47 protein-coding genes and 1 pseudogene (1 of these 48 running past the window's edge) are annotated in these 46,911 nt (G+C 64.4%); 30 read left to right on the forward strand and 18 right to left on the reverse strand.

Features of this window, described 5'->3' with window-relative positions; translation table 11 throughout:
* A protein-coding gene (locus tag QCE69_RS29750; RefSeq protein WP_309935450.1) for a hypothetical protein crosses the window boundary here: on the forward strand, positions 1–172 show its 3' portion. It extends 80 nt beyond the left edge of the window; 172 of the gene's 252 nt are visible here — the last part of the coding sequence; the start codon falls outside the window, past its left edge; its stop codon occupies positions 170–172.
* Between the two features lie 426 nt (positions 173–598).
* Here QCE69_RS29750 and QCE69_RS29755 read toward each other — a convergent pair whose 3' ends face one another.
* Together QCE69_RS29755 and QCE69_RS29760 are read right to left on the reverse strand one after the other, a co-directional pair.
* Positions 599–1,879, reverse strand: coding sequence for an aspartate carbamoyltransferase (locus QCE69_RS29755; RefSeq protein ID WP_309925898.1), 1,281 nt, complete (start codon positions 1,877–1,879; stop codon positions 599–601).
* 37 nt (positions 1,880–1,916) lie between these two features.
* Positions 1,917–2,336, reverse strand: coding sequence for a secondary thiamine-phosphate synthase enzyme YjbQ (locus QCE69_RS29760; protein WP_309837700.1), 420 nt, complete (start codon positions 2,334–2,336; stop codon positions 1,917–1,919).
* A 103-nt stretch (positions 2,337–2,439) separates the two neighbouring features.
* Between QCE69_RS29760 and QCE69_RS29765 the strand changes: the two genes are divergently transcribed.
* From QCE69_RS29765 to QCE69_RS29775, 3 genes are all read left to right on the forward strand, one after another.
* On the forward strand, positions 2,440–2,952 hold the full coding sequence (locus tag QCE69_RS29765; RefSeq protein ID WP_309934532.1) for a BON domain-containing protein: 513 nt from the start codon (positions 2,440–2,442) through the stop codon (positions 2,950–2,952).
* A gap of 95 nt (positions 2,953–3,047) precedes the next feature.
* On the forward strand, positions 3,048–4,466 hold the full coding sequence (locus QCE69_RS29770; protein ID WP_409021247.1) for an NfeD family protein: 1,419 nt from the start codon (positions 3,048–3,050) through the stop codon (positions 4,464–4,466).
* Between the two features lie 25 nt (positions 4,467–4,491).
* Positions 4,492–5,265, forward strand: a complete 774-nt coding sequence (locus QCE69_RS29775) for a slipin family protein (RefSeq protein WP_309925901.1) — start codon at positions 4,492–4,494, stop codon at positions 5,263–5,265.
* Positions 5,266–5,271: 6 nt separating this feature from the next.
* Here QCE69_RS29775 and QCE69_RS29780 read toward each other — a convergent pair whose 3' ends face one another.
* Entirely contained in the window at positions 5,272–5,808 is a 537-nt protein-coding gene (locus QCE69_RS29780; protein ID WP_309925904.1) for a carboxymuconolactone decarboxylase family protein, read from the reverse strand.
* A 187-nt stretch (positions 5,809–5,995) separates the two neighbouring features.
* On the opposite strand from QCE69_RS29780, the gene QCE69_RS29785 reads away from it, so the two are divergent.
* The 5 genes from QCE69_RS29785 (at position 5,996) to QCE69_RS29805 (ending at position 11,716) form a co-directional block, all read left to right on the forward strand.
* Positions 5,996–6,919 carry a LysR substrate-binding domain-containing protein gene (locus QCE69_RS29785; RefSeq protein ID WP_309925906.1) on the forward strand — a complete coding sequence of 308 codons (924 nt, stop codon included), beginning with the start codon at positions 5,996–5,998 and terminating at the stop codon, positions 6,917–6,919.
* Between the two features lie 175 nt (positions 6,920–7,094).
* Positions 7,095–8,186 carry an HlyD family secretion protein gene (locus tag QCE69_RS29790; RefSeq protein WP_309934533.1) on the forward strand — a complete coding sequence of 364 codons (1,092 nt, stop codon included), beginning with the start codon at positions 7,095–7,097 and terminating at the stop codon, positions 8,184–8,186.
* A gap of 11 nt (positions 8,187–8,197) precedes the next feature.
* Positions 8,198–9,784, forward strand: coding sequence for a DHA2 family efflux MFS transporter permease subunit (locus tag QCE69_RS29795; protein WP_309934534.1), 1,587 nt, complete (start codon positions 8,198–8,200; stop codon positions 9,782–9,784).
* 25 nt (positions 9,785–9,809) lie between these two features.
* The gene (locus QCE69_RS29800) at positions 9,810–11,264 is read left to right on the forward strand and encodes an efflux transporter outer membrane subunit (protein WP_309934536.1); all 1,455 of its coding nucleotides are present in this window, start codon (positions 9,810–9,812) and stop codon (positions 11,262–11,264) included.
* Positions 11,261–11,716 (forward strand): PaaI family thioesterase, encoded by a 456-nt coding sequence (locus tag QCE69_RS29805; protein ID WP_309925913.1) that lies wholly within the window; start codon positions 11,261–11,263, stop codon positions 11,714–11,716. The genes QCE69_RS29800 and QCE69_RS29805 overlap by 4 nt, the downstream gene beginning before the upstream one ends.
* Before the next feature lie 6 nt (positions 11,717–11,722).
* Here the strand turns inward: QCE69_RS29805 and QCE69_RS29810 are convergent, their stop codons facing one another.
* Positions 11,723–12,118, reverse strand: a complete 396-nt coding sequence (locus tag QCE69_RS29810; protein ID WP_309934538.1) for a helix-turn-helix domain-containing protein — start codon at positions 12,116–12,118, stop codon at positions 11,723–11,725.
* Between the two features lie 171 nt (positions 12,119–12,289).
* Here QCE69_RS29810 and QCE69_RS29815 point away from each other — a divergent pair.
* Both QCE69_RS29815 and glyA read left to right on the forward strand, forming a co-directional pair.
* Positions 12,290–12,391, forward strand: a pseudogene (locus QCE69_RS29815) (SDR family oxidoreductase); the annotation flags it as partial.
* Positions 12,392–12,600: 209 nt separating this feature from the next.
* The gene (glyA, locus tag QCE69_RS29820; RefSeq protein WP_309934540.1) at positions 12,601–13,848 is read left to right on the forward strand and encodes a serine hydroxymethyltransferase; all 1,248 of its coding nucleotides are present in this window, start codon (positions 12,601–12,603) and stop codon (positions 13,846–13,848) included.
* 74 nt (positions 13,849–13,922) lie between these two features.
* Here the strand turns inward: glyA and QCE69_RS29825 are convergent, their stop codons facing one another.
* On the reverse strand, positions 13,923–14,582 hold the full coding sequence (locus tag QCE69_RS29825) for a flavin reductase family protein (protein WP_309934542.1): 660 nt from the start codon (positions 14,580–14,582) through the stop codon (positions 13,923–13,925).
* A gap of 94 nt (positions 14,583–14,676) precedes the next feature.
* On the opposite strand from QCE69_RS29825, the gene QCE69_RS29830 reads away from it, so the two are divergent.
* Positions 14,677–15,267, forward strand: a complete 591-nt coding sequence (locus tag QCE69_RS29830) for a cytosine permease (protein WP_309934543.1) — start codon at positions 14,677–14,679, stop codon at positions 15,265–15,267.
* A 53-nt stretch (positions 15,268–15,320) separates the two neighbouring features.
* Here QCE69_RS29830 and QCE69_RS29835 read toward each other — a convergent pair whose 3' ends face one another.
* Positions 15,321–16,649 carry an aspartate aminotransferase family protein gene (locus tag QCE69_RS29835; RefSeq protein ID WP_309934545.1) on the reverse strand — a complete coding sequence of 443 codons (1,329 nt, stop codon included), beginning with the start codon at positions 16,647–16,649 and terminating at the stop codon, positions 15,321–15,323.
* Positions 16,650–16,804: 155 nt separating this feature from the next.
* Here QCE69_RS29835 and QCE69_RS29840 point away from each other — a divergent pair, with 155 nt between their 5' ends.
* Complete coding sequence (locus QCE69_RS29840) at positions 16,805–18,220, forward strand: PLP-dependent aminotransferase family protein (RefSeq protein ID WP_309927493.1); 1,416 nt, start codon at positions 16,805–16,807, stop codon at positions 18,218–18,220.
* Between the two features lie 9 nt (positions 18,221–18,229).
* Here QCE69_RS29840 and QCE69_RS29845 read toward each other — a convergent pair whose 3' ends face one another.
* Complete coding sequence (locus tag QCE69_RS29845; protein WP_309934546.1) at positions 18,230–18,508, reverse strand: hypothetical protein; 279 nt, start codon at positions 18,506–18,508, stop codon at positions 18,230–18,232.
* An 837-nt stretch (positions 18,509–19,345) separates the two neighbouring features.
* Between QCE69_RS29845 and QCE69_RS29850 the strand changes: the two genes are divergently transcribed.
* Positions 19,346–21,670, forward strand: coding sequence for a hypothetical protein (locus QCE69_RS29850; RefSeq protein WP_309934547.1), 2,325 nt, complete (start codon positions 19,346–19,348; stop codon positions 21,668–21,670).
* Between the two features lie 698 nt (positions 21,671–22,368).
* Here QCE69_RS29850 and QCE69_RS29855 read toward each other — a convergent pair.
* The 6 genes from QCE69_RS29855 to QCE69_RS29880 form a co-directional block, all read right to left on the reverse strand.
* Positions 22,369–22,878, reverse strand: a complete 510-nt coding sequence (locus tag QCE69_RS29855; RefSeq protein WP_309934548.1) for an H-NS histone family protein — start codon at positions 22,876–22,878, stop codon at positions 22,369–22,371.
* Between the two features lie 28 nt (positions 22,879–22,906).
* Positions 22,907–24,445: a hopanoid C-3 methylase HpnR gene (gene hpnR / locus QCE69_RS29860; RefSeq protein WP_309934550.1), complete on the reverse strand. Its 1,539-nt coding sequence runs from the start codon at positions 24,443–24,445 to the stop codon at positions 22,907–22,909.
* A gap of 216 nt (positions 24,446–24,661) precedes the next feature.
* A complete protein-coding gene (locus QCE69_RS29865; protein ID WP_309934552.1) occupies positions 24,662–25,453 on the reverse strand; it encodes a methyltransferase domain-containing protein in 792 nt (263 codons plus the stop codon).
* 5 nt (positions 25,454–25,458) lie between these two features.
* Entirely contained in the window at positions 25,459–26,238 is a 780-nt protein-coding gene (locus tag QCE69_RS29870; protein ID WP_309819672.1) for an ABC transporter substrate-binding protein, read from the reverse strand.
* 131 nt (positions 26,239–26,369) lie between these two features.
* Positions 26,370–26,810, reverse strand: coding sequence for an Hsp20/alpha crystallin family protein (locus tag QCE69_RS29875; protein WP_309934553.1), 441 nt, complete (start codon positions 26,808–26,810; stop codon positions 26,370–26,372).
* 13 nt (positions 26,811–26,823) lie between these two features.
* Positions 26,824–27,258, reverse strand: coding sequence for an Hsp20/alpha crystallin family protein (locus QCE69_RS29880; RefSeq protein ID WP_309925933.1), 435 nt, complete (start codon positions 27,256–27,258; stop codon positions 26,824–26,826).
* Positions 27,259–27,551: 293 nt separating this feature from the next.
* Between QCE69_RS29880 and QCE69_RS29885 the strand changes: the two genes are divergently transcribed.
* From QCE69_RS29885 to QCE69_RS29895, 3 genes are all read left to right on the forward strand, one after another.
* Positions 27,552–27,740: a DUF2970 domain-containing protein gene (locus QCE69_RS29885; RefSeq protein ID WP_309839291.1), complete on the forward strand. Its 189-nt coding sequence runs from the start codon at positions 27,552–27,554 to the stop codon at positions 27,738–27,740.
* 73 nt (positions 27,741–27,813) lie between these two features.
* Positions 27,814–28,797, forward strand: coding sequence for a 2-dehydropantoate 2-reductase (locus tag QCE69_RS29890; RefSeq protein WP_309819678.1), 984 nt, complete (start codon positions 27,814–27,816; stop codon positions 28,795–28,797).
* A 25-nt stretch (positions 28,798–28,822) separates the two neighbouring features.
* Positions 28,823–29,215 carry a nucleotide pyrophosphohydrolase gene (locus QCE69_RS29895; protein WP_309934554.1) on the forward strand — a complete coding sequence of 131 codons (393 nt, stop codon included), beginning with the start codon at positions 28,823–28,825 and terminating at the stop codon, positions 29,213–29,215.
* A gap of 18 nt (positions 29,216–29,233) precedes the next feature.
* Here the strand turns inward: QCE69_RS29895 and QCE69_RS29900 are convergent, their stop codons facing one another.
* The gene (locus tag QCE69_RS29900; protein ID WP_309925939.1) at positions 29,234–29,485 is read right to left on the reverse strand and encodes a DUF4148 domain-containing protein; all 252 of its coding nucleotides are present in this window, start codon (positions 29,483–29,485) and stop codon (positions 29,234–29,236) included.
* Positions 29,486–29,794: 309 nt separating this feature from the next.
* Between QCE69_RS29900 and QCE69_RS29905 the strand changes: the two genes are divergently transcribed.
* The 9 genes from QCE69_RS29905 to QCE69_RS29945 all read left to right on the forward strand — a co-directional run bounded on the left by QCE69_RS29905 (position 29,795) and on the right by QCE69_RS29945 (position 36,552).
* On the forward strand, positions 29,795–30,829 hold the full coding sequence (locus tag QCE69_RS29905; protein WP_309934555.1) for a M14 family zinc carboxypeptidase: 1,035 nt from the start codon (positions 29,795–29,797) through the stop codon (positions 30,827–30,829).
* On the forward strand, positions 30,826–31,608 hold the full coding sequence (locus QCE69_RS29910; RefSeq protein ID WP_309934557.1) for an alpha/beta hydrolase: 783 nt from the start codon (positions 30,826–30,828) through the stop codon (positions 31,606–31,608). The genes QCE69_RS29905 and QCE69_RS29910 overlap by 4 nt, the downstream gene beginning before the upstream one ends.
* A 363-nt stretch (positions 31,609–31,971) precedes the next feature.
* Positions 31,972–32,211 (forward strand): hypothetical protein, encoded by a 240-nt coding sequence (locus QCE69_RS29915; RefSeq protein WP_309819688.1) that lies wholly within the window; start codon positions 31,972–31,974, stop codon positions 32,209–32,211.
* A gap of 133 nt (positions 32,212–32,344) precedes the next feature.
* Positions 32,345–33,226 (forward strand): GNAT family N-acetyltransferase, encoded by an 882-nt coding sequence (locus QCE69_RS29920; protein WP_309935411.1) that lies wholly within the window; start codon positions 32,345–32,347, stop codon positions 33,224–33,226.
* A 77-nt stretch (positions 33,227–33,303) separates the two neighbouring features.
* Entirely contained in the window at positions 33,304–33,948 is a 645-nt protein-coding gene (nthA, locus tag QCE69_RS29925; protein ID WP_309934558.1) for a nitrile hydratase subunit alpha, read from the forward strand.
* Positions 33,945–34,622 carry a nitrile hydratase subunit beta gene (gene nthB / locus QCE69_RS29930; RefSeq protein WP_309925947.1) on the forward strand — a complete coding sequence of 226 codons (678 nt, stop codon included), beginning with the start codon at positions 33,945–33,947 and terminating at the stop codon, positions 34,620–34,622. Before nthA ends, nthB begins: the two co-directional genes overlap by 4 nt.
* Positions 34,615–35,433 carry a nitrile hydratase accessory protein gene (locus QCE69_RS29935; RefSeq protein ID WP_309934560.1) on the forward strand — a complete coding sequence of 273 codons (819 nt, stop codon included), beginning with the start codon at positions 34,615–34,617 and terminating at the stop codon, positions 35,431–35,433. Before nthB ends, QCE69_RS29935 begins: the two co-directional genes overlap by 8 nt.
* A gap of 29 nt (positions 35,434–35,462) precedes the next feature.
* Positions 35,463–35,849 carry a tautomerase family protein gene (locus QCE69_RS29940; protein WP_309925950.1) on the forward strand — a complete coding sequence of 129 codons (387 nt, stop codon included), beginning with the start codon at positions 35,463–35,465 and terminating at the stop codon, positions 35,847–35,849.
* Positions 35,850–35,853: 4 nt separating this feature from the next.
* Entirely contained in the window at positions 35,854–36,552 is a 699-nt protein-coding gene (locus tag QCE69_RS29945) for a 4'-phosphopantetheinyl transferase superfamily protein (protein WP_309934562.1), read from the forward strand.
* A gap of 16 nt (positions 36,553–36,568) precedes the next feature.
* Here the strand turns inward: QCE69_RS29945 and QCE69_RS29950 are convergent, their stop codons facing one another.
* Entirely contained in the window at positions 36,569–37,075 is a 507-nt protein-coding gene (locus QCE69_RS29950; RefSeq protein ID WP_309925954.1) for a M48 family metallopeptidase, read from the reverse strand.
* Positions 37,076–37,334: 259 nt separating this feature from the next.
* On the opposite strand from QCE69_RS29950, the gene QCE69_RS29955 reads away from it, so the two are divergent.
* Positions 37,335–37,862: a metal-dependent hydrolase gene (locus QCE69_RS29955; protein WP_309934563.1), complete on the forward strand. Its 528-nt coding sequence runs from the start codon at positions 37,335–37,337 to the stop codon at positions 37,860–37,862.
* A 23-nt stretch (positions 37,863–37,885) separates the two neighbouring features.
* The gene (locus QCE69_RS29960) at positions 37,886–38,380 is read left to right on the forward strand and encodes an LEA type 2 family protein (protein WP_309925955.1); all 495 of its coding nucleotides are present in this window, start codon (positions 37,886–37,888) and stop codon (positions 38,378–38,380) included.
* On the opposite strand, the gene QCE69_RS29965 is transcribed toward QCE69_RS29960, so the two are convergent.
* A complete protein-coding gene (locus QCE69_RS29965) occupies positions 38,374–38,802 on the reverse strand; it encodes a cupin domain-containing protein (protein WP_309925958.1) in 429 nt (142 codons plus the stop codon). The two genes, QCE69_RS29960 and QCE69_RS29965, sit on opposite strands and share 7 nt — an antisense overlap.
* A gap of 223 nt (positions 38,803–39,025) precedes the next feature.
* Between QCE69_RS29965 and QCE69_RS29970 the strand changes: the two genes are divergently transcribed.
* Both QCE69_RS29970 and QCE69_RS29975 read left to right on the forward strand, forming a co-directional pair.
* Positions 39,026–43,879: an NAD-glutamate dehydrogenase gene (locus QCE69_RS29970; RefSeq protein WP_309934565.1), complete on the forward strand. Its 4,854-nt coding sequence runs from the start codon at positions 39,026–39,028 to the stop codon at positions 43,877–43,879.
* Between the two features lie 382 nt (positions 43,880–44,261).
* Positions 44,262–45,650: an FAD-binding oxidoreductase gene (locus QCE69_RS29975; RefSeq protein ID WP_309934566.1), complete on the forward strand. Its 1,389-nt coding sequence runs from the start codon at positions 44,262–44,264 to the stop codon at positions 45,648–45,650.
* Between the two features lie 19 nt (positions 45,651–45,669).
* On the opposite strand, the gene QCE69_RS29980 is transcribed toward QCE69_RS29975, so the two are convergent.
* Together QCE69_RS29980 and QCE69_RS29985 are read right to left on the reverse strand one after the other, a co-directional pair.
* A complete protein-coding gene (locus QCE69_RS29980) occupies positions 45,670–46,005 on the reverse strand; it encodes a host attachment protein (protein WP_309925961.1) in 336 nt (111 codons plus the stop codon).
* 122 nt (positions 46,006–46,127) lie between these two features.
* Positions 46,128–46,811, reverse strand: a complete 684-nt coding sequence (locus QCE69_RS29985; RefSeq protein ID WP_309925963.1) for a Fe2+-dependent dioxygenase — start codon at positions 46,809–46,811, stop codon at positions 46,128–46,130.
* Positions 46,812–46,911 lie beyond the last annotated feature (100 nt).

Consider the following 46,911-nt stretch of genomic DNA (forward strand, 5'->3'; position numbering starts at 1 on the left):
ACAGAAACGAACACCTAAAGTTTTCATCTATCCCACGGACGAAGAAGACGAAGCAATCAACCGCGGCATAGCGTTGGACCCAGACACCTGGGAGTTGACCGACGAAGTTTTCAAGCGCCTCAAGCCCTACGCCATTTATGAGGAGGAGCGCCGGAGGGCTGGTCAGCGGTAGTGACGTGGGTTACCGTGACCGCGCCGCACTCTATCGTCTTCAAAGCGTTGTTTGCGGCGCGTGAAATAACGCGATCAAATCCTGGAAGCCTGTCCGCAGGCGTGTGCTTCGCATGGTTTGCGCGGAAGATTCAAGTCGCGGCGCGTGATCGGTCTGCGCCGCGCAAACGCTAGAAGGATCGAAAAGTATGCGAAGGAAGCTTAGCGAAATCATCCGCCCAACGCCCGAGGAAAACGAGGAAATCAACCGAGGCATAGGATTAGACCCGGACACCTGGGAACTGACCGACGAAGAGCTCAAACAACTCAAGCCCTACGCCATCTATGAGGAGGAACGCCGAAAGGCAGGTGACCGATAGCGCGATGCATAGCCGCAACCCGCCGCGCGTCACTAGCCCTTGGGCCATCACGTGCGGCGCGCGACCCATCAATCAAACCCTTGAAACACCGCATCGTCCGGGCCAATAGAAACAGGCGACTTCCACGCGGCATCGCGCATCGAATGACGCACCTGATGTTCGACGCCCAGCAGCACCGCGAAAATCGCCATGCGCACCGCAATGCCGTTATCGGTCTGCCGGAAGATCGCGAGGCGCGAGTCGTGGTTCAGGTCCGTCGCGAGATCATTCGCGCCCGGCCGGCTGTCGCGCGGCAGCGGATGCATGATGAGCGTGTCGCGGCCGCATACCGCATCGACGAGTGCCTGATTGATCTGGAAGTCGGGCGTATAGCCTTCGATGGACTCATCGGCGAATCGCTCTTTTTGAATGCGCGTCGCATACACCACGTCCGCGCCAGCCAGCCCGGCGCGCAAATCGCTGGTCTGTTCGATCACATGATCGTTGCGTGCAAGACGGTCGATGATATGCGCCGGCATCTCCAGCGACCCCGGCGAGACGAGCGTGAATTTGAGCCCCTTGTAGAGCGAGAGCAGCTTGGCGAGGGAATGCACGGTGCGGCCGTACTTGAGATCGCCGACCATCGCGATATGCGCGCCATCGACTATCTTGCCGAGCCGCGAGAACTCGCGCTGGATCGTATAGAGATCGAGCAGCGCCTGGCTCGGATGTTCTCCCGGTCCGTCGCCGGCATTGATGACGGGAATGTTCGTCGCGCGCGCGAACTCGGCGACCGAGCCCTGTTCCGGATGCCGCACGACAATCGCGTCCGCGTAACCGCTGATCACGCGGCTCGTATCGTAGATCGATTCGCCCTTGGCCATCGACGAAAACGTGAAGCCCGTGGTATCGCAGACCGAGCCGCCCAGCCGCGCGAACGCCGCGCCGAAACTCACGCGCGTACGCGTGCTGGCCTCGAAAAACAGATTGGCCAGCACCGCACCTTCGAGAACCCGCGTGATCTTTTTGCGACGCGCGATGGGCTGCATCATGTCGGCCGTGCGGAACAGCGCCTCGGCCGATTCGCGCGAGAACTGGTCGATGGACAGCAATTGCGGCCGTCCCTCGAACTCGATGTCCGAATGTGCGCTTTGCGTATATTCGCCGTTCTGCGGCATGCTGCTGAGAATCTCGGCGACGTAGCGTGCTGCGATTTCCGGCATCGCGCGGGATTCCGGCGACTCGTCCGGCAGGAGCCAGGTGTCCAGCGCGCGCCGCGTCACGCCAATGCGTCCGGCAAAAGCATCGCGGGTCATGTTCAGACGGCGCATGGCGTCGCGAAGAATGGTCTGCTGCTGAAGATGGGACATGGCGCTGCTCCAAAATATACGCGGTGCGTATAGTAGATCACTCGCCAATCAGATGCAACACCAGTTCGCGCTGATGCTCCGCCGTGCGGTGCTCGAAGACGTAGATGCCTTGCCACGTGCCCAGGACCATGCGTCCGGCCTCGACGGGAATCGAAAGCTGCACGGTCGTCAGCGCCGTGCGCAGATGCGCCGGCATGTCGTCGGGGCCCTCGGCGTCATGCACGTAGCGGCCGGGCGCCTCGGGAGCAACGGTTTCGAAGTAGCGCTCCAGATCCACGCGCACGTCCGGATCGGCGTTTTCCTGGATCAGCAGCGAAGCCGACGTATGCCGGCAGAACAGTGTCAGCAAGCCGGTGCGGATGTCCTGAAGGTCGATCCAGCGGTCGATATCGCGGGTGACTTCGTGCAGGCCACGCGAGCCTGTCGCGACCGTCAGATGGTGCAGTGCCTGTTTCATGTCGGTCTCGGTGCGAAAAGTGCGTCGGGATGTTCAGTGTATCGGCTTGAACGCAAGCGGTTCGTGCCGGGGCAATGAACTATGCTGTTCGAATCCCGGCTCGATGAAGGGCGTCACGATGTGCGCAGCGCTCCCCAGCTCAAGAACGCTCCCGCGCGTACGCACGGTGCTGGCCGTCGCGCTGATCGTGTCCACGTTCGCCCACGCCGACGAAGCCCGTGAAAACCGCGGCCACGATCCTTTCATTCAGGTGTCGAGCGCGCTGCCCGGTTGCACCGCACCGCCTGGACCGTTCGAGACCGAGCAGGAGTGGCTGGACGAGGCGCACTACCGCATCGAGCGCGGCAATAGCTGCTGGCTCGCGGGCCGTTGCCGTCTCTCGAACAGCTACGACTACGACCAGGAGATCGCGGCGAGTGTGACGCGGCGCCTCAACGCGCTGAATGCGTCGTTCCAGTGGCGCGAGAAGACCACGCTGTGGCTGACCATCCAGCGTCGCTTCATTTACGTCGATGGCTGCGTCCCGCGCGATTTCGACAAAAGCCGTTTTATCTCGGCACTCGGCGAGACGGCCGATGTCGACAAGGTCATCGACCGGATCACGGTTCGGCAGTGAACGCGCGGCGCATCCGTTTGCTCTAAGCTTGAAGCGAAGACAACACGGCAACATGAGGAGGACCGCAGCGGCGTGCGCGCTGGCGGTGTCAGCCCATGACGAAGAAACTCGTTGACTGCATGCGGACCTGCGTCCGGCTGTGGCTGGTCGCGCTGGTTGCGTTGGTCGTGACGGCGTCCGCACACGCGGCGCCGGCGCCGGTCGTCGTGATTCCGCTGAAGGGGGCCATCGGCCCGGCGAGCGCCGATTTCGTCGTGCGCGCGCTGGCTCGTGCCGCCGCCGGGCATGCACAGCTCGCGGTGCTGCAACTGGACACACCCGGCGGCCTCGACCTGTCGATGCGCTCGATCATCCAGGCCATGCTCGCGTCGCCGGTGCCGGTGGCCGTGTTCATCGCACCGAGCGGCGCACGCGCCGCGAGCGCCGGCACCTACATCGCCTATGCCAGCCATATCGCGGCGATGGCGCCCGGCACGACGCTCGGCGCGGCGTCGCCGGTGCAGCTCGGCATCGGCGGCACGGGAGGCGAGCCGTCGCGCGCGGGCAAGGAAGCATCGGCAGCGGATTCCAAAACAGATTCCCAATCGACGGAAACCCGCAAGCAAATGCAGGACGCCGCTGCCTATATTCGCGGCCTCGCCCAGCTGCGCGGGCGCAATGCGCAATGGGCGGAACGCGCCGTGCGCGAGGCCGTGGCGCTCTCGGCGGACGAGGCTCTCGCCCAGCACGTGGTCGACCTGAACGCCGCCGATATCCCCGATCTGCTCACGAAGCTCGACGGCCGCCACGTTCGAACCGTCGCCGGAGAACATGTGCTCGCCACACGCGGCGCGTCCGTCGAGACGCTGGAACCGGACTGGCGCAGCCGCTTTCTCGCGACCATCACGGACCCGAGCGTCGCGCTCATTCTGATGATGATCGGCCTCTACGGCCTGTTCTTCGAGTTCGCCAATCCGGGCATGGTGCTGCCGGGCGTTGCGGGCGCGATCTGTCTGCTCATCGGACTGTTTGCGCTGCAACTCCTGCCGGTCAGCTATGTCGGACTGGGACTCGTCGTGTTCGGCCTCGGCTGCCTGATCGCCGAGATGTTCCTGCCGACCTTCGGCGCGCTCGGGATCGGCGGCATTGTCGCTTTTGCCATCGGCGCGCTGATGCTGATCGATACCGATGTCCCCGGCTTCGGCATTCCGTTGGGTCTCGTGATCGGCCTTGCGCTCTTTACGGCGTTGTTCGTGTTCGTCGTGGGCGGCGTCGCGTTGAAAGCGCGCAGGCGGCCGGTCGTGAGCGGCGCGGAGGCGATGACCGGCAGCATCGGCGTGATGCTGCCGAGCGACGGCGCAGCGCCCGGCAGCGGCTGGGCGCGCGTACACGGCGAGCGCTGGCGCGTGCGCACCGGCGACGCGCAGGCGCTGCCGGCCGAAGGCGCGCGCGTACGCGTGATCTCACGCCAGGGACTGACGCTGACGGTCGAAGCGCTTGAAGCGCACGAAGCGATCAAAGCCGGTCATCCATGAACACCTTTACAGCGAGGCTCGCGAAATGGGGCTTACCTTCGGTTTCAGCGGCATTCTGATTGCCCTTGTCGTCTTTATCCTGGCGTCGGCGGTGCGCATCTTCCGCGAGTACGAGCGCGGCGTCGTCTTCATGCTCGGGCGCTTCTGGAAGGTCAAGGGGCCGGGCCTCGTGCTGATCATTCCCGTGGTGCAGCAGGTCGTGCGCATGGACTTGCGCACCGTGGTGTTCGACGTGCCGCCGCAGGACGTCATCACGCGCGACAACGTCTCCGTGAAGGTGAATGCGGTGGTGTACTTCCGGGTCGTCGATCCGGAGAAGGCAGTGATCCAGGTTGCGCGCTTTCTTGACGCAACGAGTCAACTCGCGCAAACCACGTTGCGCGCGATTCTCGGCAAGCACGAACTGGATGAACTGCTGTCCGAGCGCGAGCGTCTCAATGCCGACATCCAGCGCGTGCTCGATTCGCAGACCGACGCGTGGGGCATCAAGGTATCGAACGTGGAGATCAAGGACGTCGACATCAACGAGACGATGATCCGCGCGATCGCCCGGCAGGCCGAGGCCGAACGCGAGCGCCGCGCGAAGATCATCCATGCGGAAGGCGAACTGCAGGCCTCCGAGAAGCTGTTGCAGGCGGCGCAGATGCTCGCGCAGGCGCCGCAGGCGATGCAACTGCGTTATCTCCAGACACTGACGACGATCGCCGGCGACAAGAATTCGACGATCGTCTTTCCGGTGCCGGTCGATCTCGTCAGCGCGATCGTCGACCGCTTCACCGGCAAGAACAACGCGCCCTGAGCCGCTTCAGACCAGCTTCGGGAAGTCGAGCGTCGTGTCGTTCACGCGGTTCACGAGGTTCGTGAAGTTGATGACGCTCATCGCGAACAGCGCGTCGATCACTTGCGCTTCCGAGTAACCCGCCGCGCGCACTTCGTCGAGACGCGCCGCATCCACCGTGCCGCTGCTGCTGACGAGGTGCCGCACGAAGCGCACCAAAGCGTCACGCTTCGCGTTGCCGGTGGCTTCGCCCGCGCGGATCTGCTGGGTTTCCTGCTGCGTAAGACCGACCATCTTGCCGACCACCGTATGCGCGGCGGCACAGTAGTCACAGCCGACGAGTTCGCTGACAGCGAGCTTGATCGCTTCCACATCGGCCTTTTCGAGGCTGCTCTTCGCGAGGATCGCGTCGCCGTTGAGCGTGGCGCCGAGCGCGGCCGGGCTGTGCGTGCCGATGGTTGCATAGGCATTCGGCACACGGCCCATGGCCTTCTTGATGCCGGCGAACAGGTCGGCGGTGACGCCCGTGGCTTCGTTGACGTTGACTTGGGAAAGACGTGACATGGTGAGCTCCTGGGTTCGTTGACAAGCCATCTGGATGGCGTGAGTGAACTTTAGGCGCGCGCCGTCGCTGCGTGAATGTCCGATCGACTCGTAAAACCGCGCGATCGTCTCAAGCGTCGGAAGAGCGTCCTGGCTTGCTTCGTGCCATGATCGGGGCTTCGCCTCCGCCCGCATCGACGAAACCGCAATGGATTATCTGACGAGCCTGAAAGTGTTCTGCTCGGTGGTCGAAGCGAAGAGCTTCGCGCGCGCCGCCGACATCCTGGGCTTGTCGCCGCCCGTGGTCTCGCGCGCCATCGCGGGGCTGGAAGAGCGGCTCGGCAGCCGCCTGTTCAACCGCACCACGCGGCAGATCTCGCTGACCGAGACGGCCGAGCGCTTCTATGCCGATTGCTCGCGCCTGCTCGACGAACTCCAGGCCATGGAAGAACGCGCGTCGCACCGCGCCAGCGAGGCGACAGGCCTGTTGCGGCTGGTCGCGCATACCACGGTGATGACGAGCCGCTATACGCCGCTCGTCGCCAGCTTCAGGCGCGCGCATCCGCACGTGCGCCTCGACGTGACGCTGACCGAGCGGCCCGTCGATCTCGTCGGCGAAGGCTACGATCTGGCCATCGTGCTGCCGTTCATGCTCTCCACGGACACGGCGGTCACGCGCCTGCTCGAAACCATCCCGCTGGTGCTGGTCGCGAGTCCCGCGTATCTCGCGCGGCATCCCGCGCCGCGCCATCCGTCCGAACTGACGGATCACGAATTCGTGCCGATGTCCCCGTCGATCCGCAAGCCCGCGCTGACCTTCCGCATCGGCGGCGAGGAGCTGCGGGTGCCGCTCGGTCACGGCGTGACGTCGAACAGCGCGGTGTTCAACCGCGAGATGGTGCTGCAGGGCTTCGGCATCGGCGTGCTGCCGACGGCGCTCGTCGACCGCGACGTGGCCGAAGGCCGCCTCGTCACGCTGCTCGACGCCTATGAACGCGTCGATTCGGCCATCGAGATCCGCATTGCCTACAGCACGCGTGCGCTGTTGCCGGCCAAGGTGCGCGCGTTCGTCGAGCATGCGGTGCGTTTCTGCATCGATTCAGCGATGCTGGCCGACACCGCCCAGTCCTGACTACAGCCCCGCCCAGCCTGGCTCGGGGCGATTGTTTCCATCCGTGTCATTCACTCATGCAACCTGTGACGGTTGACGGGGTGCATATGCACATCTAGTCTTCCGGCCTATGACGGACGGCTTGATCGGTCCATTTTTCACTCTCAATCGTGCATATGCACACAAAGCTGACAATATGACGACTCCAACGACAAACATTCCCTCGGTCGCCGCGCCCGCCCTGGCGCGGCCCGCGCGGCGCATTCCGTGGATGCTGCTGGCGCTAGGTGTGGTCGGACTGGTGGTGATCGCGGCGGCGGCGTGGTGGGCGCTGGTGCTGCGCTTCCAGGAATCGACCGATGATGCCTACGTGGGCGGCGATGTCACCGTGCTGGCGCCGAAGGTGAACGGCTTCGTGACGGACGTGCTGGTGCAGGACAACCAGCCCGTCAAGGCGGGCCAGGTGCTGATCCGTCTCGATTCCCGCGACTATGACGCGCGGCTCGCGCAGGCGGACGCCGATCTGTCGGGCGCGCGCGCCGCCGTGGTCGAACTGCAGGCGAAGGACGCGCTCCAGGCCGCGGTGATCAACCAGCAGCAGGCGGAAGTCCATGCGTCGGCGGCGGAACTGACGCGCAGCGCGCAGGACCGTTCACGCTATCGCGAGCTGGTGAAGGACGACGCGGTATCGAACCAGATCGTCGAGCGCGCCGATGCGGACTACGCGAAGGCACAGGCGTCGGTGGACCGCAGCGGCGCGGCGCTGGTCGCGGCAAAGCGCCAGCTGAGCGTGATCGATGCGCAGATCGCCGACGCCGAGGCGCGCGTCGCCACTGCGGAAGCGGCACGACGGGTTGCGGCGCTGAACGTGGAGTACACGACGATCCGCGCGCCGGTCGACGGCTATGTGGGCAACCGGACGGCGCGCGTCGGCGTGCTGGCGAATGTCGGCACGTCGTTGCTGACCGTGGTGCCCGCGACGGGCCTGTGGATCGACGCGAACTTCAAGGAAGACCAGTTGAAGAAGATGCGCGCGGGCGATACGGCCGATATCGAACTCGATGCGTCGAACCTGCCGCTCAGCGGCCACGTCGAGAGCCTGGCGCCCGCGACCGGCGCGACCTTCAGCGTGCTGCCAGCCGAGAACGCGACCGGCAACTTCACGAAGATCGTGCAGCGCGTGCCGGTGCGCATCCGTCTCGACGTGCCGAAGGGCATGGAGAACGTGTTGCGTCCGGGCCTTTCCGCGACGGTGAAGGTGCATCTGCGCCAGCAGGCGAACGGCTGAGGAGCGCGCTCATGACCCGATCACCGACCCCGGCGCCGCTCGCCGACCCGTCGACCCAGCCGCTCAAGCTGCGCGCCTTCGCGTTCGCGCTGATGTGCCTCGGCTTTTTCATGGCGACGCTCGACATCCAGATCGTCGCGTCGTCGCTGAAGGACATCGGCGGCGGCTTGTCTGCGAGCCAGGATGAACTCTCGTGGGTGCAGACCTCATATCTGATCGCCGAAATCCTGGTGATCCCGATGTCCGGCTGGCTCTCGAAAGTGTTCTCCACGCGCTGGCTGTTCGCGGCATCGGCGGTGGGTTTCACGATCACCAGCATGCTGTGCGGCATGGCGTGGGACATCAACTCGATGATCCTGTTCCGCTGTCTTCAAGGCGCGCTCGGCGCCGCGATGATTCCGACCGTCTTCACGACCGCCTTCGTGCTGTTTCCGGGCAAGCAGAGACTGATTGCATCGACAACCATCGGCGCGCTGGCCTCGCTCGCTCCGGCGGTCGGTCCGGTGATCGGCGGCTGGATCACGGATCAATGGTCGTGGCACTGGCTGTTCTACCTGAACGTCGTGCCGGGTCTCGTGGTCGCGCTGCTGGTGCCGAAGTACGTGCATATCGACACGCCGGATCTCTCGCTGCTGAAGAAGGGCGATTATCTGGGCATCGCCCTGATGTCGGGCTTTCTGGGCTGCCTCGAATATGTGCTGGAAGAAGGGCCGCGCAAGAACTGGTTCGGCGACAACGTGATCATCGCGTGCACGTGGATCTCGGCGATCTGCGGTTTCCTGTTCCTCGTGCATGCCTTCACCGCCAAAGACCCCATCGTCGATCTGCGTGCGCTCGCGGTGCGCAACTTCGCGATCGGCAGCGTGCTGTCGTTCGTGACCGGCATCGGCATCTTCGTCTCGGTGTTCCTGACGCCGGTGTTCCTCGCGCGCGTGCGCGGCTTCGATTCGCTGCACACGGGTCTCGCGCTGTTGTCGGTCGGCTGTTTCCAGTTGCTGTCGATCGGCGTGTACGGCTTTGCGTCGCGCTTCATCGACATGCGAGTGTTGCTGGCCTTCGGGCTCGTCTGCTTCGGTGCGGGCTGTTACTTCTACACGCCGCTCACGCACGACTGGGGCTGGCAGCAATTCCTGCTGCCGCAGGCGCTGCGCGGCATCGGCCAGCAGTTCGCGGTGCCGCCCATCGTCACGATGGCGCTCGGTTCGCTGCCGCCGTCGCGGCTCAAGTCGGCGAGCGGCCTGTTCAACCTGATGCGCAACCTGGGCGGCGCGATCGGCATTGCGGTGAGTTCCACGATGCTCAACGACCGTCTCAATCTGCACTATCTGCGCCTCAACGAAAACGTGACGACCGGCCGCTCCGCCGTGGAAGACATGCTGTCGCGCAGTTCGTCGCATCTCGCCTCGGTGGCGGGCGACGCGCTGAACGCCTCGCAGGCGGGGCTGGCGTCGCTGCACGCGCTGGTGCTGCGCGAGGCGCTCGTGCTGACCTTCGCCGACTGCTTCTACGTGCTCGCGCTGTGTTTTCTGTTCGGCCTCGCGACCGTGCTGTTCGCCAAGCCGATAGGCGTTGCGCCGGCCTCGCCGGACGCTCATTGAATCCGGTTTCCATCCGACTCCGACCATGAAGAAACTCGTCCTCTCAACCATCGCGCTTCTGACGCTTGCTGCCTGCGCGGTGCAGCCCGCAACGCACGCCGACCTGCCCGCGACCGTCCAGGCCAGCGCGCCCGTCGACTGGAGCGTCGAGACGCCAAAAGCCGCCGCCGATCCGCTCGCCTGGTGGCAGCAGTTCGACGATCCGCTGATGCACGAACTGGTGGCGTCGGTGCTCGATGAGAACCTCGATCTGCAAGCCGCGCTCGAACGCGTGAAGCAGGCGCAGGCCATCACGACGCAGCGCCGCTCGGTGCTGCTGCCGCAACTCGACGTCAACGCCGGCGCATCCGATTCGCGTCAGAACACGCCGCCGCCGCTCGGATACGTGAGGCAGGCGGGCATCGGGCTCGCGCTGAGCTGGACGCCTGACGTGTTCGGCGGCGAGCGGCTGGAACTGCTGGCCTCGCAGGCGCAACTGGTCGGACGGCAACATGCGGCGGATCAGGTGCGGCTCGCGCTGGCGGCGAACACGGCTGCCGCATATATCGACCTGCGCTGGGCCCAGGCCGAACTCAAGATCCTGCAGGACAATCAGGCGATCCGCGAGCGCGCGCTCAGACTCACGCAGCGCCGCCTGCAATACGGCCTTTCCACCCAGCTCGATGTCGCGCGCGCGCAGAATCAACTGAGCGATCTGCTGTCGCGCATTCCGCGCACGCAGGCCACGATCCAACATCAGTTGAGCCTGATCGCGGTGTATTCGGGACGGACGCCGGAAGCGCTCGACCGCCTGATGCTCGCCGATGCCGGCACGGCGCCGCGCATTCCGGTGCCGGCGGGCGGCGCGCCGCAGCTGTTGCCGTCGGAGGCGTTGTTGCGCCGTCCCGACGTGCTGGCGGCCTACGCCACGGTTCAGCAACGCGCGGCCGAGGTGGGCGTGGCGCGGGCGGAGCGCTATCCGAAGTTCTCGCTGCGCCTGACCGATGGCCTGCTGGCGTCGTCGTATCTCGGGCTGCCGACGCTTACCGACAACCTCTTCTCAGCCGCGCTCAATGCCACCAGTCCGATCTTCAACGCGGGGCGCATCACGGCGGAGATCGGCCAGAACGAGAGCCGCATGCGCGAATCGGAACTCGATCTGCGGCAGACGATGCTTCAAGCGCTGAAGGACGTCGAGGATACGCGCAGCGATCTCGTCAGCACGACTGAATCGAGCGCGCGCCTGAACGATGCGCTCACGGCGTCCGGTCAGTCGCTGACGCTGTCGACGCAGCTGTACAAGGGCGGCGCGGCGAGCTTCCTCGACGTGCTCGACGCCCAGCAGACCTATCTGCGCGACGCCGATGCGCTCAACCAGTCGCAACGCGACCATGCGCTCGCCGCCGTGGCGTTGTACCGCGCGCTGGGCGGCGGCTGGAGCGTCACCGGCGACGACAGCACGATCCAGACAGCAAGCAGCACGACGGAGAAGGCGAAATGAGTCTGATCGAAGAAACGGCTGCGGGCCTCGATGGCCTCGCGCAAATGCGCAAGCTCATCGCGAGCGGGCGCAGGCCCGGCATCCTGGTGTCGCTGGAATTCGACTTCATCGAAGTGGAAGCGGGCCGGGCGGTATTCGCGGGCGTGCCCGGCGATCATGCGTACAACCCCATCGGCACCGTGCATGGCGGTTATGCAGCCACGCTGCTCGATTCCGCCTGCGGTTGCGCGGTGCATTCGTGCCTGACCGCGACGCAGGCCTACACGACGCTCGAACTCAAGGTGGCGTACCACAAGGCCATCACGCGCGACACCGGCGTGGTGCGCGCGGAAGGGCGCGTGCTCAGCATCGGACGGCGTGCGGCGTTCGCCGAGGCATCGCTGATGGACATGAGCGGGCGGCTGTTCGCATCGGCGACGTCGACGCTGCTGGTGATGGAACGCCAGGCTTAAAAAGCGTCACGCGTGGCGGCGCGCGTAGCGTTTCGCGGCTGCCGAAGGCAGTTCGCCGAACATGACGCGATAGTCGTTCGCGAAGCTGCTGAGATGCCAGAAGCCCCACTTGGTCGCGGCCGAAGTCACGGACGCGCCGAGCCGCAGATCGCGGCGCACGTGATTGAGGCGCACGGCCCGCAGCCAGGCGATCGGATTGAGGTTCAGCGCTTCCTGGAAGGCATATTGCAGCGTGCGTCGGCTGAGCTGCAACTGCACGCACAGCTCGGCGATGGACAGCGGACACGTGCTCGCATCCTGCAGCCGCTCCTGCACTTCGTTGACCAGCGACCAGTAACGCGTGGGACGCGTATCGGCGACAGCGGGAGACGCCGACAGCACATCGGAGACGGCATACAGCACCGTGCGTTCGAGCAGTTCGATGCGCTCGTCGGTGTCCGCCTGTTCGCCCGGCGACGATTGCGCCGCAGCCGCCAGCGTCTGCTTGAGCGGACCGCGCAGGTTGTCGGCGACACCATGGGCGTCGATGTCACCGAGGAAGCCATCGCCGCGCAGCAGGGGCGTCTGTGCGAACCGGCCGAGGTGGCGGCCGCAGCCCTGTTTCTCGCGTCCGATGAATCCAGCTTCGTCAACGGCACGCATCTGTTCGTGGACAACTGCTTCTCGGCTATCTGATTCTTCCGCTGCCGAAGGTTCAACGCACGATCATGCGAATCGAAGGTCATGCAGCAATGCGGCCTTCGATTTTTTTTGTGCTGTTGTGGCGTCCCGTCCCATCGGAATGTCGGAATTCTTCTATCAGGCCGCGCGCGACTTCGGTGAAATGCAGCGTGTGGATCAGGCACCCGAAGCAGTTCGACTTCAACTTTCATCGATACTTCACCATGTTCAATCGCGCTAGCAGCACCGTCGAAAACGTCGACCCCGAACTCTGGACGGCCATCAGCCATGAAAATCGCCGTCAGGAAGAGCACATCGAACTGATTGCGTCGGAGAATTACACGAGCCCCGCCGTCATGGAAGCGCAAGGCTCGCAGCTCACCAACAAGTATGCGGAAGGCTATCCGGGCAAGCGCTACTACGGCGGTTGCGAGTATGTGGACGTGGTGGAACAGCTGGCCATCGACCGCGTGAAGCAACTGTTCGGCGCGGAAGCCGCCAACGTGCAGCCGAACTCGGGTTCGCAAGCCAATCAGGGCGTGTTCTTCGCGATGCTCAAGCCGGGCGACACGATCATGGGCCTGAGCCTCGCACACGGCGGCCACCTGACGCACGGCTCGCCGGTGAACATGTCGGGCAAGTGGTTCAACGTCGTGAGCTATGGCCTCAACGAAGCTGAAGACATCGACTACGACGCGGCCGAGCAGCAGGCGCGCGAGCACAAGCCGAAGCTGATCGTGGCGGGCGCTTCGGCGTTTGCGCTGAAGATCGACTTCGAGCGGCTGGCGAAGATCGCGAAGAGCGTCGATGCTTATCTGATGGTGGACATGGCGCACTATGCCGGGCTGATCGCGGCGGGCGTGTATCCGAATCCGGTGCCGCATGCGGACTTCGTCACCACGACCACGCACAAGAGCCTGCGCGGCCCGCGCGGCGGCGTGATCCTGATGAAGGCCGAGTATGAGAAGCAGATCAACTCGGCGATTTTCCCGGGCATCCAGGGCGGTCCGCTGATGCACGTGATTGCCGCCAAGGCCGTTGCGTTCAAGGAAGCGCTCTCGCCGGAGTTCAAGGAGTATCAGCAGAAGGTGGTCGACAACGCCCGCGTGCTGGCGGAAACGCTGGTGAAGCGTGGCCTGCGCATCGTGTCGGGCCGTACGGAAAGCCATGTGATGCTGGTCGATCTGCGCGCCAAGAAGATCACCGGCAAGGCTGCCGAAGCGGCGCTCGGCGCGGCGCACATCACGGTCAACAAGAACGCGATCCCGAACGATCCGGAGAAGCCCTTCGTCACGAGCGGCATCCGGCTCGGTTCGCCCGCGATGACCACGCGGGGCTTCGGCGTGAAGGAGGCGGAGATCGTCGGCAACCTGATCGCCGATGTGCTCGAAAGTCCGGAGGACGCGGCCAGCCTCGAACGCGTGCGCGCTCAGGTCGCGGAGTTGACGAAGCGGTTCCCGGTTTACGGTTGAGGCCGGTTGCATCTTCCGTTGGACTGCACGACGCCGCGCTCACGCGCGGCGTCGTGCGTTCGGACGTGCTGGCTTCACACCTGCGCAAGCGCCTCGTATGCATTCTCCGGAATCTCGGCGAGTCTGGAGGGATGGACTTGTCCGCTGAGCCCATAGAACTTCTGGAAGCTCATGATGAGCGGCGACCACTTGTCCGGATCGATGCGATTGGCGTGACCTTCCATGAGCAGATCGGGATGAACGTGAACGCGCTGGATCCGCACTTCGAAGAGACTCAACGCGCCGCGCAATTCGTCACTGTCCTCGCCGATGCCATGAGCCGCCGCCAGCACGGCTTCGAGCTGGATCGGGCATTCGAGCGCGCGTGCAGCGGCGACGGTATCGGACTTCACTCGCGTCATGCCCGCGCGGCCGAACTTGTCGGGTTCATACACATAGCCCAACGCCTGCCGGAACGGTGAAACGGGATTCATGCCCGTGGTTCGCGCGATCCGGTCGACGGCGCTCACTTCTCCGCTCGACGGCAGGTTCAGCACGCATTGGCCGGTGCGCAGCAGATTTTGCGCGGTCTGCGAACTCGTCGCGATGCCGAGCGCGCCGCGCCAGCCCAGCCAGAAGGCCGACGATATCGGTGCGAGGTTATGCGTGCCGTCTTCGTTGACGGTGCTGACGAGCACGACGGGCGTGCCGAGATACAGGATGTGCGGTTCGGCGACGACGTGAGGCGCATTCATGGTTTCTTCCTCGTTGAGTGAATGTGTCCATGATGCGGATGCCGCGCGCTTCCTTCACCCCGGTTCTTGCGCCGTCATCAGTGAAGACCCGTCTTTGCCGAACACCGGCATTGCGTCGATATTCGGCCATTGGCCGCGTCCGGCGCTCGTCATCATCGTGCTCGGCGTGCTCGAATTCAACGTGCTCAGCCTGTACAGCGCGTATATGTCGACGGTCACGATCTTCAGCGGCTTTCGCAAGATGACGCGCGTCGGCAAGCTCGTGAAGTTTTCGGTGCTCGCGGTGACGGCGGCCGTGGCGACCGTGATTGCCATCGGCACGCAGTATCACTTCAACGACTACTTCGCCGACATCCTCAACGCCCAGATCTACGTGCTGGTGCCGTGGAGTTCGATCAATCTGGTGGATTACTACCTCGTGCGCCGCGGCGACTATTCGGTCACGGAGACGTACGACAGCCGGGGACGCTACGGGAAGTTCAATCTCTCGACGCTGGCGATCTACTGCCTGGGCATTGCCAGCACGCTGCCGTTCATGGACCTGTCGTTCTATCACAGCTACTTCGCGAAGATCATCGGCGCGGGTGTGAGCTTGATTCCGAGCCTGCTCGTGCCCGGCATTCTCTACTACGTGGTGAATCGGGGACTGCTGATCGAGTCCCGCGCGGTGGCGAATCAGGCGTGATGCCTTGCGGACTTGCCTCATGCATGTGGCAAGTCCGCTTCAGCTGAAGACGCTTACTTGACGCTTTCCAGCACCTTCTTCACCGTGCCGAAGATCTGCTCGATCTGCGCATCCTCGATGATGAGCGGCGGCGAGAACGCGAGAATGTCGCCCGTGTAGCGGACCAGCACGCCGGCCTCGAAGCACTTGACGAACACTTCATACGCACGCGCGCCCGGCGCGCCTTCGCGCGATTCGAGTTCGATGCCCGCCACCAGACCCAGATTGCGGATGTCCTTGACGAACGGCGCGTCGCGCAGCGCGTGGACGGCGCTCCCGAACTTCTCCGCCTTCGACGCGGCGCGCTCGAAGAGCTTGTCGCGCTGATAGAGATCGATCGTGGCGATCGCCGCCGCCGTCGCGACCGGGTGCGCCGAGTACGTATAGCCGTGGAACAGTTCGATGGCGTTGGCGGCGCCCGCATCGACGATCGCATCGTGAACCTTGCGATGCGCGGCCACTGCGCCCATCGGGATGGCCGCGTTGTTGATCGCCTTGGCCATCGTGATGAGGTCCGGCGTCACGCCGAAATATTCGGCGGCGGTGGCCTTGCCGAGACGGCCGAATCCGGTGATGACCTCGTCGAAGATCAGCAGGATGCCGTGCTTCGTGCAGATGTCGCGCAGCTTTTGCAGATAGCCCTTCGGCGGCACCAGCACGCCGGTCGAGCCCGCGAGCGGTTCGACGATCACCGCGGCGATCGTCGAGGCGTCGTGCAGTGCGACGATGCGCTCCAGTTCTTCCGCGAGATGCTCGCCCCACGCCGGCTGGCCTTTGGTGAACGCGTTGTGGGCGAGATCGTGGGTATGCGGCAGATGATCGACGGATGGCAGCAGGCCGCCCGAAAAGGTCTTGCGATTCGGCGCGATGCCGCCCACCGAAATGCCGCCGAAGCCGACGCCGTGATACCCGCGCTCCCGGCCGATCAGACGGGTGCGCTGGCCTTCGCCACGCGCGCGATGATAGGCGAGGGCCATCTTGAGCGCGGTATCGACTGACTCGGAGCCCGAGTTCGTGAAGAAGATCCGGTCGAGCCCTTCGGGCATCAGGCCGGCGACGCGGCTGGCGGCTTCGAACGCCAGCGGATGGCCCATCTGGAAGGTCGGCGCGAAGTCGAGCGTGGAGACGGCCTTCTGCACCGCCTCGACGATCTCGTCCCGGCAATGTCCCGCGTTCACGCACCACAGGCCGGCGGTGCCGTCGAGCACGTCGCGGCCGTCGGTCGAACGGTAGTACATGCCTTTCGCGCTTTCCAGCAGGCGCGGCGCGGCCTTGAACTGGCGATTGGCGGTGAAGGGCATCCAGAACGACGAAAGGTCTTCGATGACGGGGCGGGCATTCATGGCAGGTCTTCTCCGGGAAAAGGGCGGTTACGGCACTGTATTCCGCAGCCATTTTGCGCGGCATAGACAGTTGTCTCACTGCGTTGCTAACTGTGCTGGCAAAATGCTGCAAACTGTATTGGTCAGCGCGCATGGCTCGCGCTATTCTCGCCGTCATGATCGAACTCAAGCTGGAGCGTGGCTCGCGTCAGACGCCGACGCTCGTCGAACAACTGGTGCGCGCGTTCTCGCAGGCCATCGAGGAGCAGACGCTGCGCGCGGGCGCGCTGCTGCCGTCGGTGCGGCGGCTGGCGGAAGCCGAACGTATCAGCACCTTCACGGTGACGGAGGCGTATGGCCGGCTCGTGTCGATGGGCCTCGTCACCGCGCGGCGCGGTTCGGGTTATCGGGTGGCCGTGCGTGGCCGCAGCGAGCCTGTGCGCGAACGGGCTTGGCAGCCGCCGAGCCTCACGGCGACCTGGCTGCTGTCGGATGTTTTCGCGGATCATTCGGTGCCGATCAAATCCGGCTGCGGCTGGCTGCCCAATGAATGGGTCAACGAAAGCGGCCTGCAGCACGCGCTGCGCGCGGTGAGCCGCGTGCCGGCGGCGCGCATCGCCGACTACGGGCATCCGTACGGGTTCGCGCCGCTGCGCGAGCGCATCGCGGAGCAGCTCGATCGCCACGGCCTGCCGGTCGATGCCGCCACGAACGTCCTCCTGACCGCCGGCGCCACGCAGGCCCTCGACCTGATCGTGCGCACGCTGCTGCGCCCGGGCGATGCCGTGGTCGTCGAGGATCCCGGCTACTGCAACCTGCTGCAGATCCTGCAACTCGCGGGCTTGCAGGTGCATGGCGTGCCGCGCACGGTCGCGGGCATCGATACCGATGTGTTCGAGCGCGTCGTCATCGAACACCGGCCGAAAGCGGTGTTCCTCAACACCACGCTGCAGAATCCCACGGGCGCGACTTTCAGCATGGCGTCGGCCTTCCGCTTGATGCAGATTGCGGAGCGCCACGGCGTGTGGGTCGTCGAAGACGATGTGAACCGCGAACTCGCGCCGCCCGGCGCGCCGCTGCTCGCATCGATGGAAGGGCTCAACCGCGTGCTGTACGTCGGCGGGTTCGCGAAGACGATCACGCCGTCGCTGCGCTGCGGCTACGTCGTCGCGGAGCGCGAGGTGCTGCGCGAACTGGCGCGCACGAAGATGGCGGTGGGGCTGACGACCTCGGAGGCGACCGAACGGATCGTGGAAAAGGTGCTGACGGAAGGACGCTACACGCGGCACGTCGAGTTCGTCGTCGAAAAGCTGAAGGATGCGCACGTGCTGATCGAAGAGCGCATGGACGCGCTCGGCGTGGAACTGTTCCGCCGGCCGCGTGCGGGACTGTTCGTGTGGGGCGCGCTGCCGATCGATCCCGCGCGCGGCAACGCCGTCGCGACCCAGGCCTTGCAGCATGGCATCTGGCTGGCGCCGGGTTCCTACTTCCGTCCCGGCGACGCGGCAAGTCCTTGCTTCCGCTTCAACGTGCCTTATTCCGCCGATGACGCGCTGTGGACGTTCCTGGAGAAAGCGATCAGGGGTGGCTGATGAGCAGTCTCAAGCAGCCGCGTGTTGTTGCTGCATGCGGTGCGGACGGTTCTGCTTGATGCGCGCAGCCCCGAGATGCGTCCGCAGATGCTCACAGACATCCTTGCGGCGCACCGGATTGAGCGGATCGCACAGACGAATGGTGAGCGTGGCCGGGCCTTTTGGAACGGGCGTGAGTTCGGGCGCTTCCCACAGGACCACGGTGAAGGTGCCATCGGAGACCTGCACCACCTGAAACCGCGAGAGATCGATGTGGGTCAGCTCATGAGGTTCGATCGAATGATGCATGAGGTCCTCGGCGTTATCGACAGGGTCAGGCTGCGTCATGCAAACAGTGTGCCGATTTTTCGAAGGCGCATGCGTCCGTGGTTCGTGGCGCTGGGATGTGTGTAAAAGCTTCTGCAAGAGCACTGAATTGTTGACATTGGTGCTCCGGCGCAGTCAGTGACTTGCTCACGAGTTCAGTCTCGCGGCGGGCGACGCTCGCATGAAATTCGGAGGACTTGCCGGACGCGAAACGCGAATTATTGGGATCGCATTGACGTTGTGATCGGCATAAATACTCCGGTTGTATGGGCTGTATCCGGCCATTAAGCGTCATTCGCTCGTGCCGTTGACCTGACATTCAGACGTCAGCTTCCATCAGTTTCCGACCATTTGCAGGGCGCCGTTACCGCAGTAGTAGCCCACAATCAATCTGTCACCGCTTCCGGCACGGCGCGACGCGGAAGCAGCGTTGCGGTGACAGCTTTGCTTCGTTTCCCAGCGCGATGAAACTGAGCGGTATGCGCCATATTCGTCGGGGGCCCCATCTTGTCCTCCGTCGGGCTGCATGCCGACTGCCTGGTCGCAGCTGGCGGGACAGAAGCCACTAGAAAGTCATTGCAATCGGGTGTCCGTTCGTGACGACGGTAGCCGTTTCACCTAACAACCCGTCGCTGCGCGTCAACGGTGACCTCGGCACCGTTGACTCAGCGTCAACCGGTGAAAACAAGGATGGGATGCTTTCCGGCGCCCGAGCAGCTTCCTTCGTTTTAACGCAGTTCCGCGCTATTTTGATAGATTATCGCAGTGAGGTCACGGCGGCCCATTGCTCGGCATGTAGGCAATCCGTAGGGAAACATCATGACGGCTTCAGAAATTTTGCAGGAGTCGCACGTCCCAGGAACAGACGCATTGTTTTTTCTCGGGTGTTTTTCCACACGTGTCACTCTCTATTCCCAGCAGGTACGCGCGTTAAATCTGGTTGACGCGATTCTCTCGGATCCCGAACTTTCGGCCATTCTTTCAAGACACGGGCGCGTCGCCATCATCGGGGGTGGCGCCGGCGGCATGACCGCAGCTGCGGCGTTTGCCAAGTCCGGACGCCCGTTGGAGACGATACAAATATACGAGCGGAACCCTGAATTGCTTCATTTGCAGTTGGGTTGCCACGATCGCTATCTTCATCCGCTGCTTTACGATTGGCCGCGCCCGGGAGCCGATCGCACCGACGCAGAGCTTCCTCTAATGACTTGGAAGGCCGGCTCCGCTGGTTCAGTTGCCCTCGCCTTAAGAGAGGGGTTCGACTCCTGCAGAAAATACACATCCGCGCTCCGCCCCGTTATACCGGGGAAGGTGACCAAGATTCGTCCGCAAGAAGACGGATACGAGGTCCAAGTCGACGGAAAGAGCATGAGCGAGAAACCGTACGATGTAGTGCTCCTGTGCATAGGATTTGGTTATGAAGTCGGAGTTGGTATTAGAGACGCTTCGGACCCGAGAAAACGCATACGAACCACATCCTATTGGGATCCGTTTCCGATCTGCGGTCCAATAAAGAATCCCGCACCGGAACATAAGATTTTCATATCCGGGAACGGCGACGGCGGTTTAGCGGACTTTGTTTTATCGGCCTTTATTTACATGTCGCATGAAGCGCTGTGCGACTTTGTGATGTCTCATCTTAATCGCCACGGAACTGACGCTATCAAGGAAGTCCTTCTAGAAATTGACAGGATGGCATGGCAGGCCCCTGTCGGCTTCGAACTGGATATCTTTAGGGAATACGATAAACGAGTTCGCCCACTCCTATTGAAGAACAAATTATTAGTAGCCGAAGCGGCACGCAAACTCAGGCCGAATGTGAGGATATGGTTTCACACGAACGAGCGACACCTATTCAAGCGGGGGTCGGCCATCTTAAATCGATTACTTTTTTTTCTGGCCATAGTGGCTGACGAAGAAAAACAGATACATCTGTATTCGAATGTGAAGTTCGACATATTGCCAGACGAAAAGATCAGGATCGGGGATAACGAACCATTCTCGGTCGACTACAAATTTTTCCGATTTGGGCCGGACGGTCGGGACAATCTTGAACCCTTTAAAGAGTTTTCGGATAAATTGTCCGACGTCACGAAAACGCCCGCGGAATATCCACTGACGCCTAAGCTGAACTGGGCCGCTTTCGTTCGCTTCGCTCATCCCCACTACGATTTACGTAGGCACACGCCGCCTCGCGGGAACTATGCTCCCGAAATCGTATCGAGCATCACAATGGTGCCAGGGTTCAAGCGCTTCATGTGGGACGAGGCGCAGACCTATGACGGTATGGAGCGGGTGCTGCGCAGTTACGACATCGCTAAAATATCGCGTGACGCCGACCGCTATGGCGTTGATGACGATCCGTTCTTAATGCAGGTTCGGCTCCGAGCGGGAGAATATCTTGCCTCTGTCGGGCGATTGCCGGAAGGGAACGAAATCTATGCCCATGCCAAGGGAAAAAGCGACATAGTCTTGGAAAGAACACAGCTAGAGAATAAGCACGAAATAAAAACGATATTAGCACATCAGCTATACGGCCATCTGGATACTCACAAGGCTGAAATTGAGGCCGCCACGGCAGGTTTCGGGAAAGAATCGTTACCAGTTTATAAGGCGAAAATATGCAGTGCGTGCCGCATTATTGCTGCCGGATTCAACAAAGAAAATCGACTGCAAAAGAGAATCAACTACGATATAGCAGAAGACCTGCTCAACAGCATGTGGACTCCTGTTGTCTTACACGCTTCTAAAAGTGGTCCCTTTGTCGGCTGCTTGTATTTTCTTCAACGAGCAAAGCTGTGTCTTCGGTACGCAGAAATTGAATGGATTCATTCAGGAAGAATCAAGCATGCAGAACAAGCACTCCTCTTCGTCAATGACGGAAAGCGGTTCCTCGATGAAACTGCGGCCCTAGAAGGCGCCAGCGTGTTCTCCACTTACCTATTGGTATGCGAATTAATGGCAAAAGCATATCTCTGGGACGCAAGCGAACCAAAGCTCAATGAATTGCGTAGGTTGGTCGTTAAGGCAGTGGAACTGCTCCCACGACAAGTTGCAATGTGTCACTTCACTGCTCAGGAAATGGAAAAGGCAACGGGAGTCCGAATAGGGCCTCGAGCGCTTCTCAGCGATGAAGGGGGATGATTTAAATGCGAGACCTCATCTTGACGCGCTGCAGCCTCGGCTGCTTTTTGGCAGCGGGTTGTGGTTGGAAAAGCATCGAGTAAAGTACCGGCGAACTTCGGGGGGGGGGGCGCACATCGGTTAGTTGGTGAGCGTTGGGGATCTCGTGATCTGCATAGTGGCGTTCCATCCGCGTCCAGCTTGGGTCGCTGCCCCAACCACCGCACGTCGCTCACCTCCCTTGACAGATAGGGCGGCGCCGTTCGTCAACAGTCGTTCGCCGTTTCGCTTGCCCTCACCCGTCCGGAGCAACAGACGGGCGAAAAGCGGAACGGCTGACAACACCAAATACGCAACAGCCGAACCGTGTTGTCCTAGTGTCGGTTGTAGTTGGGAAGCGGCCGTCGCCAGCGCGGTGGTCCCGGTGGCGGCTCAGGGTCGGTGACGGACAACCCCGTCGGCCTTTTCTAACTTTGGAAGTGTGGTCAGTGCTGTGTGGCAGGCTGCTTTCGCCCACGGTCCCAGACCTTGACAGCCGCCCGCTGCAACGCACCGTTCCGCCTAAGTCCGAGCTGTCTCACGATTCCTGTCTTTCGAGTCTCGCCAAAACCGCCCAGTCTCACTGATTCCGTCTCCCGGCACTTCCTCGCTTGCCTGTGCAGAATCGCTGAATGTGCGTATCAACACATCTCGATGCGATTCCTCACGCGCAAGCATCCTCACTTCGCCGATGCTGCCGTCTTCCTGCCGGACTTCTTCGCGGCGGGCTTCGGCGTCTGCTTCTTCGCGGGCGGCTTCGGCGTGGGCTTCGGCTTAGGCTTCGATTTCGCTGCGGGCTTCGCCTTCGACTTCACTGCGATCTCCACCCCCTCCGCATCAATCAAAAACCGGCTGCGGTCCTTCACATTGGAGATCCACGCAGGCGGCCGCGCCCAGCCGCTCCAGGTCTCGCCGGTCTCCGGATTGCGATACTTCGCCGGCAGCTTGCCCTTTTTCGCGGCCCGGTTCACCGCTTCGTGCCGCTTCGAGGGCGCGGGAATCGCGACATTCGGCTTGGCCGCGCGCTTCGCCTTCCTGCGATGCCGTTCGATGTCGCCCGTCGTCAGTCCATGGCGCTCCATCATCGCGCGGATGTCGTCGAGCACGGCCTGCGCGTGGTCCGCAATCAGGCTCTCCGCGCGTTCCTGCAACTTCCTGAGCCGTGCCTGAATCTGCTTGAGCGTTGCCATCGACCTCTCCTTGTTATTGAAGAAAGCGCTAGTCCGCGCCGCTTCGCGTTTCGTCGACGAACTTCTCGGTCGCGTCATCGATGCGCCGCGACTTGCGCCCCATCGGTCCGTGCACGTAGACGGCGTTGACGTTCGCGACCGCGTCGGGCGGGGGCGGCGGCGTCATTGGGTAACGCACCGTGCGCGCGTGATCGCCCAGTTGCAGGCGCGGATCGAACACCGAGTTGAAGCGCCACAGCATGCGGATGAAATTCGTCTGACCCTGCATCAGCAAGTGCACGGCCTGGCCCGCCGCGCCGCGCAAGGCCGCCCAGCCCATGTGCTTGCGATTGAGCACCTGCTGCGTGCGCACGAGTTCCGCGTAGAACTCGGGCAAGGGCAGACGCGTGGGCAGCACGGCGTGCTGGATGTCGTAGAGGCGATAGTCGAGACTCGTCAGCCGGCGCTGTTCGCGCAGCCAGATCTCTGTGCCGGGATAAGGCGTATTGACGCTGATGTTCACGATCTCCGGAATCTCCAGGCACCATTGACGCACGGCCTCGAAGCGTTCGCGCGTCCAGTCGGGATCGGCGATGAGATTGATCGCGACCGTGATCCCGAGCGACCGCGCGAACTCCAGCGCCTCAAAATTCTTGTCGAGCGTGATGCGCTTGCGAAACGCTTTCAGCCCTTCGGCGTCGATCGCCTCCATGCCGATGAACATGTACTGCAAGCCGAGCGTGCGCCAGAAACTGAAGACTTCCTGGTTGCGCAAAAGCACGTCGCCGCGGGTTTCGAGGTAATACTGCTTGCGGATGCCGCGTTGCTGGATCGCGCGGCCGATCTCCATGCCGTGCTCGGCGTGCACGAAGGCAACGTCGTCGACGATGAACACGCCCGGCTCGCGGATCGACGCCAGTTCATCGGCGATCACCTGCGGACTGCGCGCGCGATAGCTGCGCCCATAGAAGGTCCACGCGCTGCAAAACGTGCAGTCCCACGGGCAGCCGCGCGCGAATTCGATCGACGCACACGGATCCAGCGTGCCGATGAAATACTTGCGCCGATGCCGCAGCAGGTCGCGCGCGGGCAGCAGATCATCGAGACTGTCGACGAAGCGCGGCGGCGGCCCCGCGCCTTCGCTCGTCACCGCGCCGGGCACGTCGAGCAGGGAAGCGCCGCTCGCGAACGCGTGCAGCAAGGCATTCACCGAGGCCTCGCCTTCGCCTTTCAGCACGCAGTCGATCGCGCCTTGCGCGTGGCGCAGCAGATCCGCCGCCGTGAACGATGCACTATGGCCGCCGACGAACACGAAGCACCCCGGCAAAACGTCGCGGACGGCGCGGGCGAGATCGATGATTTCCGGAATATTGGCGAGATAGTTGCCCGAGAAACACAGCGCATCAGGACGCCAGTCGCGGATCAGACGGTCGAGGTCGCGATGCGTTTCGACCTGCAGGTCGATCAGGCGCACATCGTGTCCGGCGCGGCGCACGGCGGCCGCGACGGTTTCGAGCCCGAGCGGTTCGAGGCGGAGGAATACGCGGGTGTACATCAGCCCGCTGGGATGAACGGCAAGCACCTTCATGGACTCTCCTTGCGAGAGTGAGCGGCGCTGGCCCGCCGGCCGCTCCGGTCATGTCAGATCATGCGGATCGGATCTCCATTCGTGCGAGGCCTCGTTCAGTGCGGCATTTCAGTGCGGCATTTCAGTGCGGTATTTCAGTGCCGATGCGAGGTCGTGTTCATTCTACTGGCGACGTACGCGGGATGCCGGCAGGGTGCGCGGCGGATGCGTCGAAGGCTACTGACGCACGGCGAGGAAGGCGGCGGTTTCGTAAGGCACGGTGACTTCGCTTTTACCGCGCAAGTCCGGTTCATCGTCGATCAACTGCCGCACCGCGCGCTCGATGTCCTCGCGCTCCGCCTCAGCCAGCGCCGCGATGAAACTCGTGGAGCGCACGCGATTCAGGATCACGTCTTCCGGCGCGCCCGTGTGGCCGATGCCGAAGTGCGTTTCGACGAGCGGCCCGAAACCCGCATGCGGAAATGCGCTGCGCCAGGCGCCGGTGTAGTAGCGCGGGGTGTCGCCTTCGTAGCGGTTGACGATGGCGTCCAGCTTCGCGACCCACGGCACGCGGGCATCGCGCATATTCCAGACGAGGCCGAGCCTGCCACCCGGCTTGAGCACGCGACGGATTTCGTCGAGCGCCGCGCGGCCGGCGAACCAGTGGAACGACTGGGCGCACACGACGGCATCCACCGAGGCGTCGGCAAGCGGAATGGACTGCGCGGTGCCCGCCAGCGCCTTCACCTCGGGCAACGCGGCGGACAGCTTCGCGCGCATCGAATCGACCGGCTCGACCGCGAAAACCTGCGCGCCGGTCTGCACGAGCCGCGGCGTGAACTTGCCGGTGCCCGCGCCCAGATCGACGACGCTCGCGCCCGGCCCGAGCCCAAGCTGTTCAGTAAGCCAGCCCGCGAGCGCGGGCGGATAGTCGGGCCGTCCGCGCACATAGCTGTCCGCGTGGGCCGTATAGCCGACCGCCGCCGCGCGGTGGACGTTCGAGGAAGCGGATGCGGGCGGCTGCGTCATGATGATTACTCGCCGTAGATGTCGAAGTCGAAATACTTCTGCTCGATGCGCTTGTACGTGCCGTCCTTGATCATCGCGGCGATGGCGCCGTCGAGTTTTTCCTTCAGATCGGTGTCTTCCTTGCGCAGGCCGATGGCCGTGCCGGGCCCGAAGATCGCGCTGTCTTCCAGCGCGCCGCCCGCGAAGCCATAGGGCTTGCCGCGCGGCGTATCGAGGAAGCCGCGCTCGGCCTGCACGGCGTTCTGCAGCGAGGCGTCGATACGGCCGGCCAGCAGATCCTGGTAGACCTGGTCCTGATCGGCATACGACACCACCTTCACGCCCTGCGCGCCCCAGTGGACCTTCGCATAGGTTTCCTGCATCGAACCCTGCTCGACGCCGACGGTCTTGCCCGCGAGCGCTTCGGCGGTCGGCTGAATGGACGAGGCGCGCTTCGCCACGAGGCGCGTGGGCACGTGAAAGAGCTTGCTCGAGAAGGCGATCTGCTTGACGCGCGCGGGCGTCATCGACATGGTGGACAGGACGCCGTCGAACTTGCGGGCCTTGAGGCCGGGGATCATGCCGTCGAAGGCGTTTTCCACCCACACGCACTTCGCGTTGAGGCGGCGGCACAGTTCATTGCCGACATCGATATCGAAGCCGACCAGCGAGCCGTCCGGCGCTTTCGATTCGAAAGGCGGATAGCTTGCGTCGACGCCAAAGCGGATCGTCGACCATTCCTTCGCATGCGCGCCGATCGATACCGTCAGCATCGAACCCAACAACACCGTCAACAGCCTCTTCACGATAGTCCCTTGTTTTCTTGAGTGATTGAACTTGGGCGGCGGGCGCCCCCAGGGACGATTATAGAGAGTCGCTTCCAGACGCGAAAACGGCCGCGAAGATTGCGGCCGTTCTTGCCCGGCTTGCCGGTGTTTCAGCTTGCGCGCACTTCGACGCGACGCGGACGCGCCTGTTCACGGCGCGGAATGGTGAGCTTCAGCACGCCATGGCTGAGATTGGCGTCGATCTTCGTGGTGTCGAAGTCGTCGCTCACCGTGAACGCGCGGACGAAACGCGGCGCGCGCAGTTCGGTGTGATGCGCACGGACCGCGCCTTGCACCGGCAAGTCCGCTTCGGCTTCGATGGTGAGGCGCGCGTCATGAACCTTCACATCGAGCTTGTCGCGCGGCACGCCGGGCAGGTCGGCATAGACGGTAATGCCCTGGCTGTCCTCGATGATGTCGACGGCGGGCGTCACGGTGGCGCGGCGCACGGCGTCCACGGTCTGCGGTGCGACGCGGGCGGCGGTTTGCGGCGTGGCTTGCGGCGTGGCTTGCGGCGTTGCTTGCGTTGCGCTTTGCGGGGTATCGATCATGATGGGCTCCCTCTTACTGAATGGTGATGGCGCGCGGCTTCGAGGCCTCGCGCTTGCCGATGGTGATGAACAGCGTGCCGTTCTCATAGCGCGCTTCGACCTTGTCGCTGTCCGCGTTCTGCGGCAGTTCGATCACGCGGCGGAAGCTGCCCTTGAAGCGTTCTTTCGCATAAGTGCGCGAGCCTTCGGTGGCTGCCGGCGCGCGCCGTTCGCCGCTGATGGTGAGCGTGCCCTTGTCGACGGTGACATCGAGCGATGCAGGCTCGACGCCTGGCGCGAACGCGACGATCTGGATGGCCTCGTCGGTGCTGCCGATGTTCAGTTGCGGAAAGCTGTCGGCGCGGCTCGAACGAATGCTCGAAGGCACGTTGCCGAACAGCGAGGACACCTGCCGTTGCACGCGATCCAGTTCCGAGAACAGGTCGCCGCCAAAATAAAAGTCACTCATGGTCCAGTCTCCAGGGTTGCGGCCATGCGGCCGGCAGCAGGAAGTTGAAACGGCAGCGTGTCGGTTCGCCGCCTCTGGATCCAAGGTAGGTGCGCAGGCTATCGTTTCAATACCCTCCAACAGGGCTTCAAGCAGACTATATTTTTGCCGCGCGTCTCTTGAAACAGCGGCGCGAGCCCCTAGAGCGCAGCCTTCTGCTACCGCTCGAAACGCCGCAACTGCTGCTGTTTTTTGCGGGCGGCAACGCTCATCATCGGGACATGAACGACGCATGTCCCCTGAAGGAGCCGCTCGTGAACCTCTTGAAGATGATCCGCATCGTGCTGTGGAGCTTTTTCGGCGTGCGCAGGCGCGCGTCGCACAACGCCGATTTCGCGCAGGTCAAGGTGTCGCTGCTGCCGTTCATCGCCGTCGCGCTGGCGGGCGCGTTCGGCGCCACGCTGCTGATCGTGGCCCGGCTCGCGACGGGCATCGCGCATTGAATGTGCAGCGGCGCCGGGTTCCGCTCTTACAATGGCGAACGATCGATAGCCAGCGAAGAGAGGAATCAGCACCATGAAAACAGGCATCTACGGCGCGGGCGCCATCGGCGGCTGGCTCGGCGTCAAGCTCGCGCAGGCGGGCTGCGACGTCAGCGTGGTCGCGCGCGGCGCGACGCTCGAGGCGCTGCGGCAGGACGGGCTGCGGCTCGTCGAACAGGACGCGACCCATACCGTGAAGGTCGCGGCGAGCGCCGACCCGGCGGACCTCGGCGTGCAGGACCTGGTCATCGTGGCCGTCAAGGCCCCGGCGATGGAATCGGTCGCCGCGCACATCGCGCCGCTCATCGGACCCGACACGATCGTCCTGACCGCGATGAACGGCGTGCCCTGGTGGTTCTGCGACGGGCTGCCCGCGCCCTTCACCGGCAAGCAACTGTCGTCGGTGGATCCGCACGGCAGCATCGGCGCCGCAATCCCGGCTGCGCAAACGGTCGGCTGCGTGGTCCATGCGAGCTGTTACGTCGAGACGCCGGGCGTCATCCGCCATCATCACGGGCGTGGACTGATCATCGGCGAAGTGGCGGGCGGACCGGCCGCGCGCACCGAGGCGCTCGTCTCGCTGTTCGCCAAGGCGGGCTTCGACGCCACGCTCTCGCCGCTGATCCAGCGCGATGTCTGGTTCAAGCTGTGGGGCAACATGACAATGAATCCCATCAGCGCGATCACCGGCGCCACCACGGACCGCATCCTCGCCGACGATCTGGTGCGCGGCTTCGTCACCGGAGTCATGCTGGAGGCGAAGGAGATCGGCGCGCGCTTCGGCATTCCGATCGAGCAGGCGCCCGAAGACCGTCACGCCGTCACGCGCAGGCTCGGCGCGATGCGCACCTCGATGCTGCAGGACGTGCAGGCGGGCAAGGCGGTGGAACTCGACGCGCTGGTGGCCTCCGTGCGCGAACTCGGCGCCATGACGGGCGTGCCGACGCCCTTCACCGATGCGCTGCTCGGACTGGCGCGGCTGCATGCGCGCACGCTGGGGCTCTATCCGGATGCGTGAGCGCGGAACAGCGTCGGAGGGCGGCATGGAGCCCGGTAACCGGCAGGACGAAAAGCGCGGCGAACTCGCGGAGATGCGCGACCTGCTGCGCGAGTTCGTCCGCGAGCGCGACTGGAGCCGCTTTCATTCGCCGAAGAATCTGGCGGCGGCGCTCTCGGTGGAGGCGAGCGAACTCCTCGAACCGTTCACATGGTTGGCGAGCGGCGACAGGAGCGAACTCGACGAAGCGAAGCTGCGCGCGATCCGCCACGAGATGGCCGACGTGCTCGCCTATCTCGTGATGCTTGCCGATGCGCTCGATGTCGATCTGTATCGCGCGCTGGTCGAGAAGATGGCGCTCAACCGCGAGAAGTATCCGGCGGAGCGCGTCAAAGGCGACGCGCGCAAATACACCGATTACCCCGACCAGGAAGACTGAGCGCCTGCTTCGCTTCGTTCAATGTTGCGTGGTGTTCCTCTGCGCCTGCTGCTGCGCAACGATGCGGCTTGCCGCGATGGCGTTGTCGGGATAGTTGAGCCAGTCGTCCGGGTCATAGCCGGCGGCGCGCCACATCAGGAACTCCTGGCGGACCTGCGCGCGGGTCTTGGGCGCGTTGGGATCGCCGGGCTGCGCGGCGGTCTGGGCGAATACGGATGTCGCGCAGCACAGCGCGAGCGCGGACAGGATCAGGCGGGATGGATGTGTCATGACGATGACCTCGCGCGCCGGGACGGCGGACATAAGGCAGTGATTCGATTCTAGGTGACGCAGCGCCTTCGTGCAGTGACGGTCCTGATGTCACGCACCAGAAGCAAGTCGTCGCACAGACATATTGTCTGCCGGTCATCCGCCTATACTCGGGGCTTCCGGGTGGAGCGCAGTGGCCTTGCCGGTGCAACGTCAGCGCACGGTCAATGCATGGTCAGCATCGTGCCAGCGCAAGGCACCGAAGCACGGAACCACAGTCTGATTCAAAAAACGCAACACAGAACAGATACAGGACCGCGGGCCGTCGTCATGAACGCAAGCAGTGTCGTCACGAGCAGTTTTCCCGAGATGGACGAACTCGACGCGCTTCGCGTCGCAGGCGGCGCGCACTTCGAATGGCGCACGCGCTGCGAAGTGCACTCGCGCGGACGGGTGTTTCCGCTGTTGACCGCATCCATCGGTTCCAGCAATCCAGGCGCGCCCGCCATCGGCTTCTTCGGCGGCGTGCATGGGCTCGAATGCATCGGCACGCAGCTCGTGCTCGAATACATGCGCGCCTTGCTGACGCGCCTCGAATGGGACGACACGCTGCAACAGCAATTGCGCGCGATCCGTCTGATCTTCATGCCGATCGTCAATCCCGGCGGCATGTTCGCGCGCACGCGGGCGAACCCGAACGGCGTCGATCTGATGCGCAACGCACCGCAAAGCGCCGAGGGACGGGTGCCGTTTCTCGCGGGCGGGCAGCGCATCGGGCCGTGGCTGCCGTGGTATCGCGGTCCCGTCGACGGTCACATGGAGGCCGAAAGCGCCGCGCTGCTCGGCGTGGTAGAGGAAGAGCTGATGTCGCGGCCGCTGAGCTTCGCGCTCGACTGCCATTCGGGCTTCGGCTGGGACGACAGCATCTGGTTTCCGTATGCGCGCACCGAGCGGCAGATGGCGCATCTGCCCGAAATGTTCCTGCTCAAGCGGATGTTCGAGGAGTCGTACCCGCATCACGGCTATGCGTTCGAACCGCAGAGCCATCAGTACCTGCTGCATGGCGACCTGTGGGACTTCGCCTACGATCGCTCGCGCCCGCCCGACATTTTCCTGCCGATGACGCTCGAACTCGGCTCCTGGCGCTGGATCCGCAAGAATCCGATGCAGCTGTTCTCGCGGCTCGGCATTTTCAATCCGATCAAGGCGCATCGCACGCGGCGGGTGCTGCGGCGTCATCCGAACTTCTTCGATTTCCTGACGCGCGCCGCGTATTCGTCGCAACGCTGGCTGCCGGGCGGCGCGCCGCGCGACGAACTGCTGCGGCGCGCGCAGGAGCACTGGCAACGCTCGGGCCTTCGATGAGCCAATGGATCCTGCTGCGCGGCCTCACGCGTGAAGCGCGCCACTGGGGCGGCTTCGAGGCGGCGCTGGTGGCGCACGGGCTGGCGGAGGGCGTTCAAGACATCGTCTGTATCGATTTGCCGGGCAATGGCGTGGAGCAGGGACGCCCGGCGCCGCTCTCGGTCGAGGCGATGATGGAATTCGTCCGCGCCCGTGCCACGGCGCTCGGCGTGCGCATGCCGTGCCGGGTGATCGGGATGTCGCTCGGCGCGATGGTGGCGACCGCGTGGGCGCAACGGCATCCGGGCGATATCGAACGGCTGGTGCTGATCAATACGAGCATGCGGCCGTTCGCCCAAATGCACGAACGGCTCCGGCCGTCGGCATGGCCGGTGCTGCTGCGCATCGCGGCGAACTGGCGGCGGCCTGCACGCTGCGAAGGGTCGATTCATCGGCTGACTTGTCAACGGCAGGCCGGCGCGGACGCGGATATCGCGCACTGGGCGGCGTTGCGGCGCACGCACGGCGCCAGCGCGGGCAATGCGTTGCGGCAGCTGCTCGCGGCGGCACGGTTTCGCGCGGAGAAACAGATGCCGGCGGGGAAGGTGTTGATGTTGTCGTCGGCGCGGGACCGGCTGGTCAATCCCGTCTGTTCAGTGCGCGCTGCCATGCACTGGGGCGCGGCGCATGCCGTGCATCCGTGGGCAGGCCACGACCTGCCGCACGATGACGCCAATTGGGCCTGTCGCGCCATCGTGGCGTGGCTCGCCGCGCCGGAAGCACGGGCGAAGGGCGGCTAAGCGCGTCAGAAGCGGGTAGTAACGACCTCATCAGCCCATCACGCCGGGCGATTTCCAAAAAGCGCCATCGGACGGTCAATGCGGAGACACAGGCAATGCGCTACCGTGCAATCGCCAGCAGGCTCTCCGTCAGGCGGCGTCTGCGCGACGTCCACCCGACCTAGGGAAACTTCGTGTTGCGCCGCAGCATCGCATTGCGTATGCTGTTTAACGAGGCGGCAGGGGCCGTCCGTACGGCCGTCTGTAAGGCTGTGTTCACTTTCGGCAGCGGATTGAACGTTGACAAGCCGGCCGCCGGCAAGCAAGGGCGAGCGTCGAAGGCAGCAGGCGGGCCTTGCGGACATCGCGGGGAAGGAGCCGCACATGGAACTGACCACAACGTCGAACCCGACGCTGCACGTCTTCCATCAGGAAGGCGGGTGGCACTGGGGCATTACCATCGAACGCACGGCGGGCGGTGGCATGAAGGTCGTCGCTTACAGCGACGAAGGCTTCGATTCGGAAGAGCAGGCGCGCGAGGACGGCGAACATGTCCTTCGTTCCGAAGACTGGCGTTCGCGCCAGAGTTTTAGCCGCAGCGAGCGGCGACACGGGTATTCCTGAACGGGACGGCGCGCCATCGTCCCGTTCTTTCGACACATCCTCCGCAGTCCGCCGTTTTTCCCGCATCTTTTCTCCACATCAGAAACGCGCGACACTGAAGTTCCTTCAGCTCTATGAGGTTCGCATGTCCTTCATGGAAGCTCCGTCGCACGCCAGTCCCGAAGACGCACGCTTCACGGTCCGCCGCATGACGCCGCCCGAGGTGCAGATCGCGCTCGACTGGGCCGCCGCGGAAGGCTGGAACCCCGGTCTCGACGATGCCCGCGCCTTCCTTGCCGCCGACCCGCACGGGTTTTTCATCGGCACATGGGATGGCGGACCGATCGGCTGCATCGCGGCTGTCGCGTATGACGAGAGGTTCGGCTTCATCGGGCTGTACATCGTCCGTCCCGGATGGCGCGGCAGGGGCTTCGGATTGCGCCTGTGGAACGAGGGCATGGCGTATCTCGGCGCGCGCAATATCGGGCTCGACGGCGTGCTCGCACAGCAAGCGAACTATCGTGCATCGGGGTTCGTGCTTGCCGGGCGTAACGTGCGCTATGAAGGCGTGGCGCGGGCCAGCGTCGAGCCGGTTCCTGCGACGCTCACTCTCGTCGACGCGGCAGCCGTTCCCTTCTCCACCTTGCTCGACTACGACGCCACCCTGTTCGCCTGCCGGCGCGCAGCGTTTCTGCGTGACTGGCTGACGCTGCCGCATGCATCCGCACGCGTGGCGCTGACCGGCGATACGATGCGCGGTTTCGGCGTGATCCGCCGCTGCATGCGCGGCTACAAGATCGGTCCGCTCTTCGCCGACGATTCACCCGCCGCGCAGGCGCTGTATCGCGCGCTCGTCGCGGAAGTCGCGGGTGAAACCGTGTTCCTCGACGTCCCTGAGAGCAATCCCGCGGCGGTTGCGCTTGCCGTCGGACATGGCATGACGAGCGTGTTCGAAACGGCGCGCATGTACACGCGCGGCGTGCCGGATGTGCCTCTCGCGCGAGTATTCGGCGTGACCACCTTCGAATTGGGCTGATACGCGCGTGCCCGATGTTTGCACGCCTTCGCGCACTCCGGTAACGTGATGCGTCTGTGTCACTCGCGAGACCGCTCATGAGCCACGATCACCCTCATCACGACCACGACCACACCGGCAGCCCGCTGCCTGAGATGGACCTGCGCGTGAAGGCGCTCGAATCGCTGCTGGTCGAGAAAGGCTATATCGATCCGCAAGCCCTCGACATTTTCATCCAGACCTACGAGCACAAGGTCGGACCACGCAATGGCGCGCGCGTCGTGGCCCGGGCATGGAGCGATCCGCAGTTTCGCGCGTGGCTGCTCGATGACGCCACCGCGGCCATCGCTTCGCTCGGCTTCACCGGACGCCAGGGCGAACACATGGTTGCACTCGAAAACACCGCGCAGGCTCACAACATGGTCGTCTGCACGTTGTGTTCGTGCTATCCGTGGTCGGTGCTCGGCTTGCCGCCGGTGTGGTACAAGTCGGCGCCGTATCGGTCGCGGGCTGTCATCGATCCGCGCGGCGTGTTGCAGGACTTCGGTGTCCGCTTGCCGGATGAAGTCGAAGTGCGCGTATGGGATTCGACGGCCGAGGTCCGCTATCTCGTCCTGCCGATGCGCCCGCCCGGCACCGATCATCTCGACGAAGACGCGCTCGCCGCACTCGTCACACGCGATTCGATGATCGGCACGGGTCTCGCGTTGAGCCCATCGGCAGCGAGCGAGGTGGCGGCATGAACGCGGCGCATGACATGGGCGGCATGCAGGGCTTCGGGCCCGTCGAGAACGATCCTTGCGATGCACCGGGCGCGTCGCCCTTCCATGCGGAATGGGAGCGGCGCGTACTGGCCGTGACGCTTGCGATGGGCGCGACGGGCCAGTGGAACATCGACACCTCGCGGGCCGCGCGCGAAAGCCTGCCGCCCGCGCAATACCTCGGCAGCAGCTACTACGAAATCTGGTTCGAGGGCTTGAAGAAGCTGCTGCTCGCGAAGGGCCTCGCGAGTGCCGCGGAAATCGAGGCCGGCTATTCGCAGGCCGCGCCCGCGTCCAACGTGCGCATGCTGCGGGCTGCCGACGTCAGCGCAGCCTTGCTGCGAGGTGCGCCCGTGGATCGGCCGGCGCTCGGACCGGCGCGCTTCGCCGTCGGCGATACCGTGCGCACGAAGCTGATGAATCCACCCACGCACACGCGTCTGCCGCGCTATTGCCGCGGCAAGTCCGGACAGGTCGTCGCAGTGCGTGGCACGCACGTCTTTCCCGATGAAAACGCGCTCGGCCACGGCGAGCATCCGCAATGGCTCTACACGGTGCGTTTCGACGCCGCCGAGCTGTGGGGCGCGGACACGAGCGCGTCGTCGGTGTGCGTGGATTGCTGGGAGTCTTATCTACTCGATGCCGCGCATGAATGACCCGCAACAGTTCCACGAACTCCGCACCGCTTTACCCGCGTTGCCCTTCAACGACGACGGCCCGGTATTCCGCGCGCCCTGGGAAGCGCAGGCTTTTGCGATGACGCTCGCGTTGCACGAGCGCGGGGTGTTCACGTGGCAGGAATGGGCGCACGCATTGAGCGAGGCGATCCGCGCGGCGCAGGCTGCCGGCGATCCCGATCACGGCGACACCTACTATGTGCACTGGCTGAGCGCGCTGGAAGGCTTGAGCACCGCGAAGGGCTGCGTCAGCCAGGAGACGCTCGCGCAGCGCCGCCACGAGTGGGACGAAGCCGCGCGCGCCACGCCGCATGGACAGCCCATCGTGCTGGACGTCGCGAATGCGTCGAAGCAGCATGTGCTGCGCGCGCTGCCCGCCGCCACGCTCGATGCCTATCGCGCGGCAATCTACCGGATCGACGGAACGCCGGCGATCGAGATGAAGATCGGCGTGAGCAATCCGGCGCTGATCGCGTTGCTCGAAGCACAGGAAGCCGACACCGCGGTGTTCGTGACGGCATGCAATCCATTCGGCCATAAGCTGCCGCCGGAAGCCAACGCGACGCGGCAACGCGCGCTGGCTGCACGGATCGCGCAATGGGGACTGCGTGCATTGTCCGGCGCGGGTATCGACCCGTTGCAGGTCTGGATCGCCGAAGACAGTCTGCTGGTGCTCGGCGCGACCCAATCCACCGCCGATGCCCTGCTGACCGAATTCGAGCAGCACGCCGTCGTCATGGTGGATCGCGGGAACCCGCCGCACTTGCTGTTGCATCCGGGGCATCGCTGAGCCCTCATCATCCAACCGGAGAATTCGACATGCCGCTCGTCCGCATCGATTTGCTGAAGGGAAAAGACAGCGCCTACCGCACGGCCATCGGCGACGTGGTGTATGACGCGATGCGCGCCACCCTCGACGTGCCCGAGAACGATCGCTTCCAGATCATCGCAGAGCGCGACGCGCCGGACTTCATCGTGGATCGCACTTATCTGGGTATTCCCCGCAGCGACGATTGCGTGGTGATCCAGGTCACGCTGAACGAAGGCCGCGATGCGCCGAAGAAGCGCGCGTTCTACAAGGCCGTCGCCGATGGCTTGCATGAGCGCCTGAAGCTGCGTCGCGAGGATGTGTTCATCAGTCTCGTCGAGGTGAAAAAGGAGAACTGGTCTTTCGGCAACGGCGAGGCGCAATACGCGCCCACGTGACCGCGTGACCATCACCACCGCATCTTTCGATCTGGAACCGCTCGCGTTGCCGGCCGACGTGCCTGCCGACATCCGCGTCTGGCGCGTTCCGATCCCGTTGACCATCGCGCCCGACGATCCCGCCTGCGCCGCGCTGGATGCAAGCGAACGCGCGCGCGCGGCGCGCTATCTGCGTCCCGAGGATGCGGCGCGCTTCAGCGTCATGCGTGCGGCGCTGCGTCAGGTGCTGGCGACGCTGACCGGCGGCGATCCGGCGCGTCTGAAACTCGACGCCGGCGAGAACGGCCGCCCGCTGCTCGACGAACCGGATGCGCCGGACTTCAACGTCTCGCATTCGGGATCGTACGGGCTGATTGGCGTGTCGCGGGCAAGACGCGTCGGGGTGGATATCGAGGCGGCGCGCGCCGGCTTCGGCTGGCGTGAACTGGCGCCTGCCGTGCTGGCGGAGCGCGACCGGCAGGCCATCGAGGCGCTGCCCGAAGCCGCGCGCCAGAGCGCGTTCTTCGACTGCTGGACCGCGAAGGAAGCCGTGCTGAAGGCGCACGGTGTCGGTATCGGCGGCGGTTGGATCGGGCTGAAAGGCTTCTCGGTCTTGCCGCGCGAGGGCTTGCGCCATGCGGTGTCGCCGGAAGCGGAGGGGTTCGCGGCCATCGCGCTGGACGCGCCTTCCGGCTATGCCGCCGCCCTCGCGTGGCAGGTTTGATGCGGCGCAGCGAGGCTCACGCGACTTTCGCGCGCAGCAGGTCTCTGTGCGTGAGATACAGGCGCAGGTCGAATTCGATCTGATGGTAGCCCGGCTGCATCAGCTCACACAGCCGATAGAACGCCTTGTTGTGATCGCTTTCCTTCAGATGTGCGAGCTCATGCACGACGATCATGCGCAGGAACTCAGGCGCCGTGTCGCGGAACAGCGAGGCGATGCGAATCTCCTTCTTCGCCTTGAGCCGCGCGCCCTGTACACGGGAAATGGCCGTGTGCAGTCCAAGCGCGTGACGCAGGACGTCGAGCTTGCTGTCGTAGATGACCTTGTCGATGGCGGGTGCCACGCGCAGGAATTCCTGCTTCAGGTCCGAGCAATACGCATACAGCGCGCGATCGGACTGCACGGCGTGCCGGTTCGGATAGCGTGCGTCGAGATAGGTGCCCAGTTGCTGCTGGGCGATCAGTCGGCGCACCTTGTCCTGAAGCGTGTTCGGGTAAGCGCTCAGGTATTTCAGGTGTTGCATGACGGCGGTGTTCTGAAGAATCTCTCAAAGCCTGCTTGCGCAGGCGGGCGTGGGACGCGCCAGGGGCGTCCGCAGCGGGAAGGGCGCAGCATTCTGACAACCATTCTAGTCAACGCCGCGCGGACTCGCCCATTGCAGCGGCGGCGCGGCGTGTTTCCGCGTACGCATTTGCGTAAGTTTATGTTTCAGCCCGGCGCCGGGTGCAATGCGCATGCGAACATGCGCGCTCCCCAGGCAAGCGATCAAGGCAGGTTTTTCCATGGCGTCGAACAAGGCTCATCATGCAACCGGATGGGCTGCGGGCATCATCGCGGCGACGCTCGTGTCGGCTGCGCACGGACCTGCCTCCGCGGGCGCGGGCATGATTCCCGCGGTGCTCGCGCTGCTCGCCGGGGTGGCCGGCGCTACCGCGCCGGACTGGCTCGAAGTCGCGTGGTGGACACGCGCCCGCAGGCTCTGGATCACGCATCGCACGCTGACGCATTGGGGCCTGGGCTGGGCGGCGCTGCTCGCGCTGTCCTGGCACGAACTCGGGCGGCATCCGGCGGCGCCCGTGGCGTTCGGCTTCGCGTGCGGCGGCCTCATGCATCTGCTGGCGGACTGGCCCAATCCGCTCGGCGTGCCGTGGGTCGGCCCGCGCCACTCGCTCAATCTGTGGACGAGCGGGCACTGCGATCTGATCGTCGTGGGCGCGGCGTGGGTTGCCGCGCTGTTCGTCGTCGACGATGTCTGGTTTCATCATGCGTGTAGCCGCATGCTGCTGAACGTGCTGCGGCCCGCAGCATGACCCAAGCGAGGAGCCCCGATCCCATGCAAGCGAATCACCCGCGCAGCCGCTTCCTTCTCTTCCTCGCCGGCCTGGCCGCGCTGTTCGCGCTGCATGGCTGCGCGGGCTTCTTCAATCGCGACGCCATGCGCGTGACGGTGGCGGGCATCGAGCCGCTCGAAGGACAGGGCCTCGAGATGCGCTTTACCGTGAAACTGCGCGTGCAGAATCCGAACAACGAGCCGCTCGACTTCGACGGCGTCGCGCTCGATCTCGACCTCAACGGCCGTCCGTTCGCCACGGGCGTCAGCGACCAGCGCGGCGTGGTGCCGCGTTTTGGCGAGACGGTGGTGGCCGTGCCGGTGACGGTGTCGGCGTTCTCGGTGGCGCGGCAGGCGCTCGGCTTCGCCACCGGCGACGTCCCGAACAAGGTCTCGTATGCGGTACGCGGCAAGCTCGCGGGCGGCCTGCTCGGCGGCGCGCGCTTTGCCGATACCGGTTACGTCGACCTGCCGATGAACGGCGCGTCCGGCTACTGAGACGCTCGAGCTTCGTCGGGATCGTAAGGCACGACGCGATCCGCTTCATTCGCGTCGTTGCGGGCGATCACCGCGCGCGCAGGCTCGGTGTCGCTCAGATTGACCGGCTGATGCGGCACGCCGGGCGGAATGAAGACGAAGTCGCCCGGCTCGTTGATCATCGATTGCGCCAGCCCCGCTCCGTAGCGTGTCTCGATGCGTCCTTCCAGAATATAGATGCCGGTTTCGTAGCCGATGTGAACGTGCGGCTCGCCGCGCCCGCCCGGCGGCACGACGACGAGATGCATCGCGAGTCCGCGCGTGCCGGCCGTCGCCGCCGAGAGGCCGATGAAATACGGCAGGTGTTGCACTGTCGCGAGCTTTTCCTGAGGCCGCACGGTGACGACCGTCTGCTGCGCGGCAACTTCCGTGGTGTCCTGCATGGCGATTCCTCCGTGTCCGGACTGCGCTGCGAATCTTCTCATCGACGATAGGTCGAAAGCGCGTGTCGCGCAAAGGTCATGCGCGGCGTCTACCGTAGAAGGGCACGGACTTTGTGCAGGCGCACATGCCCGGCGGCAGGCAAACACGCGGCGCGGCGCATAATCTCGATGACGTGAGAGCAGACCATAGCGGCATCGCAACCGACACCCTCGGGAGGACACCATGCTGGTCAGGAACGAAGCGCGGGTCGAACAACTCATCAACGATCTCCTCGAATTCGCACGAGGACGGTTGCCGGAGCAGACCTGGCGGATCATCGAGCCGTTGCTTCGCCACTATTACGAGCAGGTCGATGTCGAGGACATCGCGAGCCGCGATGTCGCCGATCTCTACGGCGCCGCCATGGCGCACGTCCAGACGGCGCAGAAGTTCGTCCACGGGCGCGAAGTGCTGCGGGTCTATAACCCGAACCTGGAGCAGCACGGCTGGCACTCGGATCATACGGTGGTCGAGATCGTCAACGACGACATGCCGTTCCTCGTCGATTCCGTGAGCATGGAACTCAACCGGCTGGGGCTTGCGCTGCATTCCGTGATCCACCCGGTGTTCCGCGTCTGGCGCGGCGCGAAGGGCGAGATCGAGCGCGTTGCGCAGGGCCACAGCGAGGCCGGCGACGGCCAGTCCGAGCTCGAATCGTTCATTCATTTCGAAGTGGACCGCTGCGGCGATGGCGCCCGCCTCGACGAAGTGCGCGACAACATTGCGCGCGTGCTGGGCGACGTGCGCGCGTCGGTGGAAGACTGGCCGAAGCTGCTCGACACCGCCCGCGCCGCGATCACCGAACTCAAGACCCGCGACACGAGTCCGGACGGCATCGAATCCCGTGCGTTCCTCGAATGGATGGCGGGCGATCACTTCACGTTCCTCGGCTGCCGTGACTACGATCTGGTGGAGCACGAAGGCGGCTTCGCGTTGCGCGGCGTGTCCGGCTCCGGGCTGGGCCTCTTGCGCGAAACCTTGCGCGCGCCGGCGGCAGGCGACCTGACGCCGCTGCCGCCGGGCGCAGCCGCGATCATCGAAGGCGCGGCGCCCATCTTTCTGACCAAGGCCAATTCGCGCGCGACGGTGCATCGGCCGGGCTATCTGGACTATGTCGGCGTGAAGCGCGTATCGCCGGAGGGCAAGGTGATCGGCGAGCGGCGCTTTCTCGGCCTGTACACGTCCACCGCGTATCTGGTGCCCACCTACGAGATCCCGATCGTGCGGCGCAAGTGCGCGAACATCGTGCGGCGCGCGGGCTTCCTCGAGAAAGGGCATCTGGCGAAGTCGCTCATCACGGTCCTGGAACAGTACCCGCGCGACGAACTGTTCCAGGCCGACGAAGACGTGCTCTTCGACATCGCGCTCGGCGTGCTGCGCTTGCAGGAACATCAGCGCACGCGGCTGTTCGTGCGGCGCGACCGCTTCGACCGCTTCGTGTCGTGCCTCGTGTTCGTGCCGCGCGACAAATTCAATACCGACCTGCGCCGCCGCATCAGCCGCGTGCTGATGGAGGCCTTCAACGGCCGCAGCATCGAGTTCACGCCGCTGTTGTCGGAGTCGCCGCTGGCGCGCATTCATATCGTGGTGCGGGCGGATCGCGGCACCATGCCCGAAGTCGATACGCGCGAACTCGAAACGCGTGTGGTGCAGGTAGCGCGGCGCTGGCAGGACGATCTCGCCGATGCGCTCATCGACAGTCATGGCGAGGAAGCCGGCAACCGCCTGTTGCAGCGTTACGCGGATTCATTCCCGGCGGGTTATCGCGAGGACTATCCGGCGCGTACGGCGGTGCGCGACATCGAAATGATCGAGGCGACGCATACGAGCGCCGGCGGTCTCTCCATGAGCCTGTACCGGCCGATCGAGGCCGGCAAGCGCGCGTTCCGCTTCAAGGTGTATCGCGTGGGCGAGCCGATTGCGCTGTCGCACAGCCTGCCGATGCTCGAACATCTCGGCGTGCGCGTGGATGAAGAGCGCCCGTACCTGATCGAGCCGACCGGCGCGCCGAACGCATGGATTCACGACTTCGGCCTGGAGTTGCAGGACGACGTGGAATTCGACATCGATCGCGTGAAGCCGCTGTTCGAGAACGCGTTCGCGAGCGTGTGGTCGGGCGAGATCGAGAACGACGATTACAACCGCCTCGTGCTGCGCGCGGAGTTCGGCTCGCGCGACGTGACCATCATGCGCGCCTATGCGAAGTATCTGCGCCAGGTGGGCTCGACGTTCAGCGATGCCTATATCGAGCGCGCGCTGATCGGCAATCCGCTGATCGCGAAGAAGCTGCTGCAACTGTTCATGGTGCGTTTCGATCCGGCGCATGGCGGCGGCGGCGAGGCGCGCGACGCCGCCGCCGAGCGCGTGCTCGCCGACATCGAAGCGGCGCTCGACAAGGTGCCCAATCTCGATGAAGACCGCATCCTGCGGCAGTTCCTCGGCGTGATCTGCGCGACGGTGCGCACCAATCACTTTCATCGCGATGCACACGGCCAGCCGCGGCCTTATGTGTCGTTCAAGCTGGATCCGTCGAAAGTGCCGGGGTTGCCCGAACCGAAACCGATGTTTGAAATCTGGGTCTACGCGCCGCGTGTCGAGGGCGTGCATCTGCGCGGCGGACGCGTGGCGCGCGGCGGCCTGCGCTGGTCGGACCGGCGCGAGGATTTTCGCACCGAAGTGCTCGGCCTCATGAAGGCGCAGATGGTGAAGAACACGGTGATCGTGCCGGTGGGATCGAAGGGCGGCTTCGTCGTGAAGAATCCGCCGCCGGTGACGGATCGCGAGGCGTATCTCAGCGAAGGCGTCGCGTGCTATCAGATGTTCCTGCGCGGCCTGCTCGACGTCACCGACAACCGCACGCCGGACGGCATCGTGCCGCCGCCGGACGTGGTGCGCCACGATCCGGACGATCCCTATCTCGTGGTCGCGGCCGACAAGGGCACGGCCACCTTCTCCGATTACGCGAACGCGATCGCACACGAATACGGTTTCTGGCTCGACGATGCGTTTGCCTCCGGCGGCTCGGTCGGCTATGACCACAAGAAGATGGGCATCACGGCGCGCGGCGCGTGGGAATCCGTGAAGCGCCATTTCCGCGAGATGAACTTCGATACCCAGACCACGGATTTCACGGTGGTCGGCATTGGCGACATGTCCGGCGACGTGTTCGGCAACGGCATGCTGCTGTCGCGTCACATCCGGCTGATCGCGGCGTTCGATCATCGCCACATCTTTCTCGATCCGACGCCCGACACCGCAAAGAGCTTCGAAGAACGCGCGCGTCTCTTTGCATTGCCGCGTTCCAGCTGGGCCGACTACGACGCCTCGCTGATCTCGACGGGCGGCGGCGTGTATCCGCGCACGGCGAAGTCGATACCGGTGTCGCCGCAGGTGCAGGCGGCGCTCGGTATCAGCGCGTCGGTGCTCGCGCCGAACGAGCTGATCCGCGCGATCCTGCTGGCCGAAGCCGATCTGCTCTACAACGGAGGTGTGGGCACCTATGTGAAGGCGACGGCGGAAACGCATCTGCAAGTCGGCGACCGCACCAATGACGCCGTGCGCGTGAACGGCGCGGAGCTGCGCGTGAAGGTGGTCGCGGAGGGCGGCAATCTCGGTCTCACGCAACTGGGGCGCATCGAGTTCGCGCAGCGCGGCGGCCGCATCAATACGGATGCCATCGACAATTCCGCGGGCGTCGATTGCTCGGATCACGAGGTCAACATCAAGATCCTGCTGGGCCTCGTGGTCGCGGATGGCGAGATGACCGAGAAGCAGCGCAACGCGCTGCTCGCCGAGATGACCGACGAAGTCGGCCTGCTCGTGCTGAAGGACAACTACGCGCAGACGCAGGCGCTGTCGATCGCGAAGCGCTATGAAGCCGAGACGCTCGATGCCGAGGCGCGCATGATGCGCTTCCTGGAGCGCGCCGGGCGCCTGAAGCGCCGCATCGAGTTCCTGCCCTCCGACGACGAGATCGCCGAGCGCGCGGCGGCGAAGTCCGGGCTGACGTCGCCCGAGCGTGCGGTGCTGCTTGCATACGGCAAGATGTGGCTGTACGACGAACTGCTCGAATCGGACGTACCGGAGGATGCGCTCGTCGCGGACATGGTGCCGGAGTATTTCCCGAAGCCGCTGCAGCAGCGCTACAGCGACACGATGCAGCGCCACCCGCTCAAGCGCGAGATTCTTGCGACGCACCTGACCAATGCGCTCGTCAATCGCGTGGGCTGCACCTTTGTGCATCGCCTGATGGAAGAGACCGATGCGCAGCCGAGCGACATCGTGCGGGCGGCGCTCATGTCGCGCGATGTCTTCGATCTCGACGACCTGTGGCGCAGCATCGACGGGCTGGACAACATCGTCGCCGATGAAGTGCAGGCGCGCATGTTCGTCGAGGTCGTGCGGCTGCTCGACGATACGTCGCTGTGGTTCCTGCGTCATCTGAAGCACAGCGGTGCGGATGCGCATGAAGCGCGCGGCGTGCTGGCGCGCTGCCGTGAAGCGGCGCAGCGGCTGGCGCCGCAACTGCCCGCGCTGCTGCCCGCGACGCAGCTCGACGCGTGGTATGCGCGCCGGCGCGACCTGGAGGATGCGGGCGTCGAGAGCACGCTGGCGGCGCGGGTCGCGAGCGGCGAGATTGCCACGGCCGTGCTCGACAGCGCCGAAGTGGCGGCCTGCACGCAACGCAGTCTCGAACTGGTGGCGAGCGTGTATTTCGGCATCGGCACGCTGCTCGATTATCGCGGCATTGCGGAGCGTGCGATGGCCTTGCCCGTCGCGACGCACTGGGACTTGCTCGCGCGTGCAGCCGCGCTGGAGGAACTGGCGCGCCTGAAGCGCGCGCTGACGGTGAGCGCGCTCGAACAGTCGCGCGGTATCGATGCGGCGGATGTGATCGTCGAGACCTGGCGAGCGAAGCGCGAGCAGGCGCTCGACCGCTACACGCGCCTGCTGACCGAACTGCGCGCGAGCGGCGGCGCGAGTCTTTCGATGCTGCTGGTCGTGGTGCGCGAGATGGCGGTGCTCGAACGCGCGTAGACCTTCTTCGCCGTGTGATGAAAAAGCGGGCGCCTCGCAAGCGCCCGTTTTTTTCATGTGTACTTCATGACATCAGTGATCCGAAGAAATTCGTGAAGCATTGAATTCGATTCATGCCTGATGCGTCCACTTTGTCGGATCCATGCTAGGTCGCATGCGCGAATACACTCGCCGCACGCTTTACATTCGGTAAGTCACGGCATTTAATCAATGAGCGGACGAAGCCGTCCGGCATGTCTTTCTCTATCCGTCCTCGCGGTCATCCCGGTGTGAATTCAATCGTTACGCCACACGCGAACCGATCGCAGGATCCTTGCGCTTTCGCCGTTCCAGCGGGCAGGGTCGGGCACGTCGCAGCGCGTCATTTGCAGCGAGGTCTTACATGATCAAGTTATCGGGCGAAGTGATCGACGCTCTCAAGGCATCGGTGCGCGGCAGGGTGATCGCACCCGCCGATGCCGATTACGACGAAGCACGCAAGGTCTGGAATGCCACCATCGACAGGCGGCCCGCGCTCATCGTGCGCTGCGCGGGCGTGGCCGACGTGAAGGCGGCGCTGGCGTTCGCGCGCGGCAACGGCATGCTCGTGTCGATCCGCGGCGGCTCGCACAACATCGCGGGCAGCGCCGTCAGCGACGATGCCGTGATGATCGATCTCTCCGCGCTCAGGTCGGTGCGCATCGATCCGCAGGCGCGGCGCGCGTACGTGGAGCCCGGCGCCTTGCTCTCCGATTTCGATCACGAAGCGCAGGCGTTCGGACTCGCGACGCCGCTCGGCATCAACTCGACCACCGGCATCGCCGGTCTCACGCTCGGCGGCGGCTTTGGCTGGATCAGCCGCAAGTTCGGCGTCACGGTGGACAATCTGGTGGCGGCGGAGATCGTCACGGCGGACGGCGAATGGCGTCGCGTGGACGAGCATGCCGATCCCGAACTCTTCTGGGCCTTGCGCGGCGGCGGCGGCAATTTCGGCGTGGTCACGCTGTTCGAATTTCGGCTGCATGAAGTCGGGCCGGAGATCTATGGCGGGCTGGTGGTGTATCCGCTCGAACAAGCCGCCGACGTCCTGCCGAAGTATCGCGAGTTCGTCGCGCAAAGTCCCGACGAGCTGAGCGTCTGGGCCGTCATGCGTCTCGCGCCGCCGCTGCCGTTCCTGCCCGCGGAAGCGCACGGCAAGCCGGTGATCGTATTGGCGAGTTGCTATGTCGGCCCGGTTGAAAACGGCGAGCGTGTGCTGGCGCCCGCGCGCGGCTTCGCCACGCCCTATGGCGAGCATCTCGGACCGATGCCCTTTGCAGCATGGCAGAAAGCCTTCGATCCGCTGCTGACGCCGGGCTCGCGCAACTACTGGAAGTCGCATAACTTTGCCGGTCTGACGGACGCGACCTTCGACATCCTCACCAACGCGGTGAAATCGCTGCCTTCGCCGCAATGCGAGATCTTCGTCGGCGCGATGGGCGGCGAGACGAACCGCGTGCCCGTCGATGCCACTGCGTACGCGAATCGCGATTCGATCTATACGATCAACATTCACGGCCGCTGGGAAGACGCCGCCGATGATGCCAGATGCACGGCTTGGGCGCGCGACATGTTCGCCGCGCTGACGCCGCACGCGTTGGGCAGCGTGTATGTCAACTTTCTGACGGGCGATGAAGGCGATCGGGTGAAGGCGGCGTATGGACCCAACTACGAGAAGCTCGCGCGAGTGAAGCAGCGTTACGATCCGGAGAACGTGTTCCGCAGCAATCAGAACATCGTGCCGGCGGCGTGAGGAGGTGACGGGCCGGCATTCAACGCCGGCCCAGGCCGTGGCGCAGGTCGTGTGAGGCGTCGTCAGTGGTGTCTTCGTAGACGAGTGTGCGTGTGTCGGCGCTCAGGTGCGCGCGCAGCACGTTCAGAAATCGCGGTTCCACGGCAAGTCGCAGCCGGTCGAACCTGTGCTGCCGGCGGCTGTCTTCAAGAAAGGCGGCGACCTTGCGCGCGAACGCTGCGCCGTCGTCGTCCGTCACGCTTGCCGACGGATTCCTGAGGTCCTCGACCTGCCTCAGATCCAGCGTCAATCCGTGCGTCTCGAAGACTCTCGCACGCTTGCCGTCGGCCGCGAGAACCCACGTGATGGCGGTCATGGCGCTCCTCCTGTTCGCCCGTCCACGCGGGCTCTCGCCATTGTGCGCCCGATCTTTCCGCGATGGCTTCCTTCGTGCGGAGATTCGCTTTTGCGGCGCAGCACGCGACATGCATCTTGTGCCTAGGTGTCGCTCCACATGCGCAGCAGGTTGTGATAGCAGCCGACCAGCGTGCGCTTCGCGGCTTCGTCGCCGTCGGTGGCGTTGAGGCGCTGGATGGCGTTGTCGAGATCGAACAGCAATGCGCGTTGTCCGTCGTCGCGCACGAGGCTCTGCGCCCAGAAGAAACTCGACACGCGCGCGCCGCGCGTCACCGGACGCACCTGATGCAGGCTCGTCGCCGGATAGACGAGCGCGTGGCCGGCGGGCAGCTTCACTTCCTGCACGCCAAAGGTATCTTCGATGATCAGTTCGCCGCCGTCATATTCGTCGGGCGGCGTGAGGAACAGCGTGACCGAGACATCCGTGCGCACGCGCGCGCCGTGGCCCGGCACGATGCGGATCGCGCCATCGACGTGACTGCCGAAGTGCATGCCGCCTTCATAACGGTTGAACAGCGGCGGATACACGCGGTTCGGCAGCACGGCGCTGATGAAGAGCGGATGCCGCTCCAGCGCGCCGACGATCGCATCGCCGAGTTCCAGTGCGATCGGCGAACCTTCGGCGATCTGCATGTTGCGCTTGACCGGCGCGCCCTGATAACCCGCGGTGGCGCGGCCGTCGACCCAGGCGTCGCTGGCTTCGAGGCGGGCGCGCATGGCGGCGGCATCGGCGGGACTGAGGACGTTCGGTATCGAGAGGATCATGGTTCCATGGGACGTGGCGCGCGCCCCCGGCGGGGGGGCCCCCCCCCCCCCGGCACACCCGGAAACGTAGTTGAAAGTGGGGAGGGAACGGGGGCCCCCG

The sequence above is a fragment of the Caballeronia sp. LZ032 genome, from assembly GCF_031451315.1.
Classification (GTDB): Bacteria; Pseudomonadota; Gammaproteobacteria; order Burkholderiales; family Burkholderiaceae; genus Caballeronia.

Coding starts and splice junctions, on each gene's coding strand:
- QCE69_RS29795 (WP_309934534.1), top strand. CDS start 8,198: ATGACCCGATCACCGACCCCGGCGCCGCTCGCCGACCCGTCGACCCAG.
- QCE69_RS29835 (WP_309934545.1), bottom strand. CDS start 16,649: ATGAATGCCCGCCCCGTCATCGAAGACCTTTCGTCGTTCTGGATGCCC.
- QCE69_RS29900 (WP_309925939.1), bottom strand. CDS start 29,485: ATGACACATCCATCCCGCCTGATCCTGTCCGCGCTCGCGCTGTGCTGC.
- QCE69_RS29960 (WP_309925955.1), top strand. CDS start 37,886: ATGCAAGCGAATCACCCGCGCAGCCGCTTCCTTCTCTTCCTCGCCGGC.
- glyA (WP_309934540.1), top strand. CDS start 12,601: ATGTTCAATCGCGCTAGCAGCACCGTCGAAAACGTCGACCCCGAACTC.
- QCE69_RS29915 (WP_309819688.1), top strand. CDS start 31,972: ATGGAACTGACCACAACGTCGAACCCGACGCTGCACGTCTTCCATCAG.
- QCE69_RS29825 (WP_309934542.1), bottom strand. CDS start 14,582: ATGAATGCGCCTCACGTCGTCGCCGAACCGCACATCCTGTATCTCGGC.
- QCE69_RS29875 (WP_309934553.1), bottom strand. CDS start 26,810: ATGATCGATACCCCGCAAAGCGCAACGCAAGCAACGCCGCAAGCCACG.
- QCE69_RS29855 (WP_309934548.1), bottom strand. CDS start 22,878: ATGGCAACGCTCAAGCAGATTCAGGCACGGCTCAGGAAGTTGCAGGAA.
- QCE69_RS29920 (WP_309935411.1), top strand. CDS start 32,345: ATGGAAGCTCCGTCGCACGCCAGTCCCGAAGACGCACGCTTCACGGTC.
- QCE69_RS29890 (WP_309819678.1), top strand. CDS start 27,814: ATGAAAACAGGCATCTACGGCGCGGGCGCCATCGGCGGCTGGCTCGGC.
- QCE69_RS29970 (WP_309934565.1), top strand. CDS start 39,026: ATGCTGGTCAGGAACGAAGCGCGGGTCGAACAACTCATCAACGATCTC.
- QCE69_RS29880 (WP_309925933.1), bottom strand. CDS start 27,258: ATGAGTGACTTTTATTTTGGCGGCGACCTGTTCTCGGAACTGGATCGC.
- QCE69_RS29985 (WP_309925963.1), bottom strand. CDS start 46,811: ATGATCCTCTCGATACCGAACGTCCTCAGTCCCGCCGATGCCGCCGCC.
- QCE69_RS29965 (WP_309925958.1), bottom strand. CDS start 38,802: ATGCAGGACACCACGGAAGTTGCCGCGCAGCAGACGGTCGTCACCGTG.
- QCE69_RS29940 (WP_309925950.1), top strand. CDS start 35,463: ATGCCGCTCGTCCGCATCGATTTGCTGAAGGGAAAAGACAGCGCCTAC.
- QCE69_RS29790 (WP_309934533.1), top strand. CDS start 7,095: ATGACGACTCCAACGACAAACATTCCCTCGGTCGCCGCGCCCGCCCTG.
- QCE69_RS29905 (WP_309934555.1), top strand. CDS start 29,795: ATGAACGCAAGCAGTGTCGTCACGAGCAGTTTTCCCGAGATGGACGAA.
- nthB (WP_309925947.1), top strand. CDS start 33,945: ATGAACGCGGCGCATGACATGGGCGGCATGCAGGGCTTCGGGCCCGTC.
- QCE69_RS29805 (WP_309925913.1), top strand. CDS start 11,261: ATGAGTCTGATCGAAGAAACGGCTGCGGGCCTCGATGGCCTCGCGCAA.
- QCE69_RS29780 (WP_309925904.1), bottom strand. CDS start 5,808: ATGTCACGTCTTTCCCAAGTCAACGTCAACGAAGCCACGGGCGTCACC.
- QCE69_RS29755 (WP_309925898.1), bottom strand. CDS start 1,879: ATGTCCCATCTTCAGCAGCAGACCATTCTTCGCGACGCCATGCGCCGT.
- QCE69_RS29865 (WP_309934552.1), bottom strand. CDS start 25,453: ATGACGCAGCCGCCCGCATCCGCTTCCTCGAACGTCCACCGCGCGGCG.
- QCE69_RS29895 (WP_309934554.1), top strand. CDS start 28,823: ATGGAGCCCGGTAACCGGCAGGACGAAAAGCGCGGCGAACTCGCGGAG.
- QCE69_RS29910 (WP_309934557.1), top strand. CDS start 30,826: ATGAGCCAATGGATCCTGCTGCGCGGCCTCACGCGTGAAGCGCGCCAC.
- QCE69_RS29760 (WP_309837700.1), bottom strand. CDS start 2,336: ATGAAACAGGCACTGCACCATCTGACGGTCGCGACAGGCTCGCGTGGC.
- QCE69_RS29845 (WP_309934546.1), bottom strand. CDS start 18,508: ATGCATCATTCGATCGAACCTCATGAGCTGACCCACATCGATCTCTCG.
- QCE69_RS29785 (WP_309925906.1), top strand. CDS start 5,996: ATGGATTATCTGACGAGCCTGAAAGTGTTCTGCTCGGTGGTCGAAGCG.
- QCE69_RS29850 (WP_309934547.1), top strand. CDS start 19,346: ATGACGGCTTCAGAAATTTTGCAGGAGTCGCACGTCCCAGGAACAGAC.
- QCE69_RS29775 (WP_309925901.1), top strand. CDS start 4,492: ATGGGGCTTACCTTCGGTTTCAGCGGCATTCTGATTGCCCTTGTCGTC.
- QCE69_RS29840 (WP_309927493.1), top strand. CDS start 16,805: ATGATCGAACTCAAGCTGGAGCGTGGCTCGCGTCAGACGCCGACGCTC.
- QCE69_RS29800 (WP_309934536.1), top strand. CDS start 9,810: ATGAAGAAACTCGTCCTCTCAACCATCGCGCTTCTGACGCTTGCTGCC.
- QCE69_RS29975 (WP_309934566.1), top strand. CDS start 44,262: ATGATCAAGTTATCGGGCGAAGTGATCGACGCTCTCAAGGCATCGGTG.
- hpnR (WP_309934550.1), bottom strand. CDS start 24,445: ATGAAGGTGCTTGCCGTTCATCCCAGCGGGCTGATGTACACCCGCGTA.
- QCE69_RS29770 (WP_409021247.1), top strand. CDS start 3,048: ATGACGAAGAAACTCGTTGACTGCATGCGGACCTGCGTCCGGCTGTGG.
- QCE69_RS29955 (WP_309934563.1), top strand. CDS start 37,335: ATGGCGTCGAACAAGGCTCATCATGCAACCGGATGGGCTGCGGGCATC.
- QCE69_RS29935 (WP_309934560.1), top strand. CDS start 34,615: ATGAATGACCCGCAACAGTTCCACGAACTCCGCACCGCTTTACCCGCG.
- QCE69_RS29765 (WP_309934532.1), top strand. CDS start 2,440: ATGAAGGGCGTCACGATGTGCGCAGCGCTCCCCAGCTCAAGAACGCTC.
- nthA (WP_309934558.1), top strand. CDS start 33,304: ATGAGCCACGATCACCCTCATCACGACCACGACCACACCGGCAGCCCG.
- QCE69_RS29980 (WP_309925961.1), bottom strand. CDS start 46,005: ATGACCGCCATCACGTGGGTTCTCGCGGCCGACGGCAAGCGTGCGAGA.
- QCE69_RS29950 (WP_309925954.1), bottom strand. CDS start 37,075: ATGCAACACCTGAAATACCTGAGCGCTTACCCGAACACGCTTCAGGAC.